We start from the raw sequence: 57,671 nt of genomic DNA on the forward strand, positions 1-57,671 counted from the left end.
ACCGCGTGCCGCCACGACATCACCCCTGCCGCCAGCGCACCCGCTACCGCCGGCATCGCGCAGACTTTCCGGGACTGGCTGATGAACGCTGCCGCCGCGCCCGGGCTGAGCGTCAGCACCCCGGCGAGCTCCGCCGTCGTGGACATCTCCACAAACGCCCGCTCCGACCCCGTGGCGTCCGGCGGCGTCATCGCCTCCTGGAACTCCGCGAACTCCGCGGCGTCCCGAGCCTTACCCGCCGCCACTTGGGCCTCCACCTGCTTCCACAACGCCAACCGCTGCAGCCGAACCTCAGACTTACGCTCCAACACATCAACCGTTTCACGGGCCACCGCTTCAGGGTCGGTCCGGTCCAGCCCGACTTCCTCAAGAAACAGCGCATCGAGGCCAGCGACAGAGGCCCGAAGACCCTCCACCACTGCCGCTCCAGCCACTGCGTTTCCCATACAGGCATCATCGCGCGAGGGTCTGACATTGATGCCGGAACGTGCAGCCACCTCGGACGGACCGAACTCAAGGCGGTCCCGGTTCCGACGCCGGGAACGCCACCGTAAGCAGCTACGCTCCGGTACCGGCGGCCGGTCCCCCGGATCCATGCCAAAGGCAGGCGTCCACGTCGAACGGCAGGAGCTGGTCCTGCTCAGCCATCAGGTTGGCCCCATGGGCGGTGACGCGGCGCATGAAGTGCCGCCTGCAGAGGGTCTCATACCCCACCACCGGGATGTGGTGGCCGGCCACAGCAACGACTCCGTCCACTGCCATGTCCACGTCGCCCACCACCACCTGGGCACCCTCGGTGACCATGACGCCGTCCACCGTCCTGGCATTGTGTGTGGCGCGGCGCCCGCACCAGCACAAAGCCTCAACCTGCAGGACCTGGACGCGGTCAGCAAGTTCGATCAGCCGCTGCGAGCCCGGAAACAGCCTGGTCCGGAAGTCCGCAGTGATCCCGAACGCGAAAACGTCCACGTCGATCTCGTCCACCACTTTGGCGAGCTGCTCCACCTGCTCGGGCGTGTAGAACTGCGCTTCGTCGCAGATGAGGTAGTCGACACGCTGGCCGTGGGTCCGCCGGCGCATGACTTCCTCCCAGAAGTCCGTGCCGTCCACCACCTCGACGGCGTCGGTTTCCAGGCCCAGTCGGCTGGAGATCCGTGATTCACCCGCACGGTCATTCCGGCTGAACCGTACGCCGCCGCGGCCCCTGACCCGGTGGTTGTGGTCCATCTGCAACGCGAGGGTGGACTTGCCGCAGTCCATCGTGCCGGAGAAAAAGACGAGTTCAGCCACGGCGGCGGCCACCCTTGCCTCCGCCGGCGGTGAGGCAGAGCAGTGGAACTTCGCGCTCCGCCTTCGTCAGGGACCCGTGCTGGCCCACTACTTCCATGGCGGTGGGGCGGCTGCGCCGGGTGTCGTAGAGCGCCAGGGAATCCCGGGCGGCGATCATCACGTCGCCGATCCTGCCTTCGACGGCGGGCCGCACCGCACCGAAGAGTCCGGCGGCCACAGCTTCGTCCCGGGTGAAAGCCCAGACTTTGCTGCCGAAGCGGTTCCGCCAGGCGGCCAGCAGCCGGTCCCTGCCCGCTGTTCCAGCGGTCTCCTCGAGGTAGAGGTGGACCATGCGGGGTTCGCCGGCGGTGTGCCGGACGCCTTCCACCAGTCCAGGCTCGGCGGAGTAATCGATCCGGTGCGGTTCGGGCACATCCAGCATTCCGTGGTCAGCGGTCATCAGGATGGTGGTCCCGGCCGGAAGCGAGGTGCTGAGCCGCTTGACGGTGGCGTCGAGTTCCTCGAGCTGGTGTTCCCACTGCTGGGACTGGCAGCCGTAGCGGTGCCCGGCTTTGTCCAGTTCGTTCAGGTAGAAGTACATCAGCGACGGCCCGCTTCCGGACATGGCCTCCGCTGCGGCTGCGGTGCGCGCATGGGACGTGGTGCCGGAGATGAACCGACCACCGCGCAGGGCTGCGCGGGTCATGGGCGAATCCGCGAACTGGGGAAGGCTGATGGTGGTGACGTCGGCATGTTCTGCCGCCCGTTCGAGCACCGTGGGGTGGGGCTGCCAGGCGTTGGGGTCCACTCCCGGGTCCCAGTTCCCCAGCAGGTTGACCACCTTGTCCTGCTCCGGGTCCAAGACGTCGTAGCCCACCATGCCGTGCTGGCCTGGCGGCAGGCCGGTGCCAAGGCTGGACAGGGCTGCGGCGGTGGTGGACGGAAATGCGGAGTCGAGCCAGACGGGCACATCGCCCTGCCCCGCCTGGATGACCGAGCGGAGGAACGGGGTGTGGGCGGACTTCTGCTTGAGCAGGTTCCGGCCCAGGCCGTCCGCCACCACGACGCAGACCCGCTGCGACGGCGGCAGCTTCAGCGTGTTCTCAAACCCGCCGATTCCGAGGCTGGCGGCGGCGCTGGTCAGCACCTCGGCCACGGAGCGGTGTCCGTAGGCCGGTGCCGGGGGAAGGTCCGACGCCGGTCCGGACAGTGCGGCGGCTGCTGCAGGGGCGGCTTGGGGTACCTGGGGGCGCTCGTCGGGCATCAGCGCTGCTGGTGGCCGCGGCTGAGGCGCGTGCCGAACACACCGGCGCGCGGCCGGGGCGGCAGTGACTGTACGTGGGGTACCGGCGAGGTGGACCCGGTGTTGACGGCCCGCAGTGCGCGGGCAAAGAGCTTCGCGTCCTGGACTGCCTGCAGCCCGTCGGCCTCCGCGCTGATCCGCAGGACGATGTCCTCCTGCGCAATCGTGCCGGTATAGCCGTGGTCCGCTTCGCATTGGGGATCGCCGCAGCTGGCAGGACCCATGTCCAGGCGCTGGCCACCGGACCAGGCGATGGACAGTGTCAGTTCCCGCACGGGATCGGACGGCTTGTAGTTCTGCGGCTGGGCGTACATGTAGCTGAGGACCACCGAACGGATCTGGGCCACGGGAACGGACTCCGTGGAGATCTGGGCAACGATCTGCTCGCCTGCCTCATCCAGCTGCTGGTCGTCCACGTGGGTGATCACCAGCATGTCGGCAGTCAGGACCAGCACCGTGATGTGGCGGCGCACCTCAGCACGGTCGAAGTGGGTTTCCAGGTGCACCAGGTGTGCCACGCAGTCGCGCCCATCCAGGGCGTCGTCCACCACGTCCGCCACGAGGCGGGGATAGAAGCCGGCCTTCTGGAGGGCACCCTCCAGGCTTTGGCCTTGGGAACTGTGGCTGTGTGAGCTGTGGTGGCGGATGGCCTGGTTTTCGTTGCCGGGCGTTTCGGGCGCCGAGGCGGGAGGCTGGGAGCTCATTCCCCCATTTTCACAGATGCGCCGCTCACTTTGCCAACCGCCGGCTCCCCGCAGGGGACAAACGACCGACAAACCCAGGACAGGCGGGCGACAGGATAGGAGAAGCGAGCCACAGGAACCGGCAGATGCCGCGGCGGGACAGCCCGTGGACCACCGTAGTGCTAGCCCCGCATGGCCCGCCGTGCGCTGTCCGTGCGCTGGGCGGCGTTCCCGATCCGGACGTCGGCCGCCAGGATGGTGGCCCCGCTCGTCCCGCAAAGCACGGGGTTGAACTCCACCAGGGCGATTTCGGGGTGGTTGTCCTTCATCCACGCCAGCCGGCCTGCCAAGTCCTCCAGGGCGGAAACGTCGACGGCGGGAAGTCCCTGGTAGCCGAACAGCTTCCGCGCCGCCCGGGGCGCCCGGATGAAATCGTGGACGTCCGCGGCGGACAGCGGCGGCACCCGGTGCGACCAGTCATCCAGCAGGTTCACGGCGTCGCCGGCCAGGCCGAAGGAGATGACCGGTCCCAGCAGCGGGTCCTCAATGGCCCGGAACGTGCACGCCTGGCCTACCGGTGCCATGGACTGTACCTCCAGGGCCGGGTCGCCGTAGAGGGCGAGGGCGCGGCGCATCTGCAGCACATCCCGGCGCAGCGACTCGGCGTCCTGGATGTCCAGGCGGACGCCGCCCAGGTCGAGCCGGTGCCGCAGGGCAGGGTCCGTCGTCTTCACGGCCACCGGCCAGCCGAGGCCCTCGGCGGCCTCCACCGCTTCGTCAGGGGTTTCGAAGGCCGCGGACGGCAGCACGGAAATGCCGTAGTGCCCCAGCAGGGACGCGGCTGCTGCGGGGTCCAGCTGCTTGAGCTGCTCCCCCTTGACGTCGCGGAGCTGTACTTCGAGCTCGGCACGGGCCCGGGCGGGATCGCAGCCCAGCGGTTCCACGAAGTGGCCGTGGTCCCGCGACACCCATTCCGAGTACCTCACCACGGCGGCGAGCGCTGCTACTGCCGCGCCGGGGTTGGAGAAGCACGGCACGGCCTTGTCCGTGGAGCCCACCATGCCTTCGACGTAGACAGAGTCGTCCAGGATGCCGGTGAACGCTGCCACCACGGGCTTGCCGGCCTCGGCGGAGACGTCGGCCAGGGATTCCGCGATGCTGTCCACTGTGAGTCCGCGGGCCGGCAACAGTGCTGCGACGGCGGCATGGACGTGCGCCGGACGCAGCGCCTCAAGCAGCGCTGAGCGAAGGGCGGGCAAGGCCACCGAGCGGCCGGCGTCGAGGTCCACCCCGGTCACCAGCTGCTCCACGTTGAGGCCGTGGTCTGCTGCGCTGTCCGCCACTACCTTGCCCAGCGCCTGAGAGTTGCTGAGGATGGCCAGGCCGGGCCCCGCGGGCAGCGGTTGGCCCGCCACAACTTGGGCTACATCCACCAGCTGCTCGATGGTTTCGACGCGGATGACGCCGGACTGGCGCAGCATGGAGTCCAGCGCCCCGCCCGGCGCCTGGGTGGTGCGGACGGCGTGGCCCGGCGGCAGGCGCAGGCCCATGGTGTCGGACTTGGCCACGATCACCGGTTTGGTGCGGGCCAGGCGCCGGGCGATGCGGGAGAACTTGCGGGGATTGCCGATCGATTCCAGGTAGAGGCCTACGGCGGAGGTGTCCGCATCGTCCTCCCAGTACTGCATGATGTCATTGCCGGAGACGTCGGCGCGGTTCCCCGCCGAGAGGAACGTGGACATGCCTAGCCGCCTCCGGCTGGACGCAGCGTACAGGGAGACGCCAATGGCGGCCGACTGGCTGAACAGCCCAAGCCCGCCGCGGCGCGGCAGAGTGGGCGCCATGGAGGCGTTGAGCCGGATCCCCGGGTGCGTATTGATGATGCCCAGGGAGGCCGGGCCGATGACCCGCATCCCGTTCGCGCGTGCCTGGCGCACAAGGTCCCGTTGCCTCTGAAGGCCGCGTTCGCCGTCGTCCGCGAAACCTGCCGAGGCGATCACCAGGCCTTTGACACCGGCGGCGGCGCAGTCCTCCACCACGGAGGGAACCTCTTCGTACGGCACGGCGATCACCGCGAGCTGCACGGGCTCGGGTACTTCAGTCAACCGGCCGTAGGACAGCATGCCGGCCAGTTCCAGCGCCTCGGGATTGATGGCGTAGGCCGGCCCGGAGAAGCCGCCTTCCACGATGTGCTCCAGCAGTTGGTAGCCCACGGTCCCCCACTTGCGGCTGGCACCGATAACAGCCACGGACGACGGCGTCAGCAGGTCCCGCACGCTCCTCGCCTCGGCGCGGTGCTCGCGGGATTCCATGACGGCCCGTGATTTTTCGGTGGGGTCGATGTTGAATTCGAGGCTGACGACGCCGTCGTCGAAGTGGCGTTTGACGTCATAGCCGGCATCCGAAAACACCATGAGCATTTTGCGGTTCTCGGGCAGCACCTCGGCGCTGAAGCGCTGGATCCCGTTTTCGTGGGCAGCGGCGGCGAGGTGTTCGAGCAGGATGGAGCCGATTCCCCGGCCCTGGTGCGCGTCGGCAATGTTGAAGGCGACCTCGGCCTCGGTGGGATCATCCAGCCGGTCGTAGCGGCCGATCCCGATGATCTCCCCACGCATGGTGATGACGAACGCCACCCGGTCCTTGTAGTCCACCTCGGTGAACCGTTTGAGCTCCTTGGCTGACAGCCGTGCCTTGAAGGCGAAGAAGCGCATGTAAATTGAGTTCTGCGACTGTCCGGTGTGGAAGGTCTGGATGGCCTCTGCATCGGACGGATGGATGGGCCGCAAATGGGCTGTCCCGCCGTCGCGCAGGACGACATCGGCTTCCCAATGTTCCGGATATTCGCCGTCCCCGGGCTGATCCACCATAGGCTTAGCCTAGCCAAAAACTGCCGCAGCGCAGCAGAACCCTGCCCGGCAGCCCCAGTAACCGAAGGATTCACCACCCCCATGGCCCGCCGCCAAAGCCCAGCACCCGTCGCGGACACCACTCCCTTCACGGAGAACATCGTCGACATCGACGTCACTTCCGAGATGGAGGGTTCGTTCCTGGAGTACGCGTACTCCGTGATCTACTCGCGGGCATTGCCCGACGCCCGCGACGGGTTGAAGCCGGTGCAGCGCCGCATCCTGTACATGATGAGCGACATGGGACTGCGGCCGGACCGCGGGCACGTCAAGAGCGCCCGGGTGGTGGGCGAGGTCATGGGTAAGCTGCACCCCCACGGTGACGCCGCCATCTACGACGCCATGGTGCGCATGGCCCAGGACTTCTCGCTGCGTTTGCCCCTGATCGACGGGCACGGCAACTTCGGATCGCTCGACGACGGCCCGGCAGCTCCGCGGTATACGGAGGCCAGGCTGGCGCCCGCGGCCCTCACCCTCACCAACCACCTCGATGAAGACGTGGTGGACTTCGTCCCGAACTACGACAACCAGCTCACCCAGCCGGACGTCCTCCCGGCGGCGTTTCCCAACCTGCTGGTCAACGGTGCCACCGGCATCGCCGTCGGCATGGCCACCAACATGGCCCCGCACAACCTGGTGGAAGTCATTTCCGCCGCCCGGCACCTGATCGCCAACCCGGACGCCACGCTCGAAGACCTCATGCGGTTTGTCCCTGGCCCGGACTTGCCCAGCGGCGGACGGATCGTGGGCCTGGACGGCATCCGTGACGCTTACGCCACGGGCCGGGGGTCCTTCAAGACCCGTGCCAAGGTGGAAGTGGAGCAACTCTCGGCCCGCCGCACCGGCCTGGTGGTCACCGAACTGCCGTACATGGTGGGCCCCGAAAAGGTCATCGAGAAGATCAAGGACGCCGTCAACGCCAAGAAGCTGACCGGCATCAGCGACATCGTGGACCTGACGGACCGCAAGCACGGCCTGCGCCTGGTCATCGAACTGAAGAACGGCTTCAACCCCACCGCCGTGCTCCAGCAGCTCTACCGGTACACGCCGATGGAGGATTCCTTCGGCATCAATAACGTCACGCTGGTGGACGGGCAGCCGCAGACCCTCGGCCTGGTGGACCTGCTTTCCGTCTACGTCAATCACCGCATCGACGTTGTCCGCCGCCGCACCATCTTCCGGCTGGGCAAGAAGAAGGACCGGCTGCACCTGGTGGAGGGCCTCCTCGTTGCCATCGTGGACATCGACGAGGTCATCCAGATCATCCGGTCCTCCGATGAGGCGGCCGCCGCCCGTGAGCGCCTGATGTCCATCTACGACCTCACCGAGATCCAGGCCAACTACATCCTGGAACTGCGGCTCCGGCAGCTGACCAAGTACTCGCGGATCGAGCTGGAGAAGGAACAGGACCAGCTGCGCCGCGAGATCGCCGAACTGGAAGCCATCCTCAACTCTGAGGAACTGCTCCGTTCGCTGGTGTCCGATGAACTCGCAGCGATTGCGGAGGAACACGGCACACCCCGCCGCACCATCCTGCTGGAGTCCGAAGCCGTTTCCCCCACCGTTGCGGCAGAACTTGCCGGCAGCAAGAAGGGCAAGCCCGCTCCCCTGGCCCTGGAGATCGCCGACGACCCCTGCTGGGCCATCCTGACGGCCTCGGGGCAGATCGGGCGTACCAGCAACCAGGAACCACTGGCAGAGGCAGGCCCGCGGAACAAGCACGACGTGTTCACGGCGGTGGTGAAGACCTCAGCACGCGGCGAGATCGCTGCCATCACCTCGCAGGGCCGGATGCTCCGCCTCCAGGTCATGGACATGCCGGTCCTGCCTCCCGTGGCGGGCCTGCCCAACATGGCCGGCGGCGTCCCGGCGAAGGACTTCCTGACACTGTTGAAGGGCGAAACCCTGGTGGCCTTCGCGCCGCTGGACGAGGTTCTTGCCATCGGCACCGCCCAGGGCGTGGTGAAGCGGGTGCAGCCGGACTACCCGCTGAACCGCGAGGACTGGGAAGTCATCGCGCTTAAGGACAAGGATTTCGTGGTGGGCGTGGCACCGGCTGCGGCTGATGACACCGAGCTGGTGTTCCTGACGGCCCAGGCCCAGCTGTTGAAGTTTGCCGCTTCCGCCGTGCGTCCGCAGGGCAGGACGGCCGGTGGCATGGCTGGCATCAAACTTGCCGCGGGCGACCGCGTGACGTTCTTCGGCGCGGTGCGCGCCCAGGACGAGGCCGCCGTCGTGGTCACCATTGCCGGCACCAACGGCGCCCTTCCGGGGACTGCCCCGGGCACGGCGAAGGTGACCGCATTCTCCGAATACCCGGTGAAGGGCCGCGCAACTGCGGGAGTGCGTGCGCACCGGTTCCTGAAGGGCGAGGACACCCTGCTGCTGGCGTGGGCAGGGCATGGGCCGGCCAAGGCGTCGTCGGCCGCGGGCGTCGCCAGGTCACTTCCGCAGGAGCACGGCCGCCGGGATGGTTCCGGTGTCCCCTTGTCCCAGGCCGTGGACGTGGTGGGTGCCGCGATGGCGTGGCCGGAGGCCGCCGCCGGGGCATAAACCGCCCTCGAGGCAAGGTCCGCCCGTCACCACGGCTGTTCCGGATCAGGCTTCCCGGCTCCAGTTGTACGGCGTGGTGGTGGAGACCTTGACCAGCCCGTACCGCTCGAGGATGGGGCGGGAGTATTCGGTGGAGTCGCTGTGGATCAGCGTCTTGCCGAGCCGCAGGGCGGAACGGGCACGCTGTGCGGTGAGGGCCCGGTAAATGCCCTGCCCGCGCCACGGCGCCAGGGTGGCCCCGCCCCAGATGCCGGCGAAGTCCGTCCCTGCCACCGGTTCAAGGCGCCCGGCACTGACGATGCGGCCCTTATGGCCTGCTGCCCACAGTTCGGTGCCGTCGCCGGCGGCCAACCGCCGCAGCAGGTCTTCAGCCCTCGCTTCGGAAACGCCGGCCCCGAAAGCGACGTCCTGCATGGCGCTCACTGCGCGGACTTCTGCTGGCTCGGTGACCGGCCGAAGCCACACCCCGGGCGGCAGGGGAACGTCCGCCACCAGGGCGGCAGCGGCACCAATCATGATCGATTCGGCGTCAGCGGGCACGAAGCCGTGGGCCAGCAATGCCCCGTGCAGCCCCGGCGCGGAGTCGTGCCCGCGGGTCTTCCACTCCACGGACTGCACCGCCGGGTCCGCGCGGAAGTGCGCCACCGCCTGGCCCACCCAGTCCGCGACGACGGCCGCAGGCGCCCCGCCCAGGTCAGCGTAGGTGACGAACCCGCGTCCGCCGTCGAACGTGGCGAGCAGCAGCGGGCCGAGCGGGCGCACTGACCTGGCGCCGGCCACTTCGGGGGCGAGGCGCAGTTGGGAGTCGTAGGCGGCGAGGAACCGTGCAGCGTCCGGGTGCTTCATTGCTTGTACTTTCCGATGGATAGGTGTGCGCGTATCCGGCATCAGATACCGGGCAGTCCGGATTCTCCAGCTGGACGTGCCGCTTCCGGGTCCCGTGACGCGTGCGCCGCGAACGGCCAATGTAACAGCTCTCCGCTTAGACTGCTCCCATGCCTATCGTGCCTGATGAGAAGGACTGGACCTGGGTCCTGGACCGCCCCTGCCCCGATTGCTCGTTCGACCCCTCCACCACCACACCGGCAACGGTCCCCGGCACCATCGAAAACATGTTGCCCCGGTGGCGGGCCGTCCTGCGCCGGCCGGAGGTGGCCGAGCGCCCCGACGACAACACCTGGTCCGCGCTGGAGTACGCCTGCCACGTGCGCGATGTCTTTAGCCTGTTTGACCAGCGCCTGAACCTGATGCTGGACTCCGACGACGCAAAGTTTGAGAACTGGGACCAGGACCTGACCGCCATCGAGAAGGACTACGCCAACGCCGATCCGGCAGTGGTAAACACCGAGCTTGCTGCCGAGGGGCAGCAGGTGGCGGAGTCCTTCGCCGGGGTCCGCGAATCCGACTGGGACCGCAAGGGGCTGCGCAGCAACGGCTCAGAGTTCACGGTCCTGACGCTCGCGCGCTACTTCCTGCACGACGTCGTCCACCACCTGCACGACGTCGACGGATAGTTCCGCTGGCAGCCGGCCCCGGGCGCGTTCGCGTCAGGCCCGCAGCCCCGCCGCTGCCCGGCCGGGCTCCCGGAGTTCGGGGCCCGGCGCGAGCGCCAACCGAACATCCCCGGCCTGGATATCGGCGGCGTGGTGGGTTACCAGCACCACCGTCCGGTCCCGCAGGCCGTCCCGCAGGTCGTGCAGCATGGCACTGGCCGATTCGGCATCCAGGTGCGCGGTGGGCTCGTCCAGCAGGATCACCTCGGCACCGGTCATCAGGGTGCGGGCTACCGCAAGGCGCTGGCGTTCGCCGCCACTGAGGAAAGCACCACCGGGACCAATCCGAGTGTCCAGTCCCGCGGGCAGCCGTTCCATCAGGCCCGTGAGGCCGACGGCGGCAATCACCGCTGCCATGTCCTGTTCCGTCGCGCTCTCCCCCGGCTTGCCCTGTCCAGGGGTGTCCTCTTCACGCCCGTTCGGTACCGCCGCGGCGCGCCCCAGCAGGAGGTTGCCGCGGATGGTGGAGTCGAAGAGGTGGGCCTCCTGCGGGCACCACGCCACCCCGCCCGACACCCTGACACTTCCGGCGGCCGGCGGCAGGAAGCCCAGCAGGACCGAAAGCAGCGTCGATTTCCCCGAGCCGGACGGCCCCGTGACGGCCAGCCAATGCCCGGGCCCGGCAACCGCATTGAGCCCGGTGAAGACCGGTGCGCCGCCGGGCCACGCTGCCGCGAGGTTCGCCAGCTCCAGCCCGGGAACTCCGCCATCACGCGCCGGCACCGGCTGCAGCCCGTCCGTGGTGCCGCCGGCGTTGTCCTGAGCGCCGGATGCGTCAAGCGCCCCGGACGAAGCCACGCGCTGCAGGACCGCGCGCAGTGCGGGGAACTGGCGCACCGCCGTCGTCATGGCCGAGTAGGGCTCCACCAGGGCCAGCAGCAGCAGGACCACGACGGCGGCCAGGGCAGGCTCAATCCGTCCATCCAGGACTGCAGGGGCGGCCAGCCACGCGCTGGCGAGCGCTGCGGTACCGCAGGCGGCCGCGGTGACCGCGTGGCCCAGGCCCTCGGCCCAGGCCGACTGCTGGGAGGCGGCGGTGGCCTTGCGGTCTTCGCTGCGGAGTCCGTCCAGCACCCGCGGCGCCACACCGTTGGCGGACAGCTCTGCCCGGGCATCCAAGGCAGCTGAGATGCGGCGGAGCACGCCTGAGCGCAGCACCTGCTCCGCCGTTGCGGACTTCCGGTCGCCCCAGAGCGCCAGCGCGGGCGCCAGTACCAGGCTGGCCGCGGCGGCGGCCATGGCCGCCGGCAGTGCCGGCGGGACCACCAGCCAGGTGGTTCCCAATGCCAGCACGGCGACCGCCACAGCGGTGACGGGGGGCAGCACCACCCGGGGCAGGAGGTCCCGGACGGTGTCGACGTCGTCGATGACGGTACCCAGCACGTTCCCGCCCTGGAGGAGGCGGCGGAGGGCCAGGGCCCGGCGGCTCAGCGACGCCCACAGCCTCCCCCGGAGCCTGGTAAGCGCAGCGAACACGGCATCGTGCAGCAGCAGCCGCTCCCAGTATCGGAACACGGCCCTGCCAATGCCGAAGAAGCGCACGCCAACAATGGCGCTCAGCAGGTACAGGATGGGCGGCTGCTCGCTGGCCCGGATGATCAGCCAGCCGGACAACCCGGACAGTGCAACCGCGAAGAGCGCTGCGAAGGTACCGACGATGGCGGCGGCAGCGAATTTTCCACGCACCGGCGCCAGCAGCGGAGCCAGTAGTCCCATGACGCCCCGGCCGGGGCGGCCCGCAGTTCCGTGCTTGGCGCTGTCCTCGCGCGGGGTTCCGGTGGGCGGGTATGCAGTGGCCGGGTGCGACGCGGGCGGGGCTGCTGAAGCAACTGCGTGAAGGCCGGTTGCGCCGGCGGAAGATGCCCTGGCGGGCAACGTGCCCGGCTGGTGCATGGATTCCAGCGCCGTGGCACGGCCGCCGACCGGCACCAGCACGTCGGCGAGGCTGCGGGTCCGCTCCTCGTGGGCCACCAGGATCACGGTGACCTTGCCGCGCAGCCCGCGGATGGCGTCCTCCACAGCCTGCGCCGAATCGCGGTCAAGGTGCGCGGTGGGCTCATCCAGCAGGAGCACTGTTGCTCCAGCTTCGATCCTCGCCAGGCCGCGGGCCAGCGCAACGCGCCGCAACTCCCCTGGGCTCAGCTCCGCAGGATGCTTCGCGGCCAGGTGCCCGGCCCCGGCCCTGGCGAGGCAGCCGCGGGCGGTTTCCTCAGCCAGCGCACTGTCGCGGGCGTTGCGGGGGTTGGCGCCGAGGTACAGCAGCACTTCGTCCAGTACTCTGTCGGCCACCAGCACGGGATGCTGCGGCACCCAGGCCACGGCGTTCCGGTCCAGCCCGGCCACCGTCCCGGTAACGGATGCCCCTGCACCGTCCCCGATGGTGCCGGCCAGGACGCCCAGCACGGTGCTCTTACCGGCGCCGCTGGGACCGTCCAACGCGGTGATCCGGCTTTGGGGCGCCTCAAACGTCAGGGGGCCGACGGCGGCGCGGGACCTTCCGCGGTAGGTTACGGCGAGGCCGGTGACGGTGAGCGGCGCTCCAGGCCTTCCCGCCGGCGCGGCAGGCAGTGGCTTCGCCTCGGGGGCGTCCTTGACCTCGGTGACCCCGGCCAGGGCCACCCGGCCGTCGTCGCTGGCGTGGTGCGCCGTGCCAAGTTCCCGGAGCGGCAGGTAACAGTCCGGGGCGAGGATCAGTGCCAGCAGCCCGGCTTCGAGCGGCATGTCGCCGTAGACCAGGCGCACGCCGATGAACACGGCAACCACCGCCACGGAGATGGTGGCAATGAGTTCCAACGCCAGGGCGGACAGGAACGCCGTCCGCAGTGTCCCCATGGTGCGCGAGCGGTATTCCTCGGAGATTTCCTCGAGGGCTTTGCGCTGCGCCGTCGCCCTGCCCAGGCCCACCAGGACGGGCAGTCCCTTGGCGAGTTCCAGCATGTGTGCCGAGAGCCTGGCCAGCGAAGCCTGGGCCTCGCGGACGTTGTCTTCGGTGTAGCGGCCGATCAGCACCATGAACAGCGGGACCAGGGGCACGGTCAGGACGATCACCACTGCGCTGACCCAGTCAGCGAAGAGGATCCTCGCACCGAGCAGCAGCGGAACTGCGGCGCAATTCACCAGCGCCGGCAGGAACTGGGTGTAGTAGCTGTCCAGGGCGTCCAGGCCGCGGCTGGCCAGCACGGCGAGCCCGCCGTCCGCCGGGCCGGTTTCGCGCACCCCGTTGCGCAGCGTCCGCTCCAGTAGCCCGGCCCGCAGTTCCTCCTTGATGCCCAGCGCGGCGCGGCGGGCGGCAACAGCCTGCCCCCACACGGTGATGGACCGCAGGACAACGCCGGCCATTCCCACCGCGATCTGGTCCGGATGTACGGCCTCCCCGCCCGCCAGCCCTGCAAGCGCGGCTGCTACCGCCTGTCCCATCAGGACGAGCGAGAGCGCTTTCAGCGCCGCGAGCAGGCCAAGCCAGTAGACGGCAGCGCGGGTTGCGGGTCCCGGCGGGAGCATGGGCCGCACGTCAGCCCTTGGTGGTGAACGCCTTGACGGCGATGGCAGGCAGGAAGCTGTGGGCCTCCGGAATGGAATCCGTGCTGACCCTGCGGCGGAACACCCAATAGGTCCATGCCTGGTAGGCGATCACGAGCGGAAGTCCGAACGCGGCCACAATGGTCATGAGCCCCAGGGTGTAGTCCGAGGACGAGGCGTTGGAGATGGTCAGGTCAAAGGCGGTGTCCAGGGTGGAGGGCAGCACCACGGGGAACACGGCGCCGAAGATGGAGGCCGTGCCGAGCACCAGGAAACCGCCGAGCGCCAGGAACGCCCGGCCTTCAGCGCCGGCGCGGGCCAGCATCCAGGCGGTGGCGGCGGCCGCTACCGCGAGCACCACGAGCGCCCAGGTCCAGGGTTTGCCGTCCAGGAACTGGATGCTCAGCGCCCAGGCCGCGATAGGAAGGATCAGCACCGGAAGCAGTCGCACGAACCAGGCGCGGGCACGGTGCCGCACCTCGCCGTCGGTCTTCAGGGCAAGGAAGGCCAGCGCGTGGACCAGCGAGAAGCCCACCACGGCTGCGCCGCCCAGTAGGGCGTAGCCGCTGAACCAGGCGAACGGGCCGCCTTCGCGGTCGCCGTTGGCATTCAGGGGCAGCCCGGTGGTGGTCAGGGCCAGCGCGGCTCCCACGCCGAAGGCGGCGAAAAAGGATCCCAGGGCAATGGCCCAGTCCCACCGGGCACGCCAGCGGTCCGTGTCCACTTTGCCGCGGTATTCGAAGGCTACGGCGCGGAAGATCAGGGCAACGAGGACCACCAGGAGGGGCAGGTAGAGGGCAGAGAACAGGGAGGCGTACCAGAGGGGGAAGGCTGCAAACGTGGCACCGCCGGCGGTCAGCAGCCACACTTCGTTGCCGTCCCAGACGGGGCCGACCGTGTTCAGCAGGACCCGGCGTTCGGTGTTGTTCCGCGCGAAGATCTTCATCAGCATCCCCACGCCGAGGTCAAAGCCTTCGAGGAAGAGGTAGCCGGTCCACAGCACCGCAATGGCGATGAACCAGATGGTGGGAAGCAGTTCCATTGTCGAATTCCTCTGCTCTTAGTAGGCGAAGGCCAGGACGTCGTCGGCTGGCTTGGCGCCGCCGGGTCCGCCGGTGCCTGGTGTTTCGTCCTCGTTCCCGTCGGCGGGGACATGGGCCAGTTCGGGCATGGCGGACACCACGCCGCCGCGGATGTACTTCACCAGCAGCTTGACCTCCACCACCAGCAGCACGGCGTAGACCGCTGTCAGGGTGACCAGTGAAGCCACCAGCTCGCCCGCCGAAACCCCGGGTGAGACGGCTGCGGCCGTGAACATGAACACCTGGTCGATGCCGCTGGGATCGGGGTTGGGGGCCACCACGAACGGCTGCCGGCCCATCTCTGTGAAAATCCAGCCCGCGGCGTTGGCGCCGAACGGGGCGAGGATGCCGAAGATGGCAAGGCGCATGAGCCACGGCGATTGCGGCACGGTGCCCTTACGGGTCAGCCAGAGGGCCACCACAGCCGCCATCGCGGCGAGTCCGCCGAAGCCGATCATCATCCGGAAGCCCCAGTAGGTAACTTCCATGACAGGAAGGTATTCAATTTCCTGGCCGGCACGCTCACCGTAGATGGGGTTGTCCGGCAGGTGGGTGCCGTAGTTCTCCTTGTACTCGGGCAGCAGTGTATTCACGCCCTTCACCTCGGTGGTGAAGTCGCCCTTGGCCAGGAAGGACAGGATTCCGGGAACTTCGATGACGGCCACGATGTCGTCGCAGTTCTGGGATCCGATATTGCCGATGCTCAGCACGGAGAATCCGGTGCCGTCGTGGCAGGCCGCTTCCGCTGCAGCCATCTTCATGGGCTGCTGTTCGAACATGAGCTTGCCCTGCAGGTCGCCGGTGACGGCAGTTCCTGCGAACGAGATCATGGCTACCACGGCACCGATTCTCAGGGACCGGATCCAGACGCTGTGGTCTGCCCGGTCACGGCCGGGGATCGAGGCGGACTCGCCGGGAATGACCTTGCCGTCGGCACCCACGGTGTCGATGCCGTCGTGGCGCCGGCGCCACAGGTGGTACCAGGCGATACCCAGCAGGAAGGCACCGGCCACGGCAAGGGCGCCGAAGAGGGTGTGCGGGACGGCAACCAGTGCGGTGTTGTTGGTGAAGACGGCCCAGGCGTCCGTCATGACCGGGCGTCCGTCGATCATTTCGACGCCCACCGGGTGCTGCATCCAGCTGTTGGCCACGATGATGAAGTAGGCGGAGAAGACCGATCCGATCACCGCTATCCAGAGGCAGGCCAGGTGGATGCCCGGCTTCAGCTGCTTCCAGCCAAAGATCCACAGCCCCAGGAAGGTGGACTCGACGAAGAAGGCCAGCAGGGCTTCCAGGGCCAGGGGTGCGCCGAACACATCGCCGACGAACCGGCTGTATTCGCTCCAGGCCATGCCGAACTGGAACTCCTGGACGATGCCGGTGGCAACGCCCATGATGAAGTTGATGAGGAAGAGCTTTCCCCAGAATTTGGTCATCCGCAGATACTCGGGCTTGCCGGTGCGGTGCCAGGCCGTCTGGATGATGGCCACCACCAGGCCCAGGCCAATGGTCAGCGGGACCATCATGAAGTGGTAGACGGTGGTGATGCCGAATTGCCAGCGTGCGATTTCCAAGGCGTCCAACGCGGGTCCCTACTCTAGGCCAACTCAAACTTCTACGTTTCGTAGAAGTTCAACTTCTACAGAGTGTAGAACAACTTGCTGTCCGACGGAAAACGCACCGCCGCTACCAGCATGCGGCTTAACCGCCGGACGCGCCACGTGTTCTACCCAACGTAGAAAGTCCGGCGGTTTCAGGGTAAATTTGAACCTGTAGTTGTTTAACCGTTGAGCAGTCACCGGCGCGGGAAGCGCGCGGTGCGGGGACAAAAAGGAAAAGTGCAATGGCTAGTCTTGGTGAACTGGAACGGGCAGTGATGGACCTGCTCTGGGCGGGCCAGGAAGCAGCCACGGCCAACACGCTGCGGGACCAGTTGGCCCGCACGTCCGCCGCGCAGGGCGGCCCCGGCCATGAGGGCAAGGAACTCGCGGTGACCACCGTGCTCACGGTGCTGTCGAGGCTGGAAAAGAAGGGCCTTGTGGAGCGGGAACGCGGAACCCGTCCGCACCGCTACCAGGCAGTATCCAGCCGGGCGGACCACACGGCCGAACTGATGCACGAGGTGCTGGGGTCGGCTCCGGACCGCGAGGCCGTACTGGCCCGGTTTATTGGATCCGTCTCCGAAGGTGAAGCCGAAACGCTGCGCAAACTGCTGGGTCACGTCTAGCCCACCATGTTCTGGGCCTCATACCTGCTGGCGGTCCTGGCGATCATACTGGCGTGGCCGGTACCCATCCTGCTGTCGCGCGCGCAATGGCCCGCGCGGTCGCCGTTTACGGCCATGCTGCTCTGGCAGGCCATCGCCCTGGCAGGTGGCCTGTCGATGATCGGCGCCATGCTGGTGTACGGCCTGGAGCCCATCGGGGACAACCTCATCGCCGGGCTCCGGTCTTTGGCAGGCATGGTGCTCTTCAACGCCCCCACCACGGCTTTGGGCTTCTGGCACATTTTTGCCCTGTCTGCAGCAGCTTTGCTGACGGCCCACCTTGTCTTCACCCTGCTGCTGACCTACTACCGGATCCAGCGGCAGCGGCGTCGCCACCGGGAACTGCTGGCGCTGCTGGCGTCCCCTTCCGGGCAGGACACCGCCACGCTGGTCATCAGCCATGACTCCCCGGTGGCCTACTGCCTGCCCGGCGGAGCAAGGTCTGTCACCGTCCTGTCCGACGGCCTCATGGCGGCCCTTGAACCCGCAGAGCTCCAGGCCGTCCTGACCCACGAGAACGCCCACCTGAGCCAGCGGCACCACTTGCTGTTGTGGGCGTTCGCTGCGTGGCGCCAGGCCCTCCCCTGGCTGCCCACCACGCGGTTGGCGCAGGAATCGGTGAGCTCACTGATCGAGATGCTGGCCGACGATGTTGCCCTGCGGACGGCCGGCAGAGCCACGCTCATCAAGGCAATCGCGATCGTGGCCAGCGGTTCGCCAGCCGGAACGAACGGGCCCGGCGGCGGCCAGGCCGCTCCCGGGATGGCGTTGTCCGGCCTCGAGGCCGCCGCGGGAACTGCGGGCTCCGACTCCGCCCGCACTACGGCGTCCCGGGTCAGCCGGCTGCTCTCGCCGCAGCCCGGACTGCCGCGGGCCGCACGGAGCCTGGTCCTCACCGCGTGCGTGCTCCTGCTGGCGCTCCCCACTGCACTGTTGGTGGTGCCCGGCCTGCTGGGCTGAACCTCCCGCCGTCGCGCCCTACATTCGGACGCTGCGCCGCGCGGAGGCCGGTGGGCCGTCCGTCCGGCCAGCACCCTGCATCAGGCGTCGATGCGCTCCCGGTCCAGGCTTGCGGCGCCGGCGATGATGAAGTCCTTGCGCGGAGACACGTCAGAGCCCATCAGCAGGTCAAAGGTCTTCTCGGCCTCTTCCAGTTCCGCGATCCCCACTTTGCGGAGCATCCGGTGCCGGGGGTCCATGGTGGTCTCGGCCAGCTGCTCCGCGTCCATTTCGCCCAGGCCCTTGTACCGCTGGATGGGTTCCTTGTACCGCTTGCCTTCCTTGGCCAGCCTGGCCAGCAGCACGTGCAGCTCGGCCTCGGAGTAGGTGTAGATCATCTCGTTGGCCTTTTGGCCGGCGTTGACCACCTCCACCCGGTGCAGCGGCGGGACGGCAGCGAACACCCTGCCCTTCTCGATCATCGGGCGCATGTAGCGGAAGAAGAGCGTCAGCAGCAGCGTGCGGATGTGCGCGCCGTCCACGTCGGCATCGGTCATCAGGATGACCTTGCCGTAACGGGCCGCACTGATGTCGAAGCTGCGCCCGGACCCTGCACCCACCACCTGGATGAGGGCCGCGCATTCGGCGTTGGAGAGCATGTCCCCCACGGAGGCCTTCTGCACGTTGAGGATCTTGCCGCGGATGGGCAGCAGCGCCTGGAAGTCGGAGGACCGTGCCAGCTTGGCAGTCCCCAGCGCCGAGTCGCCTTCCACGATGAAGAGTTCGGAACGTTCGACGTCGTCCGTGCGGCAGTCGGCCAGCTTTGTGGGCATCGAGGAGGTTTCCAGCGCGTTCTTCCGCCGCTGGGTCTCCTTGTGCACACGGGCCGAGATGCGCGACTTCATCTCGCTGACGATCTTCTCGAGCAGCAGGGCCGACTGCGCCTTGTCGTTGCGGTTGGCGGAGCTCAGTTTGGCAACGATCTCCCGTTCCACCACCTTGGCCACGATGGCACGGACGGCGGAGGTGCCAAGGATTTCCTTGGTCTGGCCTTCGAACTGCGGCTCGGCAAGGCGGACGGTCAGGACTGCCGTCAGGCCGGCAAAAATGTCGTCCTTTTCGATCTTGTCGTTGCCGGCTTTCAGCTTGCGGGCGTTGGTTTCCACGGCTTTGCGGAAGGTCTTCACGAGCGCCTGCTCGAAGCCGGACTGGTGCGTTCCGCCCTTCGGCGTGGAGATGATGTTGACGAAGCTGCGGACGGTGCTGTCATAGCCGATGCCCCACCGCAGGGCCACGTCCACCTCGCAGTCCCGTTCCACCTCTGCCAGCTGGCTGTGGCCGCGCTCGTCGAGGACCGGGACGGTTTCCTTGAACTTGCCCGAACCGTGCAGCCGCCAGACGTCGGTCACCGGCGGGTCTGCGGCCAGGAAGTCGACAAACTCGGAAATGCCGCCGTCGTGGTGGAACACCTCCTCGTGCGGGCCGGCCTCGCCCGGGGTTCCGGGGACCCGGCGTTCATCACGGACGGTCAGCTTCAGGCCCGGCACCAGGAAGGATGTCTGCCGTGCGCGGGCCGCCAGTTCGTCGTAGGAAAACTTGGCGTCGGGTGTGAAGATCTGGCGGTCAGCCCAGTAGCGGATGCGGGTGCCCGTGACGCCTCGCTTGGCCTTGCCGACGATGTCGAGCACCGAGTCGTCAACGAACGGGGTGAACGGAGCGGCAGGATCGACCTTGCTTCCAACATCCTTGAACCGGCCGGGCTCGCCCCTGCGGAAGGACATCTGGTAGGTCTTGCCGCCCCGGTCGACTTCCACGTCCAGCCTGGATGACAGCGCGTTGACCACCGACGCGCCAACGCCGTGAAGGCCGCCAGAGGCCGTGTAGGAGCCACCACCGAACTTGCCGCCGGCGTGCAGCTTGGTAAAGACCACTTCGACGCCGGTGAGTCCCGTCTTGGGTTCCTTGTCGATGGGGATGCCGCGGCCGTCGTCGTGGATCTCCACGGAGTTGTCCGCATGCAGGATGATGCGGATGTCGTGGCCAAAGCCTGCCAGGGCCTCATCCACTGAGTTGTCGATGATTTCCCAGAGGCAGTGCATCAGGCCGCGCGAGTCGGTTGAGCCGATGTACATGCCCGGGCGCTTGCGGACGGCCTCCAGGCCTTCAAGAACTGACAGATGCCGGGCGGTGTACTCAGAGCTTGGTGCCACTGGTGATGAACTCCTTCAGGGACGGAACAGCAGGCGCGTAAAGCGCTCCCTCTAGGGTAGTCGGCCCCGGACAGGAGCTGCGGTTGCCACTCTTGGCGGCCCGTGTGGACCGCGCCACTCAGCCGCCGCGTGCCCGGCAGGCGCCAATCTTGACCGAAGCTTGCGGATACGCGGACAGCGAACTTGGTCCATCCTTGCGATGGTTTGGATACGAATACTGGTTATATAGACATACAGATCTACTAAGGAGGCCGATTATGACAACAGCAGTGGCAGACCGCACACTCAACGCACTCGACCGGTGCGACCGTTGCGGAGCTCAAGCGTATGTCCGGGTTGTACTCGAGTCCTCCGGCGGTGAGCTGCTGTTCTGCGGCCACCATGCCCGTGCCGTCGAAGCGACGCTCAAGCCCCTGAGCTCGGACTGGCACGATGAGACGGCAAAGCTTCACCAGAAGGAAGCCGTGGAAATCGACTAGGGACAGCATAACGTCCAAAGGGTGGGACTCCTCCGGAAGGAGGGGTCCCTCCCTTTTTGCCTTAACACGTCTTCGCCGGCGATGATGATCGGCCGCACGGGACCTTCCAGTCGAACGATGCGGGTCCAGCCGAACGGCTCCGGTTCAGCCGAACGAGGCCGGAACCGGCAGCGGGCCGGCCCGGATCCCTGATGGATCCGGACCGGCCCGCTGACCTGCCCTGCTGCCGGAGCCTGGCGGGTCCGGCGGCGCGTGATGCCTAGTCGAGGTAGTCGCGCAGCACCTGGGAGCGGGACGGGTGGCGCAGCTTGGACATGGTCTTCGATTCGATCTGGCGGATCCGCTCGCGCGTGACTCCGTAGACCTTGCCGATTTCGTCTAAAGTCTTCGGCTGTCCGTCGGTCAGGCCGAAGCGCATGGCCACGACGCCCGCTTCGCGCTCGGACAGGGTGTCCAGAACGGAGTGCAGCTGCTCCTGCAGCAGCGTGAAGCTCACGGCGTCTGCGGGAACCACGGCTTCGGAGTCCTCGATGAGGTCGCCGAACTCGGAGTCACCGTCTTCACCCAGCGGGGTGTGGAGGGAGATGGGTTCGCGGCCGTACTTCTGGACCTCGACAACCTTTTCAGGGGTCATGTCGAGTTCCAGGGCCAGTTCCTCGGGCGTGGGTTCGCGGCCCAGGTCCTGCAGCATCTGGCGCTGGACGCGGGCCAGCTTGTTGATGACTTCCACCATGTGCACCGGGATACGGATGGTCCGGGCCTGGTCGGCCATGGCGCGGGTGATGGCCTGGCGGATCCACCACGTGGCGTACGTGGAGAACTTGAAGCCCTTGGTGTAGTCGAACTTCTCCACGGCGCGGATCAGGCCAAGGTTGCCTTCCTGGATCAGGTCCAGGAAGAGCATGCCGCGGCCGGTGTAGCGCTTGGCCAGTGAGACCACCAGGCGGAGGTTGGCCTCCAGCAAGTGGTTCTTGGCGCGCTTGCCGTCGTGGATGATGAATTCGAGTTCGCGCTTGTACTTCGGCTCCATGGAACCGTCGTCAGCGGCGATCTTCTCTTCGGCGAACAGGCCGGCCTCGATCCGCAGCGCAAGGTCCACTTCCTGCTCAGCGTTGAGCAGTGCCACCTTGCCGATCTGCTTCAGGTAGTCCTTGACGGGGTCGGCCGTGGCGCCGGCCGACATGACCTGCTGGACGGGGGCGTCGTCGTCGTCGGCGTCAGAGTAGACAAAGCCCTTGCCGCTGCCGACGGCACCCTTGGCAGTGGTGGCTTCGCTCTCTTCAGCGGCCTCGGCGCCTTCCAGGAGGCTCTCGTCGAGTTCCTCCTCGGCGTCCTCAGCCTCGTCAGCATCGTCGGCAGAAGCCTTGTTGGCAGCCTCCGCGGCCGCCTTGGCGCCGGGCTTGGGCCCGCGCTTCTTGGGCTCGGGCTTGCCGTCCGCACCGGAGGAAGCCTTGTTGGCTGCCCGCGTAGCGGCCCGCTTGGCGTTGGTCGCAGCCTGCTTCTCCTCAGCGGACATATTGTCCTGGGCGGCGGGGTCCTTCTTCGTGGAAGACGGGGTCACAGAAAACCTTTCTTGCGGTGGTCTGTGGAATCGCCATACGGGCAACACCACTATGACCCTGTCAAGTCCGTGGTGGAAATCAAGCGCCACCACGGCCGGCAGAGTCTAATGGAACAACTACCGGAGCGGCCGTATTGTTCCCCGGAGGGCAATACTGCTGGTGCTCGATACACGGACCCAACCGGGTCTCGGCAACCATTGTCTCATGTTTCGCCGCATCGGGCCTCCCCGGGCTCCCCACAGGCTGCTTCCGGACCTGCTGCCTCTATCTGCGGCCTCCGCTCACGCAGCGGCTCCGGGACCGAACTTCTGCCAGGCGGATTCCTTCCTGGCCGCCCATCCGCAAATGGATCCGCGCCCCACCAGCTCCAGGATCAGTTCCGCAAGCCGGTACCCGGGCTCGGCGCCCAGCGCGTCATTCAGGTGCCGGGCGGCATAGGAACCGCGGCCACGGCACCATGAGATCCAGCCCCGGCCGGTCAGCGCCGCTGCGGCCGCCTGGCCGCCCAACGCGGCCAGCTCCGCCAGGATGCGGTCCAGCCCGTCCATGCCCGCCCAGTCCGGGACTTCGGGCGCCATGCCCATCAGGACGGCCCCGTAGTTGGGCACTTCCCCGCCGGCGGACACCGGTTCAGTGCGGTGCGCTGCGTGAAGCCGTTCGATCCCCCAGCGCTCCCCTGCTGGACCTGGCCCGCCCGCGTCGCCTGTCATGCCGGCGTCATTGCCCGGTACCCACAGCGGGCTGATCGCCTCCAGCTGATGGGCCTCGTCGAAGAGGTGGAGCCCTTCAACGCCGGCCTCGGCCGCGTTCCTCCCTGCTGCGCCCATCACCAGGACAGCGTCCCGCCAATGGGGGACCAGGAGCGAGGCGGACAGGAAACCGTCGCGGTCCACATCCGGTACCCACGGCAACCCGGCAGGCCGGGCCAGCAGGTACTCCCACACGTCAAGGACCAACCGGAACTGTGCCAGGCTGCGGCGCCGCGGCGACAAACCGCATTCCCACTCTTCCTCTGCCTCCATGGCGGCGGCCCGGTGCATGGCGGGAACGGGCCGGGCAGCAGGCTCCTGCCGTTCGGGCGCGGGACCCACACTGCTTCCGCGGTACACCATTTCCGCGTTGAGTGCGCTGTCGCGGATTTCCTGGACGGGGCGTCCTGGAGCAGGGCAGCACCCGGCGTCCAGGCAGTACGCGTCGCGCCAGTAGTGCACTCCGACGTACCAGGCGTCCCGGACCGGCATGCCGGCCCGATCCAGCACGGGCGCGAGGCCCGCCAGCAGCAGGCCATAAGTGCCTGCGGCCAGGTGCGTGTCGCTGGTGAAGACGGCCAGCAGCGTGCCGTCAGCACTCGTGTCAGCACCAAGGTAGCCGCGTACCGCCTGCAGATAGTGCTCCGGCGCGGCATCCCCTTCAGGTGCCGGCAGGTCAAGCCGAAGCGTGGCACCAAGCTGCCTGCCGTGCATGGTCATGGCCACGAGGCTGTCGGAAGGCCAGTAGCCCAGCGAATGCGGAATGAAACCGAGGATGTCCGCGGGTCCGGTGACGGTGAGTCGATCGGGAGCTGTCATGGCTCCACGATCCGCCGGGCGGCCGCAGCCGGAAAGGTGCGGGCCTGGCTAAGTGGAAAAGTCCGGCCCGGCGTCGCCCGCAGGCGGCGGCGTCCAACAACAAAAACCCTGAAAGCCACCGCACAGTGACGGCGGATTCCGGTTGTGGAGGACTGGTCAGTCGCCCGAAGGAGTGTTTCGGCTGCGCCGCGCCAGGTTCTCGCGGCGCTGCCTGGCAAGGGCAGTCCGCAACGGCGGAACCACCACGCCCTGCTCAGCCATCCGTCGCCGGACCTTCCGACGGCAACCAATCACTGCGGCCGCGCCGAACCCGAGGAGAACGAACTGAAGGCTGAGGGCTATGCGGAAGGGATCGAGCCCGTAGAGGACGCCGTTGGAGAATCCACTGGCGTACAGGAGGTCCAGCACGACGCCGATCAGGAAAATGGCCGTCAGCGCAGCGATAAAGCCGCCAACGTTCACGATTCCCGTAGCGGTGCCGATGCGGTGGGCGGGGTTGAAGGTCCGGGCAAAGTCGAAGCCGATCATGGACCCGGGGCCGCCGATGGCCAGGGCCACCACCAGGATGGCCAGCAGCCAGAGCGGGGCACGGCCCGGGAAAAGCAGGACCGCAGCCCAGGCGGCAGCAGTCACCGCGGCGATCAGCAGGACCATCGTGGAGCGCCGCAGCGGGTGCCGGGAGACGAAACGGCCAATGAACGGACCCACCGCCATCGCCGCAGCCACGTACAGCGCCATGAGGGATGCAACGGTGCCGGCGTCCAGGCCCTGTCCGGAAATCAGGAAAGGGTACCCCCACGTCATGGCGAACACGGTTCCGCTGAACTGGATGGTGAAGTGGCTCCACATTCCCAGCCGGGTGCCGGGCTGGCGCCACGCGCTGGCCAGGGACACGCCCGTCGCCTTCAGCCCCTGCTGCGATGTGGGCCGTTCGACGCCGGGCGGAACGTCCTGGAGCAGGATCACCACCAGCACAGCAGCGAGTGCGGACATGCCGGCGAGCATCAGGAACGCGGGGGTCCAGCCGGAAGAGTGGAGGACGAAGGCGAAGGGGATCACGCTGATGAGTTGGCCCAGCTGCCCGGACATGCCGGTCAGCTGGGTGACGAGGGGAACCCTGGCGGGCGCGAACCACAACGGGATCAGCCGGATCACGGAAATGAAGGTCATCGCATCACCGGCGCCCACCAGGACGCGGCCCAGGACACCGCCGGGAATGCTGTCGGCAAAGGCGAGCTGAAACTGGCCCAGGCCCATCAGGACTGCGCCCCCGGCGATCATGGCCCGTGAACCGAACCGATCCACCAGGAGCCCCACGGGGATCTGCAGGGCCGCGTAGACCAGCAACTGCAGAACGGTGAAGAACGAGATTGCCGATGCGCTGGCATGGAACCGCTCGGTGGCTTCGAGTCCCACCACGCCGAAGGACGTGCGCTGGGACACGGCCACCAGGTACCCAAAAACGCCGACGGTCCAAATCAGCCAGGCGCGGGGTGCAGTCACGTCTTCATTATGCCCACATGCCGCGGGCCCCACCGCAGCACGCGCCCGCCGGCTACTGCCCGGGGTTCTCCCGGGCGAGGTAGGCCTCAACGGCGGCACCCAGCTCATCGCCGTCGGGAAGCTCGTCATTCTCGTCGGCGAGCAGGGACCGGCGGACGATGCCGTCGGACTTTTCGTCGTAACGGGTTTCCAACCGCGAGACCACCTGCTGGACCTCGTCCGAGGCCTCGATCTGCTCGGCGATCTGGCGGCTCACGTCGCGGCCCGATTCGCGCAGACGGTCCGTGGGCAGCATGAGGGACGTGGCAGCACCCAGGTACTCCAGGCCCGCAACCGCGGCGGTGGGGTATTCGGCTTCAGCCAGGTAGTGCGGCACGTGGATCACGTAGCCGGCAACGTTGCGGTTCGCCTCGACGAGGCGCAGCTCAAGGATGTGGCCGACGGCGGCCGGCACCTCCACCGTTGGTTTCCACACGGAGATGCCCTCGATGAGCTCAGGCCGGTTTCCATGCACGGTCACACCTACCGGGCGGGTGTGCGGCACCGGCATCGGAATCGAATGGATCCACGTGACCAGGTTGACGTCCAGCTTCTCCACGATGCCCACCACGGCACGGGCGAAGCGCTCCCACTGAAGGTCGGGCTCGAATCCGGCCAGCAGCAGGAACGGCTTCCCCAGCCCGTCAACCAGCCGGTACAGCGCCAGCCGCGGCTCCTGGTAATCCTGGATATGGTCTTCGACGAAGCTCACGTGGGGCCTGCGGGACCGGTAGTCGATCAGCTGGTCGGCGTCGAAGACGGCGACGGGCTGGGCATCAAGGGAGTCCAGCAGTTCGGCATTGATCTGCTTCACCACATGGCCCGCGTCCGCGAAGCCGGTAAAACCCATCACCAGGTTCAGGCCGCGAAGCTCCGGGCTGTGGAACAGCTCGATGTTGCTCGCATAGAGAGCGTCGGGGTCCAGCAGGGAGCCGGAGATCCTTTCAAGCACGCCATGGTCCTTTCACGGGTTGGGGTGGTCATCAGGCATAACGCAGAGTTGGGACGCGGCATTCCGCCCCACCGTGTGGTGCACATCTCAGGAAATTCTCCGGCCGTGCCGGCTAAGGGCTACGATCGGAACTGGCCTGCCAGCCGGGCCTGCTTTCGCCCGGGCCGCGTCCGGAACGGCCGCCTCCGGGCCACCATGGCGGGAGCCGAACATGCATCCCCGCCCGATCTTTTCGAGAATTGAGGACTCATCCCTGTGGTCAAGAATACTGAAATCAACCTTAGTACCGTCTCCCGGGACCTGAAGAAGAGCCCCAGCGACGCCGTGGTCATCGGGGTGGGGCAGGGAACTGACGGGCCGGTCCTGCTGGACAACCCCCTGACGGCAAAATCGGCGGAGGCCCTCGCAGATTCCCTCAAGGCGCTTGGCATCACCGGCGCAGCAGACCAGGTGGTCCGGCTGCCCGGCCTGCCGGAAACCGGCGCGGGCATCCTGGTGCTGGCGGGCGTGGGCAAGGTACAGGCAGGCAAGCCGCTCGCCGCAGAATCGCTCCGACGCGCCGCCGGTTCCGCGGTCCGCCAACTGGCCGGTCTGGCAACGGTGGCGCTGGCGTTCCCGACGGCGTCAGTCGCCGACGTCGAGGCCGTCGCCGAGGGTGCGGCGCTGGGCGCGTACTCCTTCACCGAGTTCCGGTCCGCCAAGGACGGGCTCAAGGATCCGGTCCGGAACGCACTGATTTTCACCGATGTGGTGGAGCAGAAGGAACTCGGCACTGCACTGAAGCGCGCGGGCCTGGTAGCCAAGGCCGTCAACGCCACGCGTTCGCTGGTCAACACCCCGCCCAGCCACCTGTACCCGGAGTCATTCGCCGAGGCAGCGAAGGACCTGGCCAAGGGCCTGCCCGTCAAGGTGACGGTCTGGGACGAAAAGCGCCTGGAAAAGGAAGGCTTCGGCGGCATCATGGGCGTTGGCAAGGGCTCCACGCGCCAGCCGCGCCTGGTCAAGGTGGAGTACTCCCCCGCCAAGGCTGCTTCCAGCATCGCGCTCGTGGGCAAGGGCATCACGTTCGACACCGGCGGCATCTCCATCAAGCCGGCCCTCGGCATGGGCGACATGAAGAGCGACATGGCCGGTGCCGCCGTCGTGCTTAACACTGTCCTGGCCCTCGCCGGGCTGGGCCTGCCGGTCAAGGCCACGGCATGGCTCTGCATCGCCGAGAACATGCCGTCCGGTGCCGCGTCCCGTCCCGCCGACGTCCTGACGATGTTCGGCGGCAAGACCGTGGAGGTGCTCAACACTGACGCCGAAGGCCGCCTGGTGATGGCCGACGGAATTGTCGCAGCCAGCCGCGAATACCCGGACGCCATCATTGACGTCGCAACCCTCACGGGTGCGCAGCTCATCGCTCTGGGCAACCGGACCGCGGGCGTCATGGGCTCGGACAGCGTCACCGGCGCGCTCAAATCGGCTGCGGACCGCGCCGGCGAGCTGGTGTGGCCCATGCCGCTGCCCGAGGAACTGCGCCCCACCCTGGATTCCCAGGTGGCGGACCTGGCCAACATCGGCGAACGCCATGGCGGCATGATGACCGCCGCCGTGTTCCTGCGCGAATTCGTGGGACAGGACAAGCAGGGCGAGCAGATCCCCTGGGCGCACATCGACATCGCCGGCCCGTCCTTCAACAACGGCAGCCCGTACGGCTACACGCACAAGCAGGGCACCGGCTGCACGGTCCGTACCCTCGTTGCCTACGTGGAAGACATCCTGGCCGCAGCCTGACGCCGCGAGGCGGCAGCGGTGCGCGCGGCCCTGCGGTACGGGTGATCCCTGTGCCACAGGGCCGCGTGACACTGGACACAAGCGCTCCACAAACGCTGCGCCAAGGTGGAGCATGGATGGGTGGTTCGCTAAGGTGAACCACGGTAGTCACAAATGCAAGAGAACTGACCTGCTGACATAATCACGGCAGTGCAATTCCAAGACCAGATGATGCGCGCAGAACGCGTCATCGTTCACGCGAGGGAGCGTTTAAGTGGCCGATCAGGCAACTGCGCAAGAATTCGACATCCTGGTACTCGGTGGCGGCAGCGGCGGATACGCCGCGGCGCTCCGGGCAGTACAGCTCGGCCTCACCGTCGGCCTCGTGGAGAAAGCCAAGCTGGGCGGCACCTGCCTCCACAACGGCTGTATCCCCACCAAGGCCCTGCTCCACTCTGCCGAACTGGCCGACCACGCCCGCGACTCCGCCAAGTACGGCGTGAACGTCACCCTTGACAGCATCGACATGACCGCCGTCAACGCGTACAAGGACGGCATCATCGCCGGCAAGTACAAGGGCCTTCAGGGCCTCATCAAATCCAAGGGCATCACCGTCATCGAGGGTGAAGGCAAGCTCCAGGGCACCAACACCGTCGTGGTCAACGGCACCGCCTACAAGGGCAAGAACATCATCCTGGCTACGGGTTCCTACTCCCGTACCCTGCCCGGCCTGGAAATCGGCGGCAAGGTCATCACCTCCGACCAGGCCCTCACCATGGACTCCATCCCCAAGAGCGCCATCATCCTGGGCGGCGGCGTCATCGGCGTCGAATTCGCCTCGGTCTGGAAGTCCTTCGGCGTGGACGTCACCATCGTGGAAGGCCTGCCCTCCCTGGTCCCCAACGAGGACGCCACCATCATCAAGAACTTTGAGCGCGCCTTCAAGAAGCGCGGCATCAAGTTCTCCACCGGCGTGTTCTTCCAGGGCGTCGAGCAGAACGCCGACGGCGTCAAGGTCACCCTGGTGGACGGCAAGACGTTCGAAGCCGACCTCCTCCTGGTCGCCGTGGGCCGCGGACCCGTTACCGCCAACCTCGGCTATGAGGACGCAGGCATCACCATCGACCGCGGCTTCGTCATCACCAACGAGCGCCTGCACACCGGCGTCGGCAACATCTACGCCGTGGGCGACATCGTCCCCGGCGTCCAGCTGGCCCACCGCGGCTACCAGCAGGGCATCTTCGTGGCCGAGGAAATCGCGGGCCTGAAGCCCGTGATCGTTGAGGACATCAACATCCCCAAGGTCACCTACTCCGAGCCCGAGATCGCCACCGTTGGCTACACCGAAAAGGCTGCCAAGGAAAAGTTCGGCGACGACCAGGTCCAGACCCAGGAATACAACCTGGCCGGCAACGGCAAGAGCTCCATCCTGGGAACCTCCGGCCTCGTGAAGCTGGTCCGCCAGAAGGACGGCCCCGTGGTGGGCGTCCACATGATCGGTGCCCGCATGGGTGAGCAGGTTGGCGAAGCCCAGCTGATCGTGAACTGGGAAGCGTACCCGGAGGATGTGGCCCAGCTGCTGCACGCACACCCCACGCAGAACGAATCCCTCGGCGAGGCCCACCTGGCTCTGGCCGGCAAGCCTCTTCACGGCTAATTCCCCACAGCATTACCAAGCCCGGTGCACCCGGTCCCGCAGACCGGGTGCACTAGGCTTCCAACAAGGCAGCAATCATTCGCACTAAAGATCAATAAGGAGAACGGGGACGACATGTCTGAATCCGTTAACTTGCCCGCCCTCGGTGAGAGTGTCACCGAAGGAACCGTCACCCGCTGGCTGAAGCAGGTAGGTGACCGGGTAGAGGTGGACGAGCCGCTGCTCGAGGTCTCCACCGACAAGGTCGACACCGAAATCCCCTCTCCTGTCGCTGGCGTGATTGAGGAAATCCTGGTCGCCGAAGACGAGACCGCAGAGGTCGGCGCACCGCTGGTCCGCATCGGTGACGGCTCCGGCGGCGGTTCCGCACCCGCAGAAGAAGCGCCCGCCGCTGCACCGGCAGAAGAGGCACCCGCGGCTGAACCCGCTGAGGAAGCTCCCGCCGCACCCGCAGAAGAGGCACCGGCCGCTCCCGCCGCCGAAGCGCCTGCTTCCGGTGGTGGCGAAGGCCACGATGTAACCCTCCCGGCCCTGGGCGAGAGCGTCACCGAAGGCACCGTCACCCGCTGGCTGAAGGCAGTGGGCGACACCGTTGAGGTCGACGAGCCGCTGCTTGAGGTCTCCACCGACAAAGTCGACACCGAGATCCCGTCCCCCGTTGCGGGCACCCTGCAGGAAATCCGCGTGAACGAGGACGAGACCGCAGAGGTCGGTTCCGTCCTTGCCGTCATCGGTTCGGGCGCTGCGGCAGCACCGGCGGCCGCCCCGGCTGCTCCCGCCCAGGAAGCACCCAAGCAGGAGGCACCGAAGCAGGAGGCACCTAAGCAGGAGGCACCTAAGTCCGCTCCGGCACCGGCAGCAGCGCCTGCAGCCGCACCTGCTCCGGCATCCGCACCTGCACCGCAGGCCGCCCCGGCAGCAGCCGAGGCTCCGGCGTCAGGCGGCGAGTCCGGCTACGTCACTCCCCTGGTCCGCAAGCTGGCCAACCAGCACGGCGTGGACATCTCCTCGCTGTCCGGCACCGGGGTCGGCGGCCGCATCCGCAAGCAGGACGTCATCGCCGCCGCCGAGGCGAAGGCCGCACCCGCAGCAGCTCCTGCCGCCGCCCCCGCTGCAGCACCGGCAGCCGGCAACGGCCAGGTCTCCTCGCTCCGCGGCACCACCCAGAAGGCTCCGCGCATCCGCCAGGTCATCGCCCGCCGCATGCGCGAATCCCTCGAGGTCTCCACGCAGCTGACGCAGGTCCACGAAGTGGACATGACCAAGGTTGCCAAGCTCCGCCTCAAGGCCAAGAACTCGTTCCAGGCCCAGAACGGCACCAAGCTGACCTTCCTGCCGTTCATTGCCAAGGCCGTGGCCGAGGCCCTCAAGCAGCACCCCAAGCTCAACGCTGCGTACGACGAGGACAAGCAGGAGATCACCTACCACAACGCCGAACACCTGGCGATCGCCGTCGACACCGACAAGGGCCTCCTGGTCCCGGTCATCTCCGACGCCGGCAACCTGAACCTGGCCGGCCTCGCCGGCAAGATCGCCGATGTCGCTGGCCGTACCCGCGCCGGCAAGATCGGCCCGGACGAACTGTCCGGCGGCACGTTCAGCATCACCAACATCGGTTCGGTGGGCGCCCTGTTCGACACCCCGATCATCAACCAGCCGCAGGTTGGCATCCTGGGTACCGGTGCCATCGTCAAGCGCCCCGTCGTGGTCGCTGACGAAAACGGTGACGACTCGATCGCCATCCGCTCCATGATGTACCTGTCGCTGACGTACGACCACCGCCTGGTGGACGGCGCTGACGCCGGCCGGTTCCTCCAGACCCTGAAGGCACGCCTCGAAGAGGGCGCCTTCGAAGCGGACCTGGGCCTCTAACCCCAGGACGCAGTCCGCGGCGGCTGTCCGGCATCCGGTGGTGATCCACTGGAAGTCCGGCCGGCCGCTGCGGCATTTAAGCGCCACCGCGGAAGTGACGCGTTGCGGAGGGCACGCACGCGACGGTTACTACAGAGCGTAGAAGAATCTGGATAGACTGATGCCATGAACATCGTTTACAACGTCATGGTCTTCCTGCACATCGTCGGCGCCGCCATGATCGTCGGCATCTGGATCGGGCAGATGAAGAAGCCCACCGTCCACCCGCGCCAGTTCGATGGGGCTGCCCTGCAGCTCCTCACCGGTGTGGCGATGATGGGCCTGATCCCCGCCCTGGACATGGACGCCAACTACGCCAAGCTGGGCATCAAGCTCGTCATTGCTCTGGTGGTTGCCGTCCTGACTTTCATCGGCAGCCGCAAATTCAAGAAGGGCGAATCGGTCTCCATCGGCCTCGCCCACAGCGTGGGCGGCCTGGCGCTGCTGAACGTCGCCATCGCGACGCTCTGGCGGTAACCGCCCCACCCCTCCGCATGCCACTGACGACGGCGGCGCTCCCCTTGCGCGGGAGCGTCGCCGTCGTGCGTTGTCCGGTCCGGTCACAATCCTCTGTCAGCGGACAACCTGTGCACGGGTGCTGCCGAATCCCTAGGATGGGGAACGGCGGGCTGCGGCGGATGCCGGCGCCCGGATCGAATCAACGTTGAGGAGTGACATGGCTACAACACGCAACGCGCACACGGTATGGACGGGCAGCCTGACCGAGGGCTCCGGCAACACCACCCTGGACAGCTCAGGCCTGGGCACGTTCGATGTCACCTGGAAGGCGCGCACCGAAGCGGCCGAGGGCAAGACCAGCCCCGAAGAACTCATCGCAGCGGCACACTCGGCATGTTTCTCGATGGCCTTCAGCCACGAACTCAGCCAGGCCGGCTTCACCCCGGAGGAAGTCAACACCAAGGCGGAGGTGGGCTTCCAGCCCGGCACCGGCATCACCGGCAGCCACCTCACCCTGAATGCCCGCATCCCCGGCATTTCCGAGGAAGACTTCCAGCGCATCGCCGAGGCAGCCAAGAAGGGCTGCCCGGTTTCGCAGGCGCTGGCCGGCATTGAGATCAGCCTGGACGCCACGCTCGCTTCCTGACCCAAGTAACGCCAAAGGCCCTGTTCCTGCCGGTTCGTCCGGCAGGAACAGGGCCTTTCTGCGTGTCCGTCCGGAAGCAGCAGCCCGCCTGGCTAGGCCTTGGCCTGGCTGCGCGGCGGGAGCGGTGCGGGACGCAGCCGGCGGTAACCCTCACGGAGCGGAGGACGGTCGGTGGGCAGTTCCTGGACCATTTCCTTGAGCGCACCGATGCCGTATTCCAGCTGAGGATCGCGGCCGGCGGCGTAGGCATGCGGCGGGAAGGTTACTTCGATGTCCGGGTCCACGCCGTAGTTCTCCACGCCCCAGCCCACGCCGCCGCCGAACCAGGTGGCGTAACGGGGCTGGGTTACCCCTGTTCCGTCAGCCAGGGCGAAGCGGTTGTCGATGCCCACCACGCCGCCCCAGGTGCGCGTTCCGATGACCGGGCCGATTCCCCGCAGCTTGGACACCTGGGTGATGATGTCCCCGTCGGAGCCGGCGAATTCGTCCGCGAGGATGATCACCGGTCCCCTAGGTGCGTGGTGGGGGTAGGTGCGCGGCTTTTCCCCGCGCGGCATGCTCCAGCCGGTCACCTTGCGGCCAATCAGTTCGGCCACCAGCTGCGACGTGTGTCCGCCGCGGTTGCGCCGCACATCCACGATCAGCCCGTCCAGCGCGGTCTCGGTATCGAGGTCCCGGTGCAGCTGGGCCCAGCCGTTGGCCATCATGTCCGGGATGTGCAGGTAGCCGAAGGTACCGTCGGAGGCTTCCCGGACGGTCCGGCGGTTCGACGCCACCCATTCCTGGTACCGCAGCCGCTCCTCATCCTTGACGGGCACGACGGCGACGCGGCGCTGGGTGCCGGCGGCATCCCCGTGCCCGGCACCGTTCAGCAGTGTCAGTTCGACTGCGCGGCCCGCCGCCCCGACCAGCAGCATGGCGGGCGTGACCGATTCAGCCAGCGGCACGCCGTCGATGGCCAGCAGGATGTCGCCGGCCTTCGCGTCGACGCCGGGCCGGTTCAATGGCGAGGTGGCCAGCGGATCCGAGGACTCGCCGGCGAGGATCCGGGTGATTTCCCAGCCCGACGCCGCGTGGGCCAGGTCGGCTCCCAGCCGGCCCTGCCCGTGGCTTCCGTTCTCTGTCACGGCTGCGGGGCGTACGTAGGCGTGAGACGTGCCCAGTTCGCCGTGCAGTTCCCACAGCAGGTCAACCAGGTCGTCGTGCGAGCCCAGCCGGTCCACCAGGGGACGGTACCGGTTGCGCATGGAGTCCCAGTCCTGGCCGGCCATGTCTTCGGCCCAGAAGAAGTCCCGCTGCAGGCGCCAGGCCTCGTCGAAGGCCTGCCCCCAGACGCTGACGGGGTCCATCATCACGCGGATGCGCCCCAGGTCCACCTTGACCAGCTTGCCGGATTCCTCGTCCGCCTTGGCGTCGGACGGAACTACTGTGACCTGTTTGTCGGCAAGGACCACGGCTTTGGTCCCGTCGCCGGAGAGCCGGTAGCTGTCCAGTGACTCCACGAGGGTCTCCTGCTTGCGCCGGCCGAGGTCGTACCGCACCAGGCTGGGGCGGGTGTCCTTGTCCTCCTGGCTTGCCTTGCCGTCGCCGGTGACGCCGGAGAGGGCAGCGTCAAGCCACAGCAGCGCACCCTTGGTTGCCGAGAGTCCGGTGTAGTTGCCCTGCGGAACCGGAACGCCGATGACCCTGTGGGCCAGGCCTTCGGGATCCACGCGGACCGCCGGCGGCCCGTCCTGTGCGTCGGCGTCGGCGGCATCGGGCCCGGCGGCGTCTCCACCAGCTGCCCCGGCTGCCACGTCCGGTCCAAACGGCGACGGCGTACCGGCGGCGAGGGCAACGAGGTAGGGCTTGATGGGGCTTGGGAAGGACAGGTCGAAGGAGTGGCCGTCGTAGACCGGGTCGAAGCTGCGGTTGGAGAGGAAGGCCAGGTACTTTCCGTCCGGGGTGAACGCCGGCGACCTGTCGCAGAACCGTCCGTCGGTGACCTCAACAGGTTCGGAGCCCGGGGCCGCGATGTTGGCGGCCCGGAGCCGGCTGCGCGAGCCGAAGGAGGTGACAGGCTCGGACCACACCAGCCAGGCGGAGTCGCCGGACCAGGCGATGTCGGATATGGTTCCCTCCCCGATGCTGGCCACCCGGGTCAGCTCGCCCGAGGCGGCGTCGGCAAGGTACACGTCGCCGAACGACGTCCCCAGGGCGAGCCACCGTCCGTCAGGGCTCGCCTCGAGGGCACTGGCCCGCGACGGCGTCGGAACGGCAATCTGCGCGGCAGCGGGAGCCACGGCAGGTGCGGAAGGTTCGCCGGTCCCGTCCTCCGGGGCCCCAGCCGGCTGCTGTTCGTCGCTGCCACCCGCGCGGGAGCTGGCCAGGACAACAGGGGAAGGCTGCGCAGATCCCGCCAGCACAGCGGCGCCGGCAGCCGGCACGGGCTGGGGCAAGGCCACGGCATCCGCCCGCCCGGAGGCTGAACCGGTGTCTGCTTCCACGGGATTGGCTGCCTCCGCTGTGTCGCCGGCGGGCGGCGTTGCCGGCGCGGCTCCTCCGGGGACGGCCGGATGGTCGATGGCTGCCACGATGTCCCTGATGTGCAGGGCCTCGACGCCGCCGTGGTCCGCAATGTAGGCGATGCGGCCGTCGCCGAGCGGCCGGGGAAGGCGGCCGCGCACGCCGGGTGTGGCCTCGATAACGCGGGACGGTCCGTCCTTGTGGCGGAGCCAGTGGATGGTGCCGTGCGCCTCGACCGCGCTGGCTGAACCGGTGGCATCCGGCACTGCGGCACCCAGGTGCTTTGACGGCTTCAGTAGGGCGGGGCGGCGGGACTGGGAGGCGGACCCGAGGGTGATATCAAGGCGGACAGCCTCGGACCCGAGGTCCTTCAACACCCACAGTTCACCGGCTGATTCGAAGATAACCCGGGTGCCGTCCGTGGCGGCGTGGCGGACGTAGAAGTCCTCGTGGTCGGTATGCCGGCGCAGGTCCTTTCCGTTGGGAAGGACTGAATAGAGGTTGCCGTAGCCCTCGTGGTCGGAGAGGAAGGCCACCCGGCCGTCCACCCACAGGGGGTCGGCAAAGTTTCCTTGCAGGTCCGGCAGCAGCCGTTCGAATTCGCCGTTGCCGTCAGTATCGATCCACAGCTTTCCTGCTGTGCCGCCGCGGTACCTCTTCCACCAGGCAGGTTCGCGGGACAGCACGCTGGCCACTACGACCGGGCGTTCGTCGCCCACTTCCGGGCCGAAGGCCACCGACTCCACGGGGCCAAACGGCAGTTCCTCCGCCCAGCCGCCTTCGAGCGGCACACTGTACGCGTGGGTGTGGCGGCTTTCGGCCTGCCGGAACGCGCTGGTCACCACCACGGCGCCGCCGGCGGTGAAGCCCTTGACCCGGGTGGTGCTGTGTCCGAAGTAAGTCAGCTGCCGGTAACCGCCGCCGTCGACGTCCGCCGAGACCACTTCCGGCGCCGTTCCCTGGACCACCGTCCACACCAGCTTCTTGCCGTCCGGGGTGAAGCGGGGGTTGCGGGCGGGCAGCTGGAGCGAGGAGACACGCCACGCGCGGCCCCCGTCCAGTGGCGCAATCCAAACGTCATCCTCGGCCACGAAGGTGACCAGATCGCCGTGCAGATGCGGAAAACGGAAGTAGCTCGAAGAGGTCATCGTTCGATCATAGTCATCCCTTACCCGGCGCCGCGGGACGTGCCGTGGGGCCGGGTCCGTGGTGTGATGGAGCATGCGCATCCTTATGTCCGGGGCCTCGGGAATGATCGGCACGTCCATGTCCGCCACTTTCAGGGAGGCCGGGCATGACGTCGTGTCCCTGGTGCGCCGTGAACCGAAGACGGCCGCCGAAGTCCGCTGGGATCCGGCCGCCGGGGAACTGGATCCCCGGGCACTCGAGGGCGTGGACGCCGTCGTCAATCTTTCCGGCGCCGGAATCGGCGACCGGCCCTGGACGCGCAAGCGCGTGGAGGAGCTGTTCAGTTCGCGGCTCCGGTCAACGGAGACCCTTGTCCGGGCCATGCAGGAGGTGGACAGCCCGCCGCCCACCTTCATCAGCCAGTCCGGGTCCGGGTATTACGGGGACGCGGGATACACCGTGCTCCGCGAGGATGCCCCCGCGGGGTCCGGCACCCTGTCCCGCATCTGTGTGGAGTGGGAACAGGCCGCTGCCGCGGCCCCGTCAGGCGTGCGCACTGTCACGCCGCGCACCGGCGTTGTCCTCAGCCGCTCCGGCGGCGCCTTGGGCAGGCTGCTTCCCCTCCTGCGTCTCGGCGTCGGCGGACCGTTCGGTGACGGCCGGCAGTACTGGCCCTGGATATCCCTGCCGGATGTGTCAAAGGCTTTCCTGTTCCTGCTGGAATCCGACATCCGTGGGCCCGTAAATCTGTGCGCTCCCGAACAGGCTGACGTCAACAGCATCGTGGCGGCACTGGCCCATGCACTGCACCGGCCTGCTGTCCTGCGGGTCCCGGGCCCGGTGTTGCGCCTGGTGATGCGCGACCTGGCCGAAGAGCTGCTCCTGTCCAGCCAAAGGATGGAGCCTGCGGTGTTGTCGGCAGCCGGTTTCCGCTGGCAGCATCCTGGTTTGGCGGAGGCGGCCGCCTGGGTTGCCGGCAACGACAAGGCCGCGGACCTGGCCTGACCTCGAACTGGCGGGCAGGGTACGGGCTGCGGCAGAACGCGTGGTTTCAGGAGCCGGGAAAGATCTCGCTGATCCGCCACTTTCCGTCCCCTGCTACAAGGACCAGGCGCAGGGACTGGCCGGGTGCAGCCGCCCCTTTCGCGGCAACAGTTCCGGTGGTGTCCTTTTCTTCCCAGGCTGATGTGGCGGCGGTGGCCCGGACAACCGCGCGCGATTCCGTTGCACCCGGCTCGGTCCGGACGCCCGTGAGCGTGGTGGTGAAGCCCGAGAGCACCCTGCCCGAACCTGACAGCCTCTCCGCAGTGGGATGATCGGCGGCGGCCGCCGGCGATCCGGAGGCGTTGACCTCGGCCAGCAGGTCCACCTGGCCGCTGCGGAAGGCGTGGTCGCGCAGCGCTGCAAGGCCACGCAGGGCGTCCGCAGGTTGAGCTGACGATGCCAGGTCCCTGGCCTCGTCCAGCGCGGCGGCGCCGTTGGCCTGGATTTCAGCAGAGTCTCCTGCTGGGGCGGAAGCCGCCTCGGCCGCAGTCCGGCTGTCGCCGGCGGCATCGAGGGTCTCCACGGCCACCTGGGACAGAGGGGTCAGCCAGAAGACCATCGCCGTCCCCGCAGCAGCGCCCACGGCAAGGAAGGTCCGGCGGAGGGGAACCCTGGTTGGGGCCGCGCTGCGGTGAGCCCCGTTCCGGCGCCCACCTGCGTGCTTCCCGGGGTGCCCAGGGGCACCACCTGTGTCCTTCCGCCGTGCCGGTTCGCCCGATGCTGCAGGTCCGCGTGTGGCGGCGGGGGTTCCTGTGAGCCGCGACGGCGCCTCCATCCGCCGGCGCAGTGTCCCGAGCCGTTCCCTCAAACCGCCCGGCGAGGGCGGCGGCACGTGCCTGCGCGTCAGCAGTTCCGGAATGACAGTGGGATGGACGGCGGCGGAAAGGTCCACCGGTACAGGGGCGGCACTGCGGTAGACAGCGGTTGCCAGGGCGCCGGCGGTTGGACGGAGCCTGCGGTCTTCGTTGAGGCCCGCTTCCAAGGCGGCAGAGAGGTCAGCAGGAACACCGGGAACCAGGAGCGGCAGCGGTGGCCGGTCCGCCGTGCGTGCCGGCGCGGCACCAGTGAGGCAGAACCAGCCAAGGGCCGCCGCCGCATAGACGTCCCTCTCGGGTTGCAGCCCTGCGCGGACCGCATCCACCGGTGCAGGATCCACGAAGCCGGGCGTCCCGTGGCCCGCTCCGCCGGCGGGGTCCCCCAGCATCCGGGCGATTCCCAAGTCCGAGAGCATCGGCTTGCCCTGGCCGCTGAACAGCACGTTACCGGGCGACACGTCCCCGTGCGTGAATCCTTTCCCATGAAGATAGGACAGCACCTGGGCGATGGGAGTCAGCACGGTTACGGTTTCGCCGACGCTGAGCCGGCCGCGGGCGCCAAGGAGCTGGCCCAGGGAGCCGCCGGATGCATAATCCATGATGAGGGCAGTCGCAGCTTGTCCCTCCGCGTCGCCGGGCGGCCCAGGGTGCAGGCTGACGGCGTCATGGGCCCTGACCAGGTGTTGGTGGTCCAGGACGGAGAGGATCCGGATTTCCCTTCTCACTGCGTCCTCGGACGTCGATCCGCGGCCGCGTGACTCACCGGAGCCGGTGTGGAAACACTTTACGGCGTATCTCCTGCCGGTGGCCTGCTCGGCGGCAAGCCAGACGGACGCGCTGCTTCCCTGGCCCAATAGCCGGTCAACCGCATAACCCGGGACGTCGGGAGCGTGCAAATCATCCATGTCCCATGTCTAGCGGAATCGGCGGACGGCTGCAGAAGTTATCCACAGGCGGCGCGGCACTCCAGTCACATTATGGGCGCAGGTACGGCCGCTGGTGAGCTTAGACACTAAACCCTGTCCGCGGCTGTGCGGGGTCTAAGCTGGAAGGCATGACTCTTGAGTTTTCAGGGCTGGGTCTTGCCCCCGAGTTCGTTGACTACCAGCACGCCTGGGACATTCAGCGCGAACTCCACGGGAAAGTGGTGGCCGGTGAGGCACCCAGTACCGTGCTCCTGCTGGAGCATGCAGCCGTTTACACCGCAGGCAAGCTGACCGAGGACCACGAACGGCCTTTCGACGGGACTCCCGTGGTGGCCGTGGACCGCGGCGGCAAGCTCACCTGGCACGGTCCGGGCCAGCTCATCGCGTACCCCATCCTTAAACTGAAGAACCGCGCCGGGATCCGCGACTATGTGGAACGGCTCGAAGCCGTCATGATCGCCGTCATGGCCGATTACGGCATCCGCGCTGAACGCATCAAGGGCCGTGCCGGTGTTTGGGTCAGAGCCGACGCCAACGGGCCCGACCGCAAGATCGCGGCCATCGGCATCCGTGTCCTCAACGGAGTGACCATGCACGGCGTCGCCATCAACTGCAGCAACGACCTCGCCCCCTACGGGCAGATCATCGCCTGCGGCATCACCGACGCCGGCGTCACCACCATGTCCCGGGAAACCGGGAAAGATATCCGCCCCGCCGACATCGCCGAACGCTTCGTGGAAGAATTCCGCAAGCACGAAGAAGCACTCGTTTCAAGCCCCGAAGGAGCTCTACTGTGACATTGGCACCCGAAGGCCGGAAGTTGCTGCGGATCGAGCAGCGCAACGCGGCCACCCCGGTGGAACGTAAACCGGAATGGATCAAGGCCAAAGTCCAGATGGGCCCGGAGTTCGTCCAGCTCAAGAACCTGGTCAAAAAAGAAGGCCTGCACACCGTCTGCGAAGAAGCCGGCTGCCCCAACATCTTCGAATGCTGGGAAGACAAAGAAGCCACCTTCCTCATCGGCGGCTCCGAATGCACCCGCCGCTGCGACTTCTGCCAGATCGACACCGGCAAACCCTCCCCCGTGGACAGGTTCGAACCCACCAAAGTGGCCCGCTCCGTCCAATCCATGCAACTCCGCTACGCCACCGTCACCGGCGTGGCCCGCGACGACCTCGAAGACGAAGGCGTCTGGCTCTACGCCGAAACCGTCCGCAAAATCCACGAACTGAACCCCGGCACCGGCGTCGAACTCCTCATCCCCGACTTCTCCGGCAACCCCGACCACATCGCCGCGATCTGCGACTCCGCCCCCGAAGTCTTCGCCCACAACGTCGAAACCGTCCCCCGGATCTTCAAAAGGATCCGCCCCGCCTTCCGCTACGAACGCTCCCTCGACGTCATCACCCAAGGCCGGAACCTCGGCATGGTCACCAAATCCAACCTCATCCTCGGCATGGGCGAAACCCGCGAAGAAATCTCCGAAGCCCTCCGCGACCTCCACGCCGCCGGCTGCGACCTGATCACCATCACCCAATACCTCCGCCCCTCCGAACGCCACCTCCCCGTGGACCGCTGGGTCAAACCCCAGGAATTCGTCGACCTCCAGCACGAAGCCGAAGAAATCGGCTTCCTCGGCGTCATGTCCGGCCCCCTGGTCCGCTCCTCCTACCGCGCCGGCCGCCTCTGGGCCACCGCCATGCGCAAAAAAGGCCGCGACATCCCCGCCGAACTCGCCCACATCGCCGACGGCATCCAAGACTCAGGCACCACCCGCCAGGAAGCCAGCACGCTCCTGGCCGCCCGTTCCTGACCCGGCAGCCACTGCCGCCCAGGGCCGGACACCGGATCTTTCCGGCGTCCGGCCCTTCGGCTTTGGTCACGTAGAATTGAGGCACTATGGCGAAATCCTCTGACTCCAGCAACTCCACCCCGGCGGACTCCAGCGCGGCAAAGCGCGGCCTGTTCTCCCGCAAGCCGAAAGAGGCGAAGGTCAAAAAGCCCAGCCGCCTCAAGCAGATCGGCGAGGTCTTCAACATGACCCGCCGCCACGACCCCATGGTCCCGTGGCTGATGCTGCTGGTCTTCCTGGGCGTTGTGGCCGTCAGCTTCCTGGTGGGTTTCTGGCTTGATAACTGGATCACCGGCCTGATCATCGGCATCCCGCTGGGCTTGCTCGGCGCCACGCTGATACTGTCCCGGCGCGCGGAACGGGCGGCCTTCGCCCAGATCGAAAACCAGCCGGGAGCTTCCGGAGCCGCACTGGGTACCCTCCGCCGCGGCTGGATCACCGAGGAACAGCCCGTCGCCGTTAACCCGCGCACGCAGGATGCCGTGTTCCGCGCCATCGGCCGTCCCGGCGTCGTACTTGTCAGCGAAGGCCCCACGCTCCGGGTGAAGCCGCTGCTGGACGCCGAGCGCAAGCGCCTTGCCCGGATCCTGCCCAACGTGACGGTGCACGTCATCGAAAGCGGCCGCGGCGAGGGCCAGGTGCCCATCAGCCAGGTGGCAAAGAAGATGGGCAAGCTGAAAAAGGAACTGACCAAGCTTGAAGTGAATGCCGTTTCAAAGCGCATCGCCTCCCTGGGGAACCGGCTCCCCATCCCCAAGGGCATCGACCCCTACAAAGCCCGCCCCAACCGCGGACGCTAGGCCTGAACAGCGCCCCGGCCACCGGATCCTTCCGGCAGCCGGGGCGTTCTTCTTGCACAGGCCATTTCCGCACGCCAGCAAAGTGCCAGGCTCTCAAGCAGGCACCGCCGCCCCGCCAACCAACGATGACGACAGCCCTACAGGACAGGACAACCATGCCCCTTCGCAACGCGGCTATCCGCGCTTTCCGTATCCTTGCCGTCGCCGAAGCTTTCAGCTGGGCAGCCCTGCTGATCGGCATGTACTTCAAATGGATTGCCGGCACCACCGAGATCGGTGTGCAGGTGGCCGGACCTATCCATGGAGCGCTGTTTGTTGGCTACGGTGTGGCGGCCCTGGTGCTCTGGCGCGTGCAGCGCTGGCCGTTCACCGTGGCGCTTTTCGCCGGGCTCTCAGCGGTCTTCCCGTTCGCCACCATTCTCTTCGAACGCTGGGCCGATAAGCGGGGTTTGCTGGCTGCTGCCGACGCCTTCACAACATCCCCGAGGACCAACCCGTCAAAGGTGTCGGAAGAGAGCCAGGTCTAGCGCCACCGCTGCCGCCATCTGCTCAGCGGCGGATCAGCAGGGTATTCATCGCCTTGTCGTGCAGGCCGCGCTGGTCGGGATCAAAGATCACGGCCGGGATCACCAGGCACAGCAGTACCGCCCGTACCAAGGCGGCCAACGGCCCGGGTGTTCCGCCGCCGGGCCGCACCACCGAGATGCCCACCACGCGGTGGCCGATGCTGTATCCGAGCGTGCCCACCAGCAGGATCTGTTCAAGGGCGAAAATTCCCAAGGTTGCCCATGAGTCGCCAGCGAAAGCGAAGTTGCTGATCAGCAGGGCAATGCCCCAGTCGATCATGATGGCAATGATCCGCCGGCCGGCCCGGGCAATGGACCCCGGCCCCGATTCGGGCAAGCCCAGGCGCTCACCGGGGTACTTGGAAATGCCGGACGTGTCCGGCCCGGTGAGCCATGAGCCAAGGTCTTTGCGATCTACCACCGTCCAAGTTTACCGGCCTCCATCCCCCACGCCGGCCTCATGCACGGCGCCCACATCGCGGATGGGGTTAGACCACAGTGTGGACACCCGATAGCGTGGTCATAACAGGGCATTCTGTAACCTGCCCGAAACAATGTGGACACGGACGGGAAATGCCACGTCCATAGGCTGTTAGCAGTTTCAAGCAATCTCCCCGGCAGGTATCTGCGGCAGGGCCACAGCAGGGAAAACCTTGCGTCTTCCCTGCTTTCGGATTGCGCTGGATCATATGGCTGCGGCCAGATATTTACATATGCGTTAGGAGCATAGATGTTCAAGACTGCGGACGAAGTCCTCAAGTTCATCAAGGACGAAGATGTAAAGTTCGTCGATATCCGCTTCACCGATCTTCCCGGCGTCCAGCAGCACTTCAACGTTCCGGCTAAGAGCGTTGACGCTGACTTCTTCGTCAACGGCCAGCTCTTCGACGGTTCTTCCATCCGCGGATTCCAGGGCATCGCCGAATCGGACATGCAGCTGATCCCCGATGTGACCACCGCGTTCCTGGACACCTTCCGCATGGAAAAGACCCTCGCGCTGAACTTCTCCATCGTGAACCCGCGCACCGGCGATCCCTACCACCGCGACCCCCGCGGCGTGGCCGAGAAGGCCGAGGCGTACCTGGCTTCCACCGGCATCGCTGACACCGCGTTCTTCGCTCCCGAAGCCGAGTTCTTCGTCTTCGACAACGTCCAGTACCAGTCCTCCCCGCAGGGCAGCTTCTACAAGATCGACTCGGAAGAAGCGCACTGGAACACCGGCCGCGAGGAAGAGGGCGGAAACCTCGGCTACAAGACCCCCGTCAAGGGCGGCTACTTCCCGGTTTCCCCCACGGACAAGCAGGCCGACCTGCGCGACGCCATGTGTGTTGCCCTGGATGAAGCAGGCCTTGAGGTCGAGCGCAGCCACCACGAAGTTGGATCCGCCGGCCAGGCTGAGATCAACTACAAGTTCACCACCCTGACCCACGCTGCCGATGACCTGCAGAAGTTCAAGTACGTCATCAAGAACACCGCGGACGCCTGGGGCAAGTCGGTCACGTTCATGCCGAAGCCGGTCTTCGGTGACAACGGCTCGGGCATGCACTGCCACCAGTCGCTGTGGAGCAACGGCGATCCGCTGTTCTACGACGAGAAGGGCTACGCCGGCCTGTCCGACACTGCCCGCTGGTACATCGGCGGCCTGCTCAAGCACGCCGACGCCGTCCTGGCCTTCACCAACCCGACGGTGAACTCCTACCGCCGCCTGGTCAAGGGCTTCGAAGCTCCGGTCAACATGGTGTACTCGCAGGGCAACCGCTCCGCCGGTATCCGCATCCCGATCACCGGTTCCAACCCGAAGGCCAAGCGCATCGAATTCCGCGCTCCGGACCCCTCCTCGAACCCGTACCTGGCGTTCGCTGCCCAGCTGATGGCCGGCATTGACGGCATCCGCAACCGCATCGAACCCCCGGCACCGATCGACAAGGACCTCTACGAGCTGCCCGCCGAGGAAGCCAAGGACATCCCCAAGGCTCCGGGCACCCTGGAAGAAGCCCTGGAAGCACTGCGCGAGGACAACGAGTTCCTGCAGGCCGGCGGCGTCTTCACCCAGGACCTGATCGACACCTGGATCGAGTACAAGTACGAGAACGAGATCCGCCCGCTGTCCCTGCGCCCGAACCCCTACGAGTTCGAGCTCTACTACGGCGTCTAGTCTCCACTTCGCCTGGCAGTTCTGCCAGGCCCGCTGAGGCAGCGAAGGCGGCCACCGGTGATCCGGTGGCCGCCTTTCGCGTTCCCGGGCCGAATGCCCGGGGTGATTAAAAGGTGGAGGCCCGGCTCCAGACGTGCTGAGACCGGGAGCCAGGCCTCCTGACGAATGCCCCCCGAGACGAAGACTGTTCGAGCCTTCCCCCCAACAAGGTTGAAGAACACCGCCATCCCACATCATCGAATAAACGGTTTCCCAAAGCAATAAGGGCCCGCCGGTGTTACCTCATTGTGGCTTGGCGAACGGCATGAACAGGGTGCGCTGCGGCCCCGCAGATCCGCCGGTGTACTGGCCGCGGTCCACGAAGCCGGCCTTTAGGTACGCGGCCAGTCCCGGTCCGTTGGCCTCGTTGACGGAGAGTACGACGCCGGAGGCACCGGTTGGGTGCCGGCGCTCGAGTTTTCCTGCCGCCACCACGGCGGCAGCGGCTCCCAGCGTCCCCAGGCCTTTGCCCTGCTGGCGCCGGTCCACGAGGAATCCCCGGAGCAGCCAGGCGGAGCCGTCATCCGGCCAGCCGGCCAGGGTGGCTGCTCCGGATTGCAGGGTGAGCACGCCTACGGCCCGCCCGCCGGCTTCCATCACGAAGGGATGCCGCCCCTCTTCGGCCAGGCCGGTGAGGGCCATCCGCAACGGATCACCCACGAATCTCTCCTGGCCGGCCCCCAACTGGAGCCTTGCCACAGCGTCCAGCTGGATTGCCTGGGCGTCCGGATCAAGGTCCCGCAGCGGGATGATCCAGACGGACCCAAGGAACCCGTCAGTGCCCATAGAAATTGCGTTCAAAGACTCCACGCGCCCGCCGGCTGACCCGGAGGTAGTCCTCCTCCAGGGCTGCGGCGTGGCCGGGCTCGTAGCCGCACCACCGGGCCACCGCTTCCAGGTCGCGGCGGGATGAGGGCAGAAGGTCGGACGCCTTGCCGTTCCAGATGACGTTCGCGGACCTGATCCTGCTCGCCAGCCGCCAGGCCTGCGCCAGCGTCTCTGCGTCGTCATGGGACAGCAGCCCAAGCGCCGCCGCGGCCTCCAGCGCCGGAAGGGTGGACGTGGTCCGCAGCTCCGGGTGTTCGCCGGCGTGCTGGAGCTGGAGCAGCTGGACCAGCCATTCGACGTCGCTCAGTCCGCCGCGGCCCAGCTTCAGGTGCCGGGCGGGATCGGCGCCGCGGGGCAACCGTTCCGACTCCACCCGGGCCTTGACCCGGCGGATCTCCCGGACGTCCTGCCCCGCAACGGACTCCGGATAGCGGATGGGGTCGATCAGGGCCAGGAAGTCGGCCGCGAGGCCGTCGTCACCGGCCATCGGACGCGCGCGGAGCAGCGCCTGGGCTTCCCAGATCAGTGACCAGCGCCGGTAGTACTCAGCGAAGGATTCCAAGGATCGGACCATGGCCCCGTTCTTGCCTTCCGGCCGAAGGTCAGCGTCCATCTGCAGGACGCGTTCGGCCATGATGGCCGGCTTCAACGGCTGGGTCAGCAGGCTGGACACTTTGGCGACGATCCTGCCCGCCTGTTCCTGGGCCTCAGCCTCGGAAAAGCCCGGCAGGGCCCGGTGGACATACATGACATCAGCGTCGGAACCGTACCCGATCTCCCGCCCGCCCTGCCGCCCCATGGCAACCACCAGCACGGCGGTCTTCAGGGGTCCGCCGGCGGACACGATCCCCTCGGCCACGCGCAGCGCGCCCAGGACGGCGGCCCGGTCAGTATCCGCGAGGGCGGAGCCCACCTGGTCCTGGTCCAGCAGCCCTGCCGAGTCGGCGACGGCGATGCGGAGGATTTCCCGCCGGCGGATGAGCCGGATCAGCCGCATGGCGCTTTCCGGATCGGAGTGCCGTGACATCTTGGACGTAATTTCCTGCCACTGCGCTTCGAAGGACACCGGAACAAGGTCCTTGTCCTGCCCCAGCCAGGCAACCGACTCCGGGGAAACTTCCAGCAGGTCGGCGATCAGCCGCGAGTTGGAGAGCATGTGGCAGAGCCGCTCAGCGGCGGCGTTCGAGTCGCGTAGCAGGCCAAGGTACCAATGGGTGGTTCCCAGGGCCTCGCTGACCCGGCGGAAGGCGAGCAGGCCGGCGTCGGGATCCACCCCCTCGGCGAGCCAGTCCAGGAGGATGGGGAGCAGCTGGCGCTGCAGGGCTGCCCGCCGGCTGACACCGGCCGTCAAAGCTTCGATGTGCCGCATGGCTCCCTGCGGGTCACTGTATCCAAGCGCCGCCAGCCGGGCCTGCGCGGCCTCGGGGGTGAGCCTGGCATCCTCGCTGCTGAGCTTGGCCGCAGTGTTGAGCAGCGGCCTGTAGAATATCCGCTCATGGAGTTCCCGGACAGACCGTTTGGTCTTTTGCCATGCGGCCAGGAGGGCATCCGGGTGCGGCCGCTCATTGGAGAACGGGCCAAGCACCGCCTTCGCCAGGGCACGCAGCGCCGGTTCAGCCATCGGCATCAGGTGGGTGCGGCGCAGCTGGAACAGCTGGATCCGGTGCTCCAGGAGCCGAAGGTACCGGTAGGCGTTATCGAAGGCTGCCGCGTCCGTGCGCCCAATGTAACCGCCCGCGGACAGTGCCGCGATCGCGGACGTGGTATCCCGCCGTCGTAGTGTCTCATCTGCCTTGCCGTGGACCAGCTGCAGCAACTGGACCGTGAACTCCACGTCGCGCAGGCCGCCGCGGCCCAGCTTGATCTGCCGCTGCTCCTCGGCAGCGGGGATGTGCTCGGTCACCCGGCGGCGCATGGCCTGCACGGACTCGACAAACCCGTCGCGTCCGGCGGAATTCCAGATCAACGGGGCCACCGCTTCCTCGTACCGGCGACCCAGCCGGGCGTCCCCGGCAATGGTGCGCGCCTTCAGCAGCGCCTGGAACTCCCAGCTTTCGGCCCAGCGTGCGTAGTAGGCCTCGTGGGAGGCCAGGGTGCGTACCAGTGGCCCGGATTTGCCCTCCGGCCTCAGGTTCGCGTCGACCTCCCAGAGGCCGGGTTCGCGCGCCACTGAGGAGATGGCACGGGAGATCCCACTGGCCAGCGCGGTTCCGATGGTGTTGGCGTGCGCGTCCTCCAGCTGCCCGGCATCGATGACGTAGATAACGTCGACGTCGGAGATGTAGTTCAGTTCGCGGGCTCCGCATTTGCCCATTCCGATGACGGCCAGGCCCACGTCGGCGACGTCGGCGGCGTCGAACTGTTCTGCCGCCTCCGCCCGCGACACGGCAAGGCCGGCTTCGATGGCCGCGCCGGCGAGGTCGGCCAGCTCGCCTCCCACAGACGGCAGGAAATCCAACGGGTCCGCGGCGCAGAGATCCTTGATGGCCAGGTCCACCACTCCCCTGCGGTACGCCGTCCGCAACGCGGCGTAAGCCTCCGCGCCCGTCACGGCAGCCACGGGGCGCGCGGCGCGCGGATCGGCGCCCACAGACTGCAGCAGCGTGGACCGCAGCTCGGCGGGGTCGGCAGGAAGCGGCTCCGGACTGGTACGGACGTTGAACGCCGTGAGGTGTTCGGGGTGGCGGATCAGGAACTCGCCCAGGGCCTCCGAGGCGCCGAGGACCCGGTACAGCGGCTCACTGGTTTCGGGATCCGCCCCGGCCACGGCACGCAGGTCGGGGTGCTTTTCGATCAGCCGCACCAATGACTGCAGGGCGGCGTCGGGGCTGGCCGACAGCTGGAGTCCGGCAAACAGCCGGTCCTGGTCCAGCCCTTCCAGCTCACGGGCCGCCAGGAAGCGTTCGCCTTTTTCGAGGTCGCTGAAACCGGCCGCGATGAGGCGGCGTGCCAGGCTCACGCCCGCAGCCTAAAGGATGCCGAGGTTGCGCTGCAGCTCGTAAGGCGTCACCTGCAGGCGGTAGTCCTGCCATTCGGCCCGCTTGTTGCGGAGGAAGTGCTCGAACACCTGCTCGCCGAGGATCTGCGGCATCAGCTCGGAGTCTTCCATGGCCCGGATGGCGTCGTGCAGGCTGGCAGGCAGGGGGTCGTGCCCCATGGCCCGGCGCTCTGCCGAGCTCAGCGACCAGACGTCGTCCTCCGCCGCGGCCGGGAGGTCGTAGCCTTCCTCGATGCCCTTGAGGCCGGCTCCCAGCAGCACGGCGTACGCCAGGTACGGGTTGGTGGCGGAATCGATGCCGCGGTATTCAATCCGGGCGGACTGGCCCTTACCCGGCTTGTACAGGGGCACGCGCACCAGCGCGGAACGGTTGTTGTGGCCCCAGCTCAAGTAGCTCGGTGCTTCGCCGCCGCCCCACAGGCGCTTGTAGGAGTTCACGAACTGGTTGGTGACGGCGGTGAATTCGGGCGCGTGCTTGAGGATGCCTGCGATGAACTGGCGGGCCGTCTTGGACAGCTGGTATTCGGCACCGGCCTCGAAGAATGCGTTGCTGTCCCCTTCGAACAGGGAGAAGTGCGTGTGCATGCCAGAACCCGGGTGGGCCGTGAACGGTTTGGGCATGAAGGTGGCGTAGGTTCCCTGCTGGAGTGCCACCTCCTTGATGACTGTGCGGAACGTCATGATGTTGTCCGCGGTCTGAAGGGCGTCGGCGTAGCGGAGATCGATCTCGTTCTGGCCCGGGCCGCCCTCGTGGTGGCTGAATTCCACCGAGATCCCCACGGACTCAAGCATGGTGACAGCGGTCCTGCGGAAGTCCTGGGCCACGCCACCGGGCACGTGGTCGAAGTAACCGCCCTCGTCCACCGGCACCGGCGCGCCGTCCGCACCAAGTTCCTGGGACTTCAGGAGGTAGAACTCGATCTCCGGGTGGGTATAGCAGGTAAAGCCCATGTCTGCGGCCTTGGCCAGGGTCCGCTTAAGGACGTTGCGCGGGTCCGCTGTAGACGGCTCACCGTCAGGCGTCAGGATGTCACAGAACATCCTGGAGGTCTGTTCGGTCTCGCCGCGCCAGGGCAGAATCTGGAAAGTCGCCGGGTCGGGCTGCAGCAGCATGTCCGACTCGAAGACGCGGGCCAGGCCCTCGATGGAGGACCCGTCGAAGCCAAGGCCTTCCTCGAATGCCCCTTCAACTTCCGCCGGCGCCAGCGCCACGGACTTCAGCGATCCCACGACGTCGGTGAACCACAGGCGCACGAAACGTACGTCGCGCTCTTCGATTGTGCGCAGGACAAATTCTTGCTGGCGGTCCATGATGGCCTCTTCTCCGGTCAACGTCCATGCTCCGGGTCCACGCAAGGGGAAAGCCGGCAGCAGTTCACAAACACTGTACTAAGCATTCGACGCCGATGCTTGAGCCTGCGCCGCACGTAACACAGCATTAACCTGGCGCACGGTCCGCGGCGGCCCGCGGCGCCGGTTTGGCTGTTCCCGCCAGCCGGCCGACACCCTTGGTTATGACTGTTATCACCTTTGGTGCCCGCCCCCGCGGTAGCTAGGACGGCCGATACCGCACTACGCTCGTCCCATGGCCTCCAACAGCTCCGAATCACGCGCGTCCGCCGAAGTACCCGCCCCTTACGGCACTGGCCCTGCGCAGGCGGCGCCCGCAGCAGAGCGTAAGCCGGCCAAGGTACGCATCCACCACCTGCAGCAGGCCAAGCGGGACGGAACCCGGTTTGCGATGCTGACCGCCTACGAGCAGTACACGGCCGAAATCTTTGACGCCGCCGGGATCGAGGTCCTGCTGGTGGGCGACTCCGCCTCCAACAACGTCTTTGGAAACGAAACTTCCCTGCCCGTCACCGTTGACGAGCTCCTCCCCCTGTGCCGGGCCGTCGCGCGCACCGCCAAACGCGCACTGGTGGTAGCGGACCTGCCTTTCGGCAGCTACGAGGTTTCCGCGGAGCAGGCGGTGGCCACCGGCGTGCGCTTCCTGAAAGAGGGCCTGGCCCATGCGGTCAAGATCGAAGGCGGCGCCTACTACGCCCCCACGGTCCGGGCCATGGTCCAGGCCGGTGTTCCGGTGATGGCGCACATCGGTTTCACCCCGCAGAGCGAACATGCCCTGGGCGGCTACCGCGTCCAGGGACGCGGCGACGATGCACAGCGGCTGATTGACGACGCCGTCGCTTTGGCCGGGGCGGGCGCGTTCTGCGTCCTCATGGAAATGGTCCCGGCCGAAACCGCGGCCGCCGTGGATGCCGCCGTCGACGTTCCCACCGTAGGCATCGGCGCGGGCAAGGAAACCACCGGCCAGGTGCTCGTGTGGCAGGACATGGCCGGACTCCGCGGCGGCCGGATGGCGAAGTTCGTCAAGCAGTACGCGGACCTGCGCAGTACGCTCCTCGACGCGGCCACGGAGTACGGCAACGATGTCCGGACCGGGCAGTTCCCCGGCCCCGAGCACTCTTTCTAGGCCGGCACCTGCTGGGGGCGGACGCCTGCCCGTCAGTCGTCGTCGCCCTTTTCCCAGGCCTCATTGCGGGCGCGGACCTTTTCAATCGCGTGCTCGGCTTCTTCCCTTGTCTTGTAGGGCCCGATCAGCTGGCTCCAGTCGGAAAGCCTGTCCTCTTCGACCTCGTGGGTATTGACGTTGTACCAGTACTCAGGCATTGCTGCTCCTCGGTTCGGCCGGCGCATCCGGAACGTGATCCGCGTAACGTTGATTCTTACGGCGGCGTGCCCGGCTTCGCGGTTGTTAGGCGTTCTGTGGTGCCTTATATGATCAATCTATGCCTTCCCTTGCCTCGACTGCACCCATCGGCACCCTCACCCCCGGTACCGTCAGCCCGCAGCGTCCCGTCCCGGCGTCCATCCCCCGTCCGGAGTACGTGGGCAAACCCGCCCCGGCCAAATTCACCGGCTCCGAAGTAAAATCCGCGGCGACCATCGAGAAGATCCGCATCGCCGGGAAGATCGCGGCGCAAGCCATCGTCGAGGTGGGAAAACACATTGAGCCCGGCGTCACCACCGACCAGCTGGACAAGGTGGGCCATGAGTTCCTCCTCGACCACAACGCCTACCCCTCCACGCTCGGCTACCGCGGCTTTCCCAAGTCCCTGTGCTCTTCGCTGAACGAGGTTATCTGCCACGGCATCCCGGACAGCACGGTGGTCCAGGACGGCGACATCATCAACATCGACATCACCGCCTTCATCAATGGCGTCCACGGCGACACCAACTACACCTTCCTGGTGGGCGACGTGGATGAGGATTCCCGGCTGCTGGTGGAACGGACACAGGAATCCCTGAACAGGGCCATCAAAGCCGTTGCCCCGGGCCGCGAAATCAACGTCATTGGCCGCGCCATCCAGTCCTACGCCAAGCGCTTCGGCTACGGTGTGGTCCGGGACTTCACCGGGCACGGCGTGGGCGAGGCTTTCCACACCGGGCTGATCATCCCCCACTATGACGCCGCCCCGGCCTACAACACCGTCATCGAAGCCGGCATGGTCTTCACCATCGAACCGATGCTCACACTGGGCACCGTGGAATGGGACATGTGGGCCGACGACTGGACAGTCGTCACCAAAGACCACAAGCGCACCGCCCAGTTCGAGCACACCCTCCTCGTCACCGAAAGCGGCGCCGAAATCCTTACCCTGCCGTAACGCCCGCACTGCGGCCGCACCGGCCCGCGAGAGCTGCAAACCGCACGGCACCCCACTCCCTGCCCGTCCCCTGCCACGAACGGAAACCCATTGGCCAAGAAAGACGAGAAGTCGCACAAGAACGCCCCGCTGATCGGCATCGACATCGGAGGCACGGGAATCAAGGGCGGCATCGTCGACCTGAAAAAGGGCAAGCTCCTGGGCGACCGGTTCCGGGTTCCCACCCCCCAGCCGGCCACCCCCGAAGCCGTGGCCGAGGCCGTGGCACTGGTAGTGGCAGAGCTCTCAGCCCGTCCCGAGGCCCCGGAGGCCGGCTCGCCGGTCGGCGTGACCTTCCCCGGCATCATCCAGCACGGCGTGGTCCACTCCGCCGCGAACGTGGACAAGAGCTGGCTCGACACGGACATCGATGCCCTCCTCACCGCCCGGCTTGGCCGCCCGGTTGAGGTAATCAACGACGCCGATGCCGCCGGACTCGCGGAAGCCCGCTACGGCGCGGGCGAAGGCGTCAAGGGAACGGTCCTGGTCATCACGCTTGGCACCGGCATCGGCTCGGCCTTCATTTTCGACGGCAAGCTCGTCCCGAACGCCGAGCTGGGCCACCTGGAGGTGGACGGTTTCGATGCAGAGACCAAGGCGTCCGCCGTGGCACGTGAGCGGGACGGGCTGTCTTGGGACGAATACAGCGTGCTGCTGCAGCGCTACTTCTCCCACGTTGAGTTCCTGTTCTCCCCCGAACTGTTCATTGTTGGCGGCGGCATCTCAAAGCGTGCCGATGAATACCTGCCCAACCTCAAGCTCCGCACGCCGATTGTCCCGGCGGTGCTCCGGAACGAAGCCGGAATTGTGGGCGCCGCCGTGGAGATAGCGCTGCAGCACAAGCTCACCAAGTAAGCTGCACCGCGACGCCGGGCAGTCCGGCCAACGCAGAACACCCCTTCCGGATCCGGAAGGGGTGTTCTGCGTTTGGTGTTCTGCGTTTAGGTGTACCGCGAATTAATGCCCCGCCGCGACGCCGCACCGGACATTCACGGCTGGTCAGGCCGCGCCGTTGGGGGTACCGGCGGCAGCTGCGGCTTCCCCTCCGCAGCTGCCGCCGGAAGTCTTATAGGGAAGTCTTTTCCGGCTTCCGCGGCGTGGCAGGACTTTCCGTGGCATCTTCCTGCGCCTCGTGGCGGAGCTGGGCGATGGCTGCCTCAAAGTCCTCAAGGGATTCGAAGGCCTGATAGACGCTCGCGAAGCGAAGGTAGGCGACCTCGTCCAGCTTTTGCAGCGGACCAAGAATGACCAGGCCCACCTCATGGGCGTCGATTTCCGCGGCGCCGGAAGCGCGGATCTGCTCTTCCACTTCCTGCGCCAGCATGGCGAGGTCGTCTTCACTCACGGGGCGCCCCTGGCATGCCTTGCGGACCCCGTTGATGACCTTGCTGCGGCTGAAGGGCTCGCCCACACCGGACCTTTTAATAACCGACAGGCTGGTGGTCTCCACGGTGGTGAACCTGCGCCCGCACTCCGGGCACTGGCGGCGCCGGCGGATGGCGGACCCGTCGTCAGCCATCCGGCTGTCCACCACCCGGGAGTCGGGATTGCGGCAGAACGGACAGTACATGGCGTCCCTCTCTCGCAGGGTCCCTTCGGGGACTGTGGAATTGGTATTCGGCAGGTGAAGACTATGGTGGCACAGGTTGGCGGCATCACTGCCGCAGCCTCCAGTTTACGGCGGCCGGCAGGTGAATAACAAGCGTGTCATTACTACATGTAGTGCAGGCCATAACTACATGTAGTGCCAGAGCCCCTTGGTGGCTTAGCTTGCCGCACCCGGGAAACGCGCCGTGACCGCGTCACCGTGGGCGGGCAGGTCCTCCGCGCGCGACAGGTTTACGATGTGGCTGCTGACCTCGGCAAGGGCGTCCCGGCTGTAGTTCACTACCTGAATTGCCCGCAGGAACGTGGTGACGTTGAGGCCGGAGGAGAAGGCCGCCGTTCCGCTGGTGGGGAGCACGTGGTTGGAGCCGGCGCAGTAGTCGCCAAGGCTGACCGGACTGTAGTCCCCCACGAAGATTGCCCCGGCGTTCCTGATCCGCGCCGCAACGGCAGAAGCGTCCTTGGTCATGATCTCCAGGTGCTCGGCCGCATAGGCGTCACAGGCCGCGATGCCCTGTTCCAGGCCGTCCACCAGCACCACGCCCGATTGCGGGCCGGACAGGGCCTCGCGGACACGGTCGGAATGCCTGGTGGATGCGGCCTGCACGTCCAGCTCCGCACGCACGGCAGCGGCCAGATCCTCCGAATCCGTGATCAGGACCGACGCCGCCTGGGGGTCGTGTTCTGCCTGGCTGATCAGGTCGGCAGCAACCAGGGCAGGCTGCGCAGTGGAGTCAGCGAGGATTGCGATCTCGGTGGTGCCAGCCTCGGAATCGATGCCCACCACACCCTTTACCAGGCGCTTGGCAGTGGCGACAAAGATGTTGCCTGGCCCCGTCACCACGTCCACGGGTTCCAGGGCCGGACCGGCCACCGTGGCATCAACGCCGTAGGCGAAGGCTGCGATCGCCTGTGCTCCGCCGATGGCGTACACCTCAGTGATTCCCAGCAGGGCGGCTGCAGCAAGGATGGTGGGGTGCGGCAGGCCGCCGAACTCCTTCTGCGGCGGCGACGCCAGGGCGATGGATTCCACACCGGCGGCCAGTGCGGGCACCACGTTCATGATGACCGACGACGGATAGACGGCCAGGCCGCCGGGCACGTAGAGGCCCACGCGTGCCACTGGAACCCAGTTCTGGCTGACCAGGGCGCCATCGCCGAGTTCGACGTCGACATTGCGGGGACGCTGGCCGTCAGCGAAGATGCGGGCCCGCCGGATGGATTCCTCGAGTGCCTTCCGTACGGCGGGGTCCAGGTTGTCCAGCGCCGAGTCGAGCGCCTCCGCGGGAACCCGGGGGTGGGCCTGCTCCACACCGTCGAACCGAAGTGCCAGCTCAGCCAGCGCCTCGAACCCGCGCGCGCGGACGGCGCCGATGATGTCGAGGACCTTCTCTTCGGCGTTGGCCACCGTCTGTGCCTGCGCACGGGGCACTGCCGCGCGGAGCCCGGCGAGGGTCAGGTTGCGTCCCCGGACGTCCACCGTCCGGAAGTTCAGGGCAGTGGCGGGGGTGGCGGGGAACTCCGATGAAATGGTCACCGGACCATTTTACGGGGCGCCGCGGCCGCCGCTGCCAGCCGCGTCCTCCAGCAGGTTCCCGGCGCGGGGCTTCCGGCCAAGCTGTTCCAGGAGCTCCAGGACAAATACGGAAATGGCGGTGGCAGCCGGCCACAGGAGCAGCACCGGCAGTGCGCGGAGGGAGAACGCCAGGCTTGCGTTCAGGGACGTGTCCACCGGAGCGCCCCAGAGCCGTCCGGCCACCATCCCGGCCTGCCAGGCCAGGAGGCTGCCAACCAGCGCTCCGGCCAGGCCCAGCACCAAGGACGCCTCCGGCCGGGGGCGCCGGCGGTCGGCCAGGAAGACCGCAAGAAGGCAACCGGCGAGGACCATCAGGCCGGCGAGCGTGAGGTCCCTCGGCAGCCAGACGGACGGGTTGGAGCCGGTAGCCAGCGCTGGGTCCCGGGTGATCAGGTTGAGGCCGCCCGGTGCCAGCAGCCACCAAAGGATTCCGGCGGGAATGCCGGCAACCGCAGGAATGGCGAAGAGGGCCCACGGCAGGCGCGGCCGGTCCCGGCGGGATATGAGTGTCATGCCACAAACCTTAACAAATGTTCCTGCCGGTATACCGCGGCCCAGCTACGGGTTGCTGACCTCCCGCCAGTGTCGGAATGTTGCCCTCCCGGGGAAGGCGGACAATAGGGTTAGGGAACAAGCAACTGCCCATCCACCATTCAGGAGTCACGGGTGACCGACAACAGCGCGCCGTTCGAGCGGACGTTCAGGGAAATGTTCCGGCGCCACGCAGCCGGGGTGGCCATCATCACGGTCAACTACCAGGACGAGCCCTACGGCTTCACGGCAACGTCAGTGGCGTCGCTCTCCGCCCAGCCGCCACGCTTCACCTTCAACATGGCCCGCAGTTCGCGTTCCTGGCCGGCCGTGGCCAACACCACGTACATCGGAGTCCACATGCTGGGGCTCGAAAACCAGCAGCTGGCCGCACGGTTCTCAGCCGCCGGCAACCGTTTCGAGGGCGACCACTGGGCAACGGGGCCGCACGGGGTCCCCGTGCTGAAGGACGTTGCGGGCTGGCTGATCGGCGAGGTGCAGATGCGCCTGTCCTTCGAAAACAACGCCGTGGTGGTGGTCCAGGTGGTCGATGGCCAGGTGGGCGGCGAAGGCACGCCCCTGCTGTACCACGCCGGGGGTTACGGCCAGCCCATCCCCCTCGACTACGAAATCTAGCCCCGGCAAACACACCTCCCGCAGCAGGGCGGACGACGGCGGAAGGCGACTTCCGCCGTCGTGCTTCCCTGCTGGAAGATCACCTAGGCGTCCAGGCAGGCGGGGCCCAGGAGGACTTTCAGGTCGCCGAACAGCGAGGGGCTTGGATTGACCCGCAGGTGCACAGGCAGGCCCATGACCTCCGTGCGGGTGTCGCCCTGGAGGTGCAGCCGGACCTCGGAATTGCCCCGGTGGGTCCGGAGCACATCGCCGAGTTCGGTCACCACAGCCTCGGTGGCCTTGTGCGTCTGCATGGTGATGACCAGGGGGCCGTTCAGGCCTTCACTGAGGTCCGGGACGGACAGTTCCATGCAGTTCAGGGTGATGGCACCGTCGTCGCGTTTCTGCAGGCGGCCCTTCACCACCACGATCAGGTCCTCAGCAAGCACTGACGCGATGGGTCCGTAGACCTGGCCGAAGAACATGACCTCGATGGAACCACCCAAGTCCTCCACCTCGGCGCGTGCGTAGGCGTTGCCGCTGGCTTTGGCAATCCTGCGGCTGAGCGAGGTGATCATGCCCGCGATGGTGAGGATGGCACCGTCCTGCGGCCCGTCTTCACCCAGGATGGTGGTGATGCTCATTTCTGCGTGCTGGCTCAGGACCCCTTCCAGGCCCTGGAGCGGGTGGTCCGAGACGTAAAGCCCCAGCATGTCGCGCTCGAACGAGAGCTTGTCCTTCTTCTCCCACTCGGGCAGGTCCGGGATCTCGATGCTCAACGACGCTTCGGACTCAGCCTCCTCGAAGCCTGCGAAGAGGTCGAACTGGCCGATCGCCTCGTTGCGCTTCAGCGTGATCACGGAGTCGATGGCTTCTTCGTGGATCATCGCCAGCGCGCGTCGGTGGTGGCCCAGGGAGTCGAATGCGCCGGACTTGATCAGCGACTCGATGGTCCGTTTGTTGCAGACCACCGCCGGTACCTTCATCAGGTAGTCCTTGAAGGACGTGTAGGCGCCCTCGCTCTCGCGGGCGGAAACCATGGCCTCCACGGCGTTGACGCCGACATTGCGGATGGCGCCCATGCCGAAGCGGATGTCCGTACCCACCGGGGTGAAGTTCAGGGCCGATTCGTTGACGTCCGGTGGCAGGACGGTGATGCCC

At 67.2% G+C, this 57,671-nt stretch carries 44 protein-coding genes and 1 pseudogene (1 of these 45 running past the window's edge); 20 read left to right on the plus strand and 25 right to left on the minus strand.

Annotated elements, in window-relative coordinates; translation table 11 throughout:
• The 5 genes and pseudogenes from ACFV4R_RS18305 to ACFV4R_RS18325 form a co-directional block, all read right to left on the minus strand.
• Positions 1 to 446: pseudogene (locus ACFV4R_RS18305) on the minus strand (HNH endonuclease); the annotation flags it as partial.
• Between the two features lie 112 nt (positions 447 to 558).
• The gene (locus ACFV4R_RS18310) at positions 559 to 1,290 is read right to left on the minus strand and encodes a thymidine kinase (protein WP_377203846.1); all 732 of its coding nucleotides are present in this window, start codon (positions 1,288 to 1,290) and stop codon (positions 559 to 561) included.
• Entirely contained in the window at positions 1,283 to 2,533 is a 1,251-nt protein-coding gene (locus tag ACFV4R_RS18315) for an alkaline phosphatase family protein (protein WP_377203845.1), read from the minus strand. Before ACFV4R_RS18315 ends, ACFV4R_RS18310 begins: the two co-directional genes overlap by 8 nt.
• Entirely contained in the window at positions 2,533 to 3,276 is a 744-nt protein-coding gene (locus ACFV4R_RS18320; RefSeq protein ID WP_043793886.1) for a DUF5998 family protein, read from the minus strand. The genes ACFV4R_RS18315 and ACFV4R_RS18320 overlap by 1 nt, the downstream gene beginning before the upstream one ends.
• Positions 3,277 to 3,437: 161 nt before the next feature.
• Positions 3,438 to 6,122 carry a GNAT family N-acetyltransferase gene (locus ACFV4R_RS18325; RefSeq protein ID WP_377203844.1) on the minus strand — a complete coding sequence of 895 codons (2,685 nt, stop codon included), beginning with the start codon at positions 6,120 to 6,122 and terminating at the stop codon, positions 3,438 to 3,440.
• Between the two features lie 81 nt (positions 6,123 to 6,203).
• On the opposite strand from ACFV4R_RS18325, the gene ACFV4R_RS18330 reads away from it, so the two are divergent.
• On the plus strand, positions 6,204 to 8,714 hold the full coding sequence (locus tag ACFV4R_RS18330) for a DNA topoisomerase (ATP-hydrolyzing) subunit A (RefSeq protein ID WP_377203843.1): 2,511 nt from the start codon (positions 6,204 to 6,206) through the stop codon (positions 8,712 to 8,714).
• Between the two features lie 45 nt (positions 8,715 to 8,759).
• On the opposite strand, the gene ACFV4R_RS18335 is transcribed toward ACFV4R_RS18330, so the two are convergent.
• Positions 8,760 to 9,560, minus strand: coding sequence for a GNAT family N-acetyltransferase (locus ACFV4R_RS18335; protein WP_377203842.1), 801 nt, complete (start codon positions 9,558 to 9,560; stop codon positions 8,760 to 8,762).
• A 149-nt stretch (positions 9,561 to 9,709) separates the two neighbouring features.
• Between ACFV4R_RS18335 and ACFV4R_RS18340 the strand changes: the two genes are divergently transcribed.
• Positions 9,710 to 10,228 carry a DinB family protein gene (locus ACFV4R_RS18340; RefSeq protein WP_091719568.1) on the plus strand — a complete coding sequence of 173 codons (519 nt, stop codon included), beginning with the start codon at positions 9,710 to 9,712 and terminating at the stop codon, positions 10,226 to 10,228.
• A 33-nt stretch (positions 10,229 to 10,261) separates the two neighbouring features.
• On the opposite strand, the gene cydD is transcribed toward ACFV4R_RS18340, so the two are convergent.
• The 3 genes from cydD to ACFV4R_RS18355 are packed head-to-tail and all read right to left on the minus strand — an operon-like array spanning position 10,262 to position 16,451.
• Complete coding sequence (cydD, locus tag ACFV4R_RS18345; protein ID WP_377203841.1) at positions 10,262 to 13,777, minus strand: thiol reductant ABC exporter subunit CydD; 3,516 nt, start codon at positions 13,775 to 13,777, stop codon at positions 10,262 to 10,264.
• Position 13,778: 1 nt separating this feature from the next.
• Entirely contained in the window at positions 13,779 to 14,828 is a 1,050-nt protein-coding gene (gene cydB / locus ACFV4R_RS18350) for a cytochrome d ubiquinol oxidase subunit II (protein ID WP_377203840.1), read from the minus strand.
• Positions 14,829 to 14,846: 18 nt separating this feature from the next.
• Positions 14,847 to 16,451: a cytochrome ubiquinol oxidase subunit I gene (locus ACFV4R_RS18355; protein WP_377203839.1), complete on the minus strand. Its 1,605-nt coding sequence runs from the start codon at positions 16,449 to 16,451 to the stop codon at positions 14,847 to 14,849.
• Between the two features lie 260 nt (positions 16,452 to 16,711).
• Here ACFV4R_RS18355 and ACFV4R_RS18360 point away from each other — a divergent pair, with 260 nt between their 5' ends.
• Both ACFV4R_RS18360 and ACFV4R_RS18365 read left to right on the plus strand, forming a co-directional pair.
• Complete coding sequence (locus ACFV4R_RS18360; protein ID WP_015936823.1) at positions 16,712 to 17,095, plus strand: BlaI/MecI/CopY family transcriptional regulator; 384 nt, start codon at positions 16,712 to 16,714, stop codon at positions 17,093 to 17,095.
• 6 nt (positions 17,096 to 17,101) lie between these two features.
• Positions 17,102 to 18,094, plus strand: a complete 993-nt coding sequence (locus ACFV4R_RS18365; RefSeq protein ID WP_377203838.1) for a M56 family metallopeptidase — start codon at positions 17,102 to 17,104, stop codon at positions 18,092 to 18,094.
• An 80-nt stretch (positions 18,095 to 18,174) separates the two neighbouring features.
• Here ACFV4R_RS18365 and ACFV4R_RS18370 read toward each other — a convergent pair whose 3' ends face one another.
• A complete protein-coding gene (locus ACFV4R_RS18370) occupies positions 18,175 to 20,283 on the minus strand; it encodes a type IIA DNA topoisomerase subunit B (protein WP_377203837.1) in 2,109 nt (702 codons plus the stop codon).
• Between the two features lie 257 nt (positions 20,284 to 20,540).
• Between ACFV4R_RS18370 and ACFV4R_RS18375 the strand changes: the two genes are divergently transcribed.
• On the plus strand, positions 20,541 to 20,762 hold the full coding sequence (locus ACFV4R_RS18375) for a hypothetical protein (RefSeq protein ID WP_015936820.1): 222 nt from the start codon (positions 20,541 to 20,543) through the stop codon (positions 20,760 to 20,762).
• 259 nt (positions 20,763 to 21,021) lie between these two features.
• Here ACFV4R_RS18375 and ACFV4R_RS18380 read toward each other — a convergent pair whose 3' ends face one another.
• From ACFV4R_RS18380 to ACFV4R_RS18395, 4 genes are all read right to left on the minus strand, one after another.
• Complete coding sequence (locus tag ACFV4R_RS18380) at positions 21,022 to 22,323, minus strand: RNA polymerase sigma factor (protein ID WP_377203836.1); 1,302 nt, start codon at positions 22,321 to 22,323, stop codon at positions 21,022 to 21,024.
• Between the two features lie 282 nt (positions 22,324 to 22,605).
• Complete coding sequence (locus tag ACFV4R_RS18385; RefSeq protein WP_377203835.1) at positions 22,606 to 23,892, minus strand: DUF4192 domain-containing protein; 1,287 nt, start codon at positions 23,890 to 23,892, stop codon at positions 22,606 to 22,608.
• A 156-nt stretch (positions 23,893 to 24,048) separates the two neighbouring features.
• On the minus strand, positions 24,049 to 25,395 hold the full coding sequence (locus tag ACFV4R_RS18390) for a nitrate/nitrite transporter (RefSeq protein ID WP_377203834.1): 1,347 nt from the start codon (positions 25,393 to 25,395) through the stop codon (positions 24,049 to 24,051).
• Positions 25,396 to 25,447: 52 nt separating this feature from the next.
• A complete protein-coding gene (locus tag ACFV4R_RS18395) occupies positions 25,448 to 26,386 on the minus strand; it encodes a proteasome assembly chaperone family protein (RefSeq protein ID WP_377203833.1) in 939 nt (312 codons plus the stop codon).
• A 255-nt stretch (positions 26,387 to 26,641) separates the two neighbouring features.
• Here ACFV4R_RS18395 and ACFV4R_RS18400 point away from each other — a divergent pair, with 255 nt between their 5' ends.
• The 5 genes from ACFV4R_RS18400 (at position 26,642) to ACFV4R_RS18420 (ending at position 32,817) form a co-directional block, all read left to right on the plus strand.
• On the plus strand, positions 26,642 to 28,165 hold the full coding sequence (locus ACFV4R_RS18400; RefSeq protein WP_377203832.1) for a leucyl aminopeptidase: 1,524 nt from the start codon (positions 26,642 to 26,644) through the stop codon (positions 28,163 to 28,165).
• 253 nt (positions 28,166 to 28,418) lie between these two features.
• Positions 28,419 to 29,801 carry a dihydrolipoyl dehydrogenase gene (gene lpdA, locus ACFV4R_RS18405; RefSeq protein WP_377203831.1) on the plus strand — a complete coding sequence of 461 codons (1,383 nt, stop codon included), beginning with the start codon at positions 28,419 to 28,421 and terminating at the stop codon, positions 29,799 to 29,801.
• Positions 29,802 to 29,915: 114 nt separating this feature from the next.
• Positions 29,916 to 31,673 (plus strand): 2-oxoglutarate dehydrogenase, E2 component, dihydrolipoamide succinyltransferase, encoded by a 1,758-nt coding sequence (gene sucB, locus ACFV4R_RS18410; protein ID WP_377203830.1) that lies wholly within the window; start codon positions 29,916 to 29,918, stop codon positions 31,671 to 31,673.
• Positions 31,674 to 31,838: 165 nt separating this feature from the next.
• Positions 31,839 to 32,189 (plus strand): hypothetical protein, encoded by a 351-nt coding sequence (locus ACFV4R_RS18415; RefSeq protein WP_377203829.1) that lies wholly within the window; start codon positions 31,839 to 31,841, stop codon positions 32,187 to 32,189.
• Positions 32,190 to 32,388: 199 nt separating this feature from the next.
• On the plus strand, positions 32,389 to 32,817 hold the full coding sequence (locus tag ACFV4R_RS18420) for an OsmC family protein (protein WP_015936811.1): 429 nt from the start codon (positions 32,389 to 32,391) through the stop codon (positions 32,815 to 32,817).
• A gap of 92 nt (positions 32,818 to 32,909) precedes the next feature.
• On the opposite strand, the gene ACFV4R_RS18425 is transcribed toward ACFV4R_RS18420, so the two are convergent.
• On the minus strand, positions 32,910 to 36,470 hold the full coding sequence (locus ACFV4R_RS18425) for a S41 family peptidase (protein ID WP_377203828.1): 3,561 nt from the start codon (positions 36,468 to 36,470) through the stop codon (positions 32,910 to 32,912).
• A gap of 73 nt (positions 36,471 to 36,543) precedes the next feature.
• On the opposite strand from ACFV4R_RS18425, the gene ACFV4R_RS18430 reads away from it, so the two are divergent.
• Positions 36,544 to 37,455 (plus strand): TIGR01777 family oxidoreductase, encoded by a 912-nt coding sequence (locus tag ACFV4R_RS18430; protein ID WP_377203827.1) that lies wholly within the window; start codon positions 36,544 to 36,546, stop codon positions 37,453 to 37,455.
• 46 nt (positions 37,456 to 37,501) lie between these two features.
• Here ACFV4R_RS18430 and ACFV4R_RS18435 read toward each other — a convergent pair whose 3' ends face one another.
• A complete protein-coding gene (locus ACFV4R_RS18435) occupies positions 37,502 to 39,214 on the minus strand; it encodes a protein kinase (RefSeq protein WP_377203826.1) in 1,713 nt (570 codons plus the stop codon).
• Positions 39,215 to 39,363: 149 nt separating this feature from the next.
• Between ACFV4R_RS18435 and lipB the strand changes: the two genes are divergently transcribed.
• The 4 genes from lipB (at position 39,364) to ACFV4R_RS18455 (ending at position 42,414) form a co-directional block, all read left to right on the plus strand.
• Positions 39,364 to 40,032 (plus strand): lipoyl(octanoyl) transferase LipB, encoded by a 669-nt coding sequence (lipB, locus tag ACFV4R_RS18440; RefSeq protein ID WP_377203825.1) that lies wholly within the window; start codon positions 39,364 to 39,366, stop codon positions 40,030 to 40,032.
• Complete coding sequence (gene lipA / locus ACFV4R_RS18445; RefSeq protein ID WP_377203824.1) at positions 40,029 to 41,048, plus strand: lipoyl synthase; 1,020 nt, start codon at positions 40,029 to 40,031, stop codon at positions 41,046 to 41,048. Before lipB ends, lipA begins: the two co-directional genes overlap by 4 nt.
• Positions 41,049 to 41,134: 86 nt before the next feature.
• Positions 41,135 to 41,887 (plus strand): DUF4191 domain-containing protein, encoded by a 753-nt coding sequence (locus ACFV4R_RS18450; protein WP_377203823.1) that lies wholly within the window; start codon positions 41,135 to 41,137, stop codon positions 41,885 to 41,887.
• 155 nt (positions 41,888 to 42,042) lie between these two features.
• On the plus strand, positions 42,043 to 42,414 hold the full coding sequence (locus tag ACFV4R_RS18455) for a DUF3817 domain-containing protein (RefSeq protein ID WP_377203822.1): 372 nt from the start codon (positions 42,043 to 42,045) through the stop codon (positions 42,412 to 42,414).
• Between the two features lie 22 nt (positions 42,415 to 42,436).
• Here ACFV4R_RS18455 and ACFV4R_RS18460 read toward each other — a convergent pair whose 3' ends face one another.
• Complete coding sequence (locus ACFV4R_RS18460; RefSeq protein WP_015936803.1) at positions 42,437 to 42,874, minus strand: RDD family protein; 438 nt, start codon at positions 42,872 to 42,874, stop codon at positions 42,437 to 42,439.
• A 309-nt stretch (positions 42,875 to 43,183) separates the two neighbouring features.
• On the opposite strand from ACFV4R_RS18460, the gene glnA reads away from it, so the two are divergent.
• The gene (glnA, locus tag ACFV4R_RS18465; protein ID WP_015936802.1) at positions 43,184 to 44,608 is read left to right on the plus strand and encodes a type I glutamate--ammonia ligase; all 1,425 of its coding nucleotides are present in this window, start codon (positions 43,184 to 43,186) and stop codon (positions 44,606 to 44,608) included.
• 282 nt (positions 44,609 to 44,890) lie between these two features.
• Here glnA and ACFV4R_RS18470 read toward each other — a convergent pair whose 3' ends face one another.
• Genes ACFV4R_RS18470 through ACFV4R_RS18480 form a run of 3 tightly spaced genes read right to left on the minus strand, consistent with a single transcriptional unit; the run spans position 44,891 to position 49,784 of the window.
• On the minus strand, positions 44,891 to 45,433 hold the full coding sequence (locus ACFV4R_RS18470; RefSeq protein WP_377203821.1) for a GNAT family N-acetyltransferase: 543 nt from the start codon (positions 45,431 to 45,433) through the stop codon (positions 44,891 to 44,893).
• Positions 45,423 to 48,434 (minus strand): bifunctional [glutamine synthetase] adenylyltransferase/[glutamine synthetase]-adenylyl-L-tyrosine phosphorylase, encoded by a 3,012-nt coding sequence (locus ACFV4R_RS18475; RefSeq protein WP_377203820.1) that lies wholly within the window; start codon positions 48,432 to 48,434, stop codon positions 45,423 to 45,425. Before ACFV4R_RS18475 ends, ACFV4R_RS18470 begins: the two co-directional genes overlap by 11 nt.
• Positions 48,435 to 48,443: 9 nt before the next feature.
• A complete protein-coding gene (locus tag ACFV4R_RS18480) occupies positions 48,444 to 49,784 on the minus strand; it encodes a glutamine synthetase family protein (RefSeq protein ID WP_091723936.1) in 1,341 nt (446 codons plus the stop codon).
• Between the two features lie 274 nt (positions 49,785 to 50,058).
• Here ACFV4R_RS18480 and panB point away from each other — a divergent pair, with 274 nt between their 5' ends.
• A complete protein-coding gene (panB, locus tag ACFV4R_RS18485) occupies positions 50,059 to 50,949 on the plus strand; it encodes a 3-methyl-2-oxobutanoate hydroxymethyltransferase (RefSeq protein ID WP_377203819.1) in 891 nt (296 codons plus the stop codon).
• Between the two features lie 32 nt (positions 50,950 to 50,981).
• On the opposite strand, the gene ACFV4R_RS18490 is transcribed toward panB, so the two are convergent.
• Positions 50,982 to 51,146 carry an SPOR domain-containing protein gene (locus ACFV4R_RS18490; RefSeq protein WP_015936797.1) on the minus strand — a complete coding sequence of 55 codons (165 nt, stop codon included), beginning with the start codon at positions 51,144 to 51,146 and terminating at the stop codon, positions 50,982 to 50,984.
• Positions 51,147 to 51,265: 119 nt separating this feature from the next.
• On the opposite strand from ACFV4R_RS18490, the gene map reads away from it, so the two are divergent.
• The gene (gene map / locus ACFV4R_RS18495; RefSeq protein ID WP_377203818.1) at positions 51,266 to 52,144 is read left to right on the plus strand and encodes a type I methionyl aminopeptidase; all 879 of its coding nucleotides are present in this window, start codon (positions 51,266 to 51,268) and stop codon (positions 52,142 to 52,144) included.
• 90 nt (positions 52,145 to 52,234) lie between these two features.
• Entirely contained in the window at positions 52,235 to 53,038 is an 804-nt protein-coding gene (gene ppgK, locus ACFV4R_RS18500) for a polyphosphate--glucose phosphotransferase (RefSeq protein WP_091719522.1), read from the plus strand.
• 211 nt (positions 53,039 to 53,249) lie between these two features.
• On the opposite strand, the gene nrdR is transcribed toward ppgK, so the two are convergent.
• From nrdR to ACFV4R_RS18515, 3 genes are all read right to left on the minus strand, one after another.
• Complete coding sequence (nrdR, locus tag ACFV4R_RS18505; protein ID WP_056077502.1) at positions 53,250 to 53,753, minus strand: transcriptional regulator NrdR; 504 nt, start codon at positions 53,751 to 53,753, stop codon at positions 53,250 to 53,252.
• A 195-nt stretch (positions 53,754 to 53,948) separates the two neighbouring features.
• Positions 53,949 to 55,325: a histidinol dehydrogenase gene (gene hisD / locus ACFV4R_RS18510; protein WP_377203817.1), complete on the minus strand. Its 1,377-nt coding sequence runs from the start codon at positions 55,323 to 55,325 to the stop codon at positions 53,949 to 53,951.
• A 9-nt stretch (positions 55,326 to 55,334) separates the two neighbouring features.
• Positions 55,335 to 55,877: a hypothetical protein gene (locus tag ACFV4R_RS18515; protein WP_377203816.1), complete on the minus strand. Its 543-nt coding sequence runs from the start codon at positions 55,875 to 55,877 to the stop codon at positions 55,335 to 55,337.
• Positions 55,878 to 56,030: 153 nt separating this feature from the next.
• Between ACFV4R_RS18515 and ACFV4R_RS18520 the strand changes: the two genes are divergently transcribed.
• Positions 56,031 to 56,531 (plus strand): flavin reductase family protein, encoded by a 501-nt coding sequence (locus ACFV4R_RS18520; RefSeq protein ID WP_377203815.1) that lies wholly within the window; start codon positions 56,031 to 56,033, stop codon positions 56,529 to 56,531.
• Positions 56,532 to 56,614: 83 nt separating this feature from the next.
• On the opposite strand, the gene dnaE is transcribed toward ACFV4R_RS18520, so the two are convergent.
• Positions 56,615 to 57,671, minus strand: partial view of a DNA polymerase III subunit alpha gene (gene dnaE, locus ACFV4R_RS18525; protein ID WP_377203814.1) — the 3' portion only. The gene runs 2,501 nt beyond the window's last position; 1,057 of the gene's 3,558 nt are visible here — the last part of the coding sequence; its start codon lies beyond the right edge, outside the window; the stop codon is at positions 56,615 to 56,617.

Origin of the sequence: Pseudarthrobacter sp. NPDC059871 (genome assembly GCF_042731175.1) — a bacterium.
Classification (GTDB): Bacteria; Actinomycetota; Actinomycetes; order Actinomycetales; family Micrococcaceae; genus Arthrobacter.

What these genes read in the sequence shown, in the direction of transcription:
- ACFV4R_RS18315 (WP_377203845.1), bottom strand. Translation starts at nt 2,533, where the DNA reads ATGCCCGACGAGCGCCCCCAGGTACCCCAAGCCGCCCCTGCAGCAGCC.
- ACFV4R_RS18320 (WP_043793886.1), bottom strand. Translation starts at nt 3,276, where the DNA reads ATGAGCTCCCAGCCTCCCGCCTCGGCGCCCGAAACGCCCGGCAACGAA.
- ACFV4R_RS18325 (WP_377203844.1), bottom strand. Translation starts at nt 6,122, where the DNA reads ATGGTGGATCAGCCCGGGGACGGCGAATATCCGGAACATTGGGAAGCC.
- ACFV4R_RS18330 (WP_377203843.1), top strand. Translation starts at nt 6,204, where the DNA reads ATGGCCCGCCGCCAAAGCCCAGCACCCGTCGCGGACACCACTCCCTTC.
- ACFV4R_RS18335 (WP_377203842.1), bottom strand. Translation starts at nt 9,560, where the DNA reads ATGAAGCACCCGGACGCTGCACGGTTCCTCGCCGCCTACGACTCCCAA.
- ACFV4R_RS18340 (WP_091719568.1), top strand. Translation starts at nt 9,710, where the DNA reads ATGCCTATCGTGCCTGATGAGAAGGACTGGACCTGGGTCCTGGACCGC.
- cydB (WP_377203840.1), bottom strand. Translation starts at nt 14,828, where the DNA reads ATGGAACTGCTTCCCACCATCTGGTTCATCGCCATTGCGGTGCTGTGG.
- ACFV4R_RS18360 (WP_015936823.1), top strand. Translation starts at nt 16,712, where the DNA reads ATGGCTAGTCTTGGTGAACTGGAACGGGCAGTGATGGACCTGCTCTGG.
- ACFV4R_RS18365 (WP_377203838.1), top strand. Translation starts at nt 17,102, where the DNA reads ATGTTCTGGGCCTCATACCTGCTGGCGGTCCTGGCGATCATACTGGCG.
- ACFV4R_RS18375 (WP_015936820.1), top strand. Translation starts at nt 20,541, where the DNA reads ATGACAACAGCAGTGGCAGACCGCACACTCAACGCACTCGACCGGTGC.
- ACFV4R_RS18385 (WP_377203835.1), bottom strand. Translation starts at nt 23,892, where the DNA reads ATGACAGCTCCCGATCGACTCACCGTCACCGGACCCGCGGACATCCTC.
- sucB (WP_377203830.1), top strand. Translation starts at nt 29,916, where the DNA reads ATGTCTGAATCCGTTAACTTGCCCGCCCTCGGTGAGAGTGTCACCGAA.
- ACFV4R_RS18415 (WP_377203829.1), top strand. Translation starts at nt 31,839, where the DNA reads ATGAACATCGTTTACAACGTCATGGTCTTCCTGCACATCGTCGGCGCC.
- ACFV4R_RS18420 (WP_015936811.1), top strand. Translation starts at nt 32,389, where the DNA reads ATGGCTACAACACGCAACGCGCACACGGTATGGACGGGCAGCCTGACC.
- ACFV4R_RS18425 (WP_377203828.1), bottom strand. Translation starts at nt 36,470, where the DNA reads ATGACCTCTTCGAGCTACTTCCGTTTTCCGCATCTGCACGGCGATCTG.
- ACFV4R_RS18430 (WP_377203827.1), top strand. Translation starts at nt 36,544, where the DNA reads ATGCGCATCCTTATGTCCGGGGCCTCGGGAATGATCGGCACGTCCATG.
- ACFV4R_RS18435 (WP_377203826.1), bottom strand. Translation starts at nt 39,214, where the DNA reads ATGGATGATTTGCACGCTCCCGACGTCCCGGGTTATGCGGTTGACCGG.
- lipB (WP_377203825.1), top strand. Translation starts at nt 39,364, where the DNA reads ATGACTCTTGAGTTTTCAGGGCTGGGTCTTGCCCCCGAGTTCGTTGAC.
- ACFV4R_RS18450 (WP_377203823.1), top strand. Translation starts at nt 41,135, where the DNA reads ATGGCGAAATCCTCTGACTCCAGCAACTCCACCCCGGCGGACTCCAGC.
- ACFV4R_RS18455 (WP_377203822.1), top strand. Translation starts at nt 42,043, where the DNA reads ATGCCCCTTCGCAACGCGGCTATCCGCGCTTTCCGTATCCTTGCCGTC.
- glnA (WP_015936802.1), top strand. Translation starts at nt 43,184, where the DNA reads ATGTTCAAGACTGCGGACGAAGTCCTCAAGTTCATCAAGGACGAAGAT.
- ACFV4R_RS18470 (WP_377203821.1), bottom strand. Translation starts at nt 45,433, where the DNA reads ATGGGCACTGACGGGTTCCTTGGGTCCGTCTGGATCATCCCGCTGCGG.
- ACFV4R_RS18480 (WP_091723936.1), bottom strand. Translation starts at nt 49,784, where the DNA reads ATGGACCGCCAGCAAGAATTTGTCCTGCGCACAATCGAAGAGCGCGAC.
- panB (WP_377203819.1), top strand. Translation starts at nt 50,059, where the DNA reads ATGGCCTCCAACAGCTCCGAATCACGCGCGTCCGCCGAAGTACCCGCC.
- ACFV4R_RS18490 (WP_015936797.1), bottom strand. Translation starts at nt 51,146, where the DNA reads ATGCCTGAGTACTGGTACAACGTCAATACCCACGAGGTCGAAGAGGAC.
- map (WP_377203818.1), top strand. Translation starts at nt 51,266, where the DNA reads ATGCCTTCCCTTGCCTCGACTGCACCCATCGGCACCCTCACCCCCGGT.
- nrdR (WP_056077502.1), bottom strand. Translation starts at nt 53,753, where the DNA reads ATGTACTGTCCGTTCTGCCGCAATCCCGACTCCCGGGTGGTGGACAGC.
- ACFV4R_RS18515 (WP_377203816.1), bottom strand. Translation starts at nt 55,877, where the DNA reads ATGACACTCATATCCCGCCGGGACCGGCCGCGCCTGCCGTGGGCCCTC.